We start from the raw sequence: 56,854 nt of genomic DNA, 5'->3' as shown, positions 1-56,854 counted from the left end.
GTGAACCTCAGCGACCCCGCCGGCGGGACGGCGTCCAGCGGCTGCTCGGTGTGGACGACCTCCTTGCCCGCGATGTCGCGCCCGATGACGGTGGCCGCGACGTTCTCGCCGAAGTGCCACCGGTTGGGGTTGGCGATCACGCCCGCCCAGGTCACCACGTACCCGCCGGTCCCCTGGGTGACCGACGAGCTCTGCTCTCGGACCACGAGGGGCTTCTGGAGCTCCTTGGGCCGCGGCTCCTCGCCGCACCCGCCGAGCGGCGCTCCTACCGCCACTGCGACGACCACGATGCCGAGTCCGCGTGCTGTCGTGTTTCGACTACGCTGGGTCACAAGGCCGTCATAGCCCGGTTAGTCAGGCCTGACTCCCGCGACACGCGCGTGCCGGACGAAGTTTTACCGCCACCCAGCCTTGGTAGCGCTCACCGCTCCCGGACGACCCTGGCCTCGTCCCACACCGGCTCGGGCGCCTCGTACACCCGGCCGTCGGCGCCGAACACCAGGTAGCGGTCGAAGCTCGCCGCGAACCAGCGGTCGTGCGTGACCGCGAGCACCGTGCCGTCGAACCGCTCCAGGCCCTCCTGCAGCGCCTCGGCGCTGGCGAGGTCGAGGTTGTCGGTCGGCTCGTCGAGCAGCAGCAGCGTGGCGCCCGACAGCTCCAGCATCAGGATCTGCAGCCGGGCCTGCTGGCCGCCGGACAGCGTCTCGAACCGCCGCTCGGCGACCGCGCCGGCCAGCTCGTAACGGGCGAGCGCCTTCATGGCCTCGTTCTTCAGCCGGGCGTGCTCGGTCATCACGATCTCGCAGGGGGTGCGGCCCCGCAGCTCGGGCCGGGCGTGGGTCTGGGCGAAGTGCCCGGGCACCACCCGCGCCCCGAGCCGGGCGACGCCCGTGTGCCGGACGTCCTCACCCGCGACCAGGCGCAGGAAGTGCGACTTGCCCGAGCCGTTCGACCCCAGCACCGCGACGCGCTCGCCGTACCAGATCTCCAGATCGAAGGGGCGCATGAGGCCCGACAGCTCCAGGCGCTCGCAGATGACCGCCCTCTTGCCCGTGCGGCCGCCGCGCAGGCGCATGCTGATCAGCTGGTCCTTGGGCGCGACCTCCGGAGGGCCCTCCTCCTCGAACCGGCGCAGGCGGGTCTGGGCGGCGTGGTAGGCCGGGGCCATGCCGTCGTTGTACGTCGCCTTCTGCTTCAGCATGGTGACCAGGCGCTTCAGCTTGGCGTGCTCCTCGTCCCAGCGGCGGCGCAGCTCGTCGAGGCGCTCGTTGCGCTCCCTGCGGGCGGCGGCGTAGGTGGCGAAGCCGCCGCCGTGCACCCAGACGCCGCCGGACTCCACGGTGACGATGCGGTCGGCCGCGTTGGCCAGCAGCTGACGGTCGTGCGACACCAGCAGGACGGTCTTGGGCGTCTCGCGCAGCGCCTGCTCCAGCCACAGCTTGCCGGGCACGTCGAGGTAGTTGTCGGGCTCGTCGAGCAGCAGGGTCTGGTCGGGGCCGCGCAGCAAAGCCTCCAGCACCAGCCGCTTCTGCTCGCCGCCGGACAGGGTGTTGACCTCGCGGTACTTCACCCGGTCGTAGGGGGCGCCGAGCGCGGCGATCGTGCAGGTGTCCCAGAGCACCTCGATGTCGTAGCCGCCGGCGTCGGTGTAGTCGGTGATCGCCTGGGCGTAGCGCATCTGCGTCTTGGTGTCCTCGCGCTCCATCATCGCGAGCTCGGCCTCCTCCAGCCGCCGCGCGGCGTCGCGCACGCGGTCGGGCGCCACCGACAGCAGCAGGTCGTGGACGCTGCGGCCGTCGCGGATTCCGCCGATGAACTGGCGCATCACGCCGAGCCCGCCGGAGCTCGCCACACTGCCCTCGACCGGGCGCACGTCGCCCGCGATCAGGCGCATGAGCGTGGTCTTGCCCGCCCCGTTCGGACCGACCAGCGCGGCCTTGACCCCCTCGCCCACCCGGAACGAGACGTCGTTCAGCAACGGCCGCCCGTCCGGCAGCACGTACGTCAGACGGCCAACCTCGACATGCGACACGGCTATCCCTCCACGGCTTCTCGGCGGAGGGTACCCACACCCGGCTTCCCGGCGCACCCCCATATCGGGCGTCAAGGCCGCCTTGCCCGCCCGCGCGGGGAAAACCCGTTGCCCGCAGGGTGGGGCGGCGTTGTAGCTTGGCCGCATGACATGGCGACATTGATCCTCACCTGAGTCACCCCTCGCGCGCCGGCTGTACGCCTACGCGTTCTGCGAAGACCTCGTGCTGCTGTACCCCGTGTACGCGGTGCTCTTCGCCGAGCACGGGCTGTCCCCGGCGCAGATCTCCTCGCTGTTCATCATCTGGTCGGTCACCGCGTTCGCGCTCGAGGTGCCGTCCGGCCTGTGGGCCGACCGGTTCTCGCGCCGCCGCCTGGTCGTGGCCGCGCCCCTGCTGGCCGGCGCCGGCTTCGCCCTGTGGACGTTCCTGCCCGGCTACCTCTCCTTCGCGCTGGGCTTCGTGCTGTGGGGCGCCGGCGGCGCCATGCGCTCCGGCGCGCTGCAGGCGCTGGTGTACGAGGAGCTGGCCCGCCTGGGCGCCACCGCGTCCTACGCGCGCCTGATCGGGCGGTCCGAGGCGCTCGGCTACACCGCCGCCCTGGCCGCGACGGCGCTCGCCGCCCCGGTGACGGCGGCCGGCGGCTACACGGCGCTGGGCGTGGCCAGCGTCGCCGCCACGGTGCTCGCCGCGCTCGCCGCGCGCGCGCTGCCGGAGTCGCGCGGCGGCGCCGCGGAGCGGGGAGACGGCTACCTGAAGGTGCTCACCGACGGCCTCGGCGAGGTCCGGCGGTCACCCCCGGTGCTCCGCTCGGCGGTGCTGGTCGCCGCGCTCATGGGGGTCGGGGCCCTGGACGAGTACGTCCCCCTGCTGGCGGCGGCGACCGGCGTCGCCGCGGCCGTGGTGCCGCTGCTGGTGCTGATGGACACGGCCGGCGCCACGCTGGGCGGGTGGCTCGCGGGCCGCGGCGCCCGGTGGACGGCGCCGGCGCTGGCCGCCGCGGCGGTCTGCCTGGCCGCCGGGGCGGCGAGCGGCCACCCCGCGGGGATGGCGCTCGTCGCCGTCGCGAGCGGGGTGTTCCAGTGGGCGACGGCCAACGCCGACGCCGGGCTGCAGGACCGCGTCCCCGACCGCACACGGGCCACCGTGACGTCCATCGCCGGGTTCGGCTCGGAGGTGGTGGCCGTGCTGTTCTTCGCCTCCTACGCGGTGGGCTCGGCCTGGGCCGGGCCCGGGCAGCTGCTGGCCCTGGCCGCGCTGCCGTACCTGCTCGTCGCCGTGGCCATCGGGTGGTCCCGGCGGCGGCGGAGGGGGCAGGACGGCGGCTGATCCCCGCGCCGGGCCGGGACGCGGGCGGGCGGGCGTCCGGTTCGTCGAGGAGCCACGGCCCGGCATGGCAGGATTCCCCCCATCGATCAAGCGGCCCCTGGGGGAGATCACGGTGGAAGACGACGACTACGTCCCCATAGGGGAGGCCCTGACCGGCCTCACGGTGTCTCCGCTCCCCGAAGGCTGGACCGCGCTGGGCGCCATCGTCCTGGTCAAGTGCTTCGACGAGGAGGGCCGCTCCTCGTGGGCCTTCCGGCGCACCGACGGGCTGAACGACGAGGAGCTCCTCGGCGCGCTCATGGTCCGCACCGACCTGCTGCGCCGAGAGCTCCTGGACGCGTACACCGGCGACGATGACGACGACTGACCACCGCCGGCGGTGAGGCGCGGCGCCCGGGGGGCGCCGCGCTCGCGCGTTCGGGTCAGGAGGCCTTGGCGGCGGCCTCCGCGATCAGCTCGACCGTCGCCCGCCGGGTCACGCCGTTGACGGTCACCGCCAGCGTGACCGTGCCGGCCCGCCGCGCGTGCAGCTCGCCGGTCTCCGCGTCGAACCACGCCACGTGGTGGGCGCGCAGACCCGCGCGGTCGCCGACGCGCACGTTCGGCGACGCGCTCCAGTCGGCGCTCATCGGGTAGGCCAGCGGCAGCGTGCGGCCGTGCTGGGTGACCGACGCCCGCACCAGCGCCGTCTCCCCGGCGGCGACCCGCCCGGGCGCCTCGACGGCCAGCTCGTCCACGTGCGGCCGGACCTCCGCGTACAGCCACCCGGGCGACCGCAGGAACGGCAGGCGGCGGGTGATCTCGATCTCCGCCCTGCTCAGCGGGTCCACGCCGAACAGCGTCCAGCCGTTGAACCCGCCGCGCGGCGCGGCGGGCGCCTTGCCCGCGTTGCCGTTGACGAAGTACGGCACGCCGTCCACCCGCCCGGCGTCGAAGACCCCCACGTGCGAGCCCACGTACGCCGCGCCCTTGCCGGAGCGCTCGCGGAACCCGCCGAGCCACTCCTCGACGAGCGCGGCCTCCTTGCGGTCGCCGAGCTGACTGTTCTTGGCGGGCAGGGGGTCGCGCGGCGGGTGGTGCGCGAACACCGTCACCGAGTTGATCGTGTCATCCTCCGCCGCCCCGTCGAGAGCGGCGCGCAGCATGCGGATCTGGTCGAACGATCCGGTGCGGTAGGAGCCGGTGGAGGAGTCGAGCAGGACGAAGCGGGTGCCCTTGTGGTCGAAGGTCCGCGAGGCGGGGCCGAACACCCGGGTGAAGCCGTCGATCGAGCCGGTGCCGTAGATCTCGTGGTTGCCGGGCACGTAGTAGTACGGCAGCCGGTCGCCGATCTCCTCGTCGAAGATCTTCTTTGCCAGGGCCAGGTCTGCCGGGTATCCGGTGTCCACCCAGTCGCCGTTGACCACCAGGAAGTCGGGCTTGGCCGCGACCGCCTCGCGCAGGGTGCGGCGGGCCCGCTGTACCCAGACGCTGTCGGGGTCCTGGGCCACGAACTGGGCGTCGGACACCACCGCGAACCGCCACTTCCGCCCGTCCACGGTGCCGTCGCGCACCACGAGCGGGTCCGGCTCCGGCGCCGGGGCGGGCGGCGTCTGCACCGAGGGCGGCAGCTCGGCGGTGACGTCGTCGATGATCACCTCGCCGGTGTATCGCCGGTCGGCGCCCGTCTCGATGGTGTAGAACCGGGTGACCTGGATCGGGTAGGCGACGGAGGCGGGGACCGCCACCTCCAGGCGCTTCCAGCCCTCCCAGGTGATGTAGGGGCCGTAGACCGAGAACGACTGGCCGGCCGCGTCCGTCACCGTGAAGGCCGTCCACTCGCCCTTGCCGTGGCCGTACACCCAGGCGCCGAGGGCCTGCGGCTGTCCTTCGATCGTGATCGGCTCCGGCGGGTAGGCGTAGGCGGTGCGGGTCGCGGTCGACCGGGTGAAGTCGTACGACAGCCGCAGTCCGGGCCCGGTGTGCCCCTCGGCGACCGGCTCGACGGCGCCGCCGGCGCGCGCGGTGCCGAACCGCCACCGGGCGCCGTCCTCGAAGCCGGCCACGGTCCTGCTCTCCAGGCCGACGCTCACCGGCACGGCGGTGCGCACCCCGGCCACCTCGGCGGTGACCAGCGCGGAGCCGTACGACTTGCGCGGCGTGACCACGAAGTCGCCGTCCGGCCCGGCCGCGATGGCGAAGGCCGAGGTGTCGTAGGTCAGCTTGACGTCGGAGGGCTCGACCGGGGCGGTGAAGCCGTCCCGGTCGAAGCCGACGACGCCGAACCGGCCGGTGGCCTCCGGCGAGGCGATCGTGACCCGGTCGGCGGTGGCGCCGAGCCGGGTGAGGCGGTCGAGCACGGTGAGCTTGATCTCGCCGCGGGCCGTCCCCCTGGATGCCTTCACGGTGACGTCGCCGGCGACCCGCCCGCGGAACACGCCCGCCTCGTCGACCGTGCCCGCGGGGCCCGTCGAGTGCCACCGCGGGGCGCCCTCGGCCGGGCCGTAGGTCTCGTCGTAGCCCCGGGCGACCAGCTTGCGGGTAAGGCCGGTGAACACGCGGTCGGGCCTGCCGCCGCGCGTGGGACCGACGCCGGGCGCGGCCGCCGGGTCGGCGGCGGTCTCCACCCAGAAGCCCTTCAGCCTCCCGCTGCCCCGTGCCGCGAACAGGCCGATGCCGTTGGGCGTGTGCCGCTCGGCGCCGTCGGACGGCTGGTTCTCGACCGTGCCGCGGGCCTGGCCGGGCTCGCGGGCGAGCATGGTGGAGGAGCCGCCGCCGTCCAGGTTGAGCGCGTCGTGCGCCCCGGCCTCGCGCATCAGCTCGGCCAGCTCCAGCATGGTGACGCCGCGGCTGTCCACCTGACGGCCGTCCACGGTCAGCAGGTACATCGTCCGGCGGTCCTCGGAGAAGCCCGCGGCCGTGCGGGGATGGGCGGCGGGGTCGGTGAGCGGGAGGACGCGGCCGTCCTCGATGAGCGCCTGGTTGCCGCCGACGGCGAACGCGGGCGTCCTGCCGCTCTCGGCCCGGGGCCTGTAGGTCAGCCCCACGGCGTCGCCGGGCTTGAGCGTGCGCAGGAGGTCGCCGCCCGCCTCCCTGCCGACCAGCACGAACCCGTCGGCCGGGATGTCGCCGGCGCCCAGCGTGTCGCTGACCGAGACCACCTCGCCGTCCACGACCAGCGCCTCGGCGACCCGCTGGGCGCCGTCCGCGGCGACCCGGGCGCGTGAGGCCGTGCCCCACAGTGCGGTGAACGCGCCCAAGCCGTCCTTCTCGACGAAGTGGGCGTTGAGCTGGTCCAGGGGCTGGGTGCGACCGCCCGGCAGCGTCACCCGCCCGTCCAGCAGCACCCGCGTGACCTGGCCGAGGCCGCCGGTGTCCAGCCCCGCCGTCGGGCCCGTCCAGCCGGGCACCGCCGACTTGACCAGCACGCCGTCGTCCACGCCCGCGCCCAGCGCCGCGCCGGTGTTGTTGATGTCGAAGAAGTCGCCGTTCACGCCGGCGATCGCCCCGGCCCGCTCGGCCTGCCTCGACAGCGGCTCGACGGCGGCCACCCGCTCGGGCGAGAGGTAGCCGGCGCGCACCCCGTCGTCCGCCAGGTCGACCTTCAGCAGGTCGGCGCGCAGCCACCCCTTGGCGTCCAGCCGGTCGAAGGAGGTGAGGGTGGTCCCCGGCGCGACGGGGCGGGTGCGCCGGGCGGTCTCGATGTACGGCACCGGTTCGGCGGCGCCGCTCATCAGCAGCGGCTCCGACACCTTGGACGACGGGGCGGCGAACCGCCCCTCCCCGGGCTGGAACGGCCCGGCGACGGGCACCGGATCGCCCGGCGGCTCGGCGAGCGCCGGAACGGCCCCGCCGAGCAGTATCCCCGGGACGGCGAGCGCGATGACGATGGCGCGGCGCACCACGTGTTCTCCTTCGGGACGGCGACGAGAGGCGGGGCGCGAGGCCCCCGGGACAGGTAACCCGCGCCGGTGATCACGCCGCGGGCGGAAGGGTGACGCGACACGTAAATCTCGGAGAATGCCCACACCCAGATCTGTCACGGCGGCCTTCCCGCGCCCCCCTCACCGCCCCGGCAAGACGCGGGCCCGGCGCGGCTCCCCCCGCAATGGACCGTTTCACCCCCAGTCCGCCGGCACGCCTGTTGCCGAACGCGTGCGCCGGTCGAGAATGGAGGCACCACCGGAGGATCACGATCGCGCGGAGGTCGGCGTGGAGGACTACGGCATCACCGGAACGCGTGTCGAGCTGGAGACCCATGTCGACGTGCCGCGCGAGCGGCTGTGGGATCTCATCACGTCGGTGCCGCGCATCGGCGAGTGGAGCCCCGAGTGCGAGCACGGCGCCTGGGTGAGCGGCGCCGAGCCGGAGCTGAAGCCGGGGACGCGCTTCGAGGGGCGCAACCGCCGCGAGGGCCGGGTCTGGACGGTGACGTGCATGGTCACCGAGGCCGTCCGCCCCAGCACCTTCGCCTGGGTGGTGCTCGACCCCGCCGACGACCCCGAGCGCCCCGGGTCCACCTGGCGCTACGACCTAGAGCCCGGCGACACCCCCGACCGCACGCTGGTGCGCCACAGCTTCGTCCACGGCCCCGGCAGGACCGGCCTTCGCGACATGATCGAGGACAACGCCGAGATCGCCGAGCTCATCCTCGAGGTGCGCAAGGGCGAGCTGCTCAAGCACATGCAGGAGACGCTCGACGCGATGGCCCGTCCCTGACCGAGGCGGCTCTCGCGGCCGAAACGCACCGGCCGAGACCCCCTGGCCGAGGGCCGTCCCCGGCTGCGCCGAGACGGCCCGTGCCCGGCCGCGAAGCCGTTCCCGGGCCGCCCCGGGGCCGTCAGACGGCGCCCCCGGCCCAGGTCAGCAGCCGGCGGGCGGTCACGAAGCGGCGGGCGCGTGTGGTGTCGCCGAGGACCGCGCCGATCAGCAGGCGCCCGCCGCGCTCGGTGGCGAACAGCAGGCAGGCGCCGGCCGCGCGGGTGTAGCCGGTCTTGACGCCGATCACGCCGGGCACGGTGCCGATCAGCTCGTTGGAGTTGAGCCACACGTGGGCCCGGTGTGCCGCCGTGCGGGCGACCATCCGGCGTTCGGCGCCGGCGATCGCGCGCAGGGCGGGGTCGGCCAGCGCGATCCGGGCCAGCCGCACCTGGTCGGCGGCCGTGGACCACCCGGCCGCCCCCGAGGTGAGGCCGTCGGAGGTGGTGTAGCGGGTGTTCGTCAGGCCGAGCTCACGCGCCGCCGCGTTCATCTTGGCGACGAAGCGCTTCTCTCCCGGGCCGTAACGCCCGGCGAGGGCGTGGGAGGCGTCGGCGCCGGACGGCAGCATCAGCGCGTAGAGCAGCTCCTTGACGGTCAGCCGCTCACCGGCGCGCAGGGAGGCGTGCGTGGCGTTCTTCGAGGCCGCGTGGCGCACGTCCGCCGCCGACACCCTGACGGTGTCGCTCAGCTCGGCCTCGCGCAGCACGACGTAGGCGGTCATGACCTTGTTGAGGCTCGCCACCGGCACCCGTGCCGAGGCCCGCTTGCTGTACAGCACCCTCCTCGCCCTGTCCGGCGAGACGTCGACCAGGTAGGCCGTCCGCGCGGAGACGGTGGGCGGCGCCGCCAGGAGCTCGGACGCGGTGCGGCCCGCCGCCGGGGTGACCGGCGGGAACGGGAGGGGGGCGGGGAAGGTCGCGAACGCGCCGGACGCAGCCGGGGTGGCGGGCGAGGGCTGAGGCGGAAGGGACCGCACGCCCTCGGCGGGTGCTGTCAGGGCGTGGGCGGGCACCGCGCCGGGGAGCGTCGCCGCAAGGACGATCGCGCCCGTGTACGCGACCGACCGCCATTTCCCCCTGAATCCAGTCACCATGGTCACGGGCCGGATCCTAAGCCGCACGCCCGTTTTTTACCTCTATATCGGGGTGAAAACCTGGTTCAGGGCGGCAGAAGTACCGGTGCGTACGGGGAAGGACAGCCCTTGCCCGGAACGTCACGGCGTCCGGGCGAGCGCGAACACAGGAGGTCCCATGGGTGCGACCGACCAGCCCGCACACGTCGGAGCGCTGCTGCGGCACTTCGCCGACCTGCGGGACCACTCGCACGGCGGGGCGCAGTCCCGCGACGACAAGGAACGCCTCTTCGCCGCCGCCGTCGAGCTGCTCGACCCCTACGCGCGGCAGGCGCTCGACGAGATCGACACCCACCTGCTGCTCGGGACGGGCCGCGTCGAGGCCGAAGGCCTGCGGCGGTCGGCCGACGGCGGCGTGGAGGCGCGGTGGACGCTCTGGTGGCCCGAGCAGCGCGCCGCGGACGTCGACCCGGTCACCATCCGCGCGTTCTACGGGGCCGGGTTCCACCATCCGCACCTGCGCGGCGCGACCGTCCACGACTGGCCGCTCAACGTCTTCACCGAGGAGCAGGCGGCGGAGGTGCTGCCCGCAATGCGCGCCATCGTCACGGCCGACCTGCACAACCTCGTCTTCCAGCGCGACTACCGCCTCGTCCCCGCCATGACGGCATCGGCCGCCGGCGCGCCGGGCGACTGAGCGGCCGGCCGGCGCGACGCGGGGCCGGACGACGCCGGCCCCGCGGCCTCCCAGACCCCCGCCGCACCCCCCGTTGACAACCGCCGCGCGGACCGCGACGGTAACCCGTGTATTCCGGGCCGCGGCGGGAAGGCGAAGGGCTTGGACACGGTCGGCAGAGACGTCGAGGCGGCGGGTTCAGGGCTGCCCGCGCCCCGGGAGGTCAGAGCGCTCCTGGCGGCGGCGGAGCACCTGTTCGCCGCCGCCCGCACGCTGCTCGCCGACGACGCCCGCGCCCGCGCCGAGGTCCATCAGGCGCTGTCGGCCGTGCGGGCGCGATCGGCGCGCGCGGAGCTCGCCGAGATCCCCGTCGCGCGCCTGAAGGACGTCACCGGCGGCAGGCTGCGCCTCGGCGCCCTGCAGGAGGGCGGCTACACGACCGTCCTGCGCGTCCTGGACGCCACGCCGTACGCGCTGCAGCTGCTGCCCGGCATCGGGGCCCGCACCGCCGGCCAGGTGCACGCCGCCGCCCGGCAGATCGCCCAGGCCGCGGAGGAGACCGTCAGCGTCCGCGTCGACGCCGAGCGGCAGGACCCCGAGACCACGGCCCTGCTCATCGCGCTGTACCGGCTGGTCGCCGCCGGCCCCGACCTGCCGCGCGCCTGCGCCGCCGCGCGGCACCTCGCGGGCGAGCTGGCGGCCCTGCTGCCCGCCGCGCAGCCGGCCCGGGGGCGGCTGCGCATGCTGCTCGCGGGGCACAAGGGCCGCCACCGGGCGCGGACGGCGATCGCCGGGCTGGCCGGGACGCTCACGGCGGCGAGCGCGTCGGGCACGCGGCTGCTGCTCAACCAGGCCTCCGTCGACCTGCTCCGCCCGCCGGCGTCCGGCATCGAGGCGTGGGTCGACTTCGAGCTGCGCGCGGCCGAGTACTACAACCTGCTCGCCGAGCTGGCCGCCCTGGAGCCCGACCACGTCGCCGCCGAGGGCTTCCTGCCCGAGGAGGTCTCCACCAGGGTCCGGGCCCAGGAGCTCGACGACACCCACCGCCGGGTGTCGCTGCGCGGGTACCAGTCGTTCGGCGCGCGCTTCGCGCTCGCGCAGAAGCGGGTGATCCTGGGCGACGAGATGGGCCTCGGCAAGACCGTCCAGGCCGTGGCCGTCCTCGCCCACCTCAAGGCGCGCGGGGCCACCCACTTCCTGGTCGCCTGCCCGGCCAGCGTCCTGATCAACTGGACGCGGGAGATCGAGAACCGCAGCACCCTGAAGGCCTACCCGCTGCACGGCCCCGAACGGGCCGCCGCCCTGGCCGCGTGGCTGCGCGAGGGCGACGTCGCGGTGACCACCATCGACTCCCTGCACCGGCTGGAGACCGGTGGCGAGGTCCCGCTCGGCATGCTGGTCGTCGACGAGGCGCACTACGTCAAGAACCCCGAGGCCCGCCGGTCCAAGGCCGTCGCCACGTGGTGCGGGCGCACCGACCGCGTCCTGTTCATGAGCGGCACCCCGATGGAGAACCGGGTCGAGGAGTTCCGCAGCCTGCTCGGCTACCTGCGGCCCGACCTCGCCGCCGGCGTCCGCGGCAGCGACGCCGCCGCGGGCGCGCAGGCGTTCCGCAGGGCCGTCGCGCCGGTCTACCTGCGCCGCAACCAGGAGGACGTGCTCACCGAGCTGCCCGACCTGGTGCACGTGGACGAGTGGGAGGCCTTCAGCCCCGCCGACCTGACCGCCTACCGCGAGGCGGTGACCCGCGGGAACTTCATGGCCATGCGCCGCGCCGCCTACGCCGTGCCGAAGACCTCGGCCAAGCTGGAGCGCCTCGTCGAGCTGGTCGACGAGGCCGCCTCCACCGGTGTGAAGGTCGTGGTCTTCTCCTACTTCCGCGACGTCGTGACCGCCGTCCACGACGCCCTGGCCGACGTCCGGGCCGACGGGCACGGCCCCGGCGGGCACCGCCGGGTGCACGGGCCGATCACCGGCGGGCTCAGCGTGGAGAAACGCCAGCAGGTCGTCGACGAGTTCACCGCGGCCCCCGGCCACGCCGTGCTGCTCGGGCAGATCCAGGCCGGCGGGGTGGGCCTCAACCTGCAGGCGGCGTCCGTCGTGATCCTCTGTGAGCCGCAGGTGAAGCCGACCATGGAGAGCCAGGCCGTCGGGCGGGCGCACCGCATGGGGCAGACCCGCAAGGTGCAGGTGCACCGCATGCTGACGCCCGACAGCGTCGACCAGCGCATGCTGGACATCCTCGGCGAGAAGACGCTGCTGTTCGACGCCTACGCCCGCCGCAGCGACCTGGCGGAGTCGACCCCCGACGCGATCGACGTCTCGGAGCAGGCGCTGGCGCGCCAGATCGTGGAGGAGGAGCAGCGGCGCCTCGCGGTGGGGCCCGCCGCCGGCGTCACGGCTCCCGGCCGGTGAGGCCCGGGGCTCGCGGCCGGACTCCGCGAGCCCCGGGACGTCCCCGCCCGGCCGTCACCCCATGGCCGACTCGCCGCCGGGGTAGGCGAAGGACGATCGGGGGGAGTAGAAGCCCCACACGACCCGCAGCGGGTCGGCCGGGCGCAGCGCGTAGACGGAGTGGCCGGGCTCGAGGAACTCCAGCGAGACGACCTCGAACGGGTCGACCGGCTCGGCCACGAACGGGTAGAACCCGCTGACCCGCTTCCCGCCGACGTCGGTGATGTAGTGCAGCTGGCCGCGGTTGACCGCCGTGCCGGTCTGCCCCACCCGCGCGGTCGTGCGGATCACCGGGACGCCGTCGGACTCGGTGACGGCGACCAGCGTGTCGCCGTTCACCTCGATCGTCGTGCGGCCCTCGCTCGCGGGCACGCCGCGTTCGCGGGCGTAGTCGCGCACCAGCTTGCTGGAGTTGAAGTAGTGGGTCCACCACCGGCCGGGGGTCACGCCGTCGGGAGCGTAGGCGCCCTCCAGGTCGGGCCCGATGTAGGTCAGCGAGTACGCGCCGAAGCCCGAGGTCTGCTCCTCGCGGTCGACGACGTACTGGTTCATGAACACCTGACGGTTGGCCATCGGCGTGAGACCGGCGGGCACCAGGGCGGCGACGGCCTCGGGGTCGGCCGGCACCCAGCCGAAATAGATCATGCGACTGTTGACGACGAGCTGGGGGGCCACGAGATCGGGCACGTTCTCTCCTTGCTGGCGACAGCGTGTAGTCAGAACGGTACGAGGTGTTCACCTGGCCGACAATGACCGATACCTGACACTCTTCGGCGGCGCGGTTCGTGAAGGACGGCCATCGGACTTCGCCGGAAAAGCTGTTTCCCTACCGCGTCACGACGGTGCTCGCCGGTCGGTTCGGCGCGCCGGTCGTGGAGTTCCCCGGCGACCACCTGGGCTACGTCAGGCACCCCGCGGAGTTCGCCGGGAAACCGCTCCAGGTCATGCCGCGGCCCCCGCCGGCTGACCCCCCGTGCTTGTCACCCGACGGCGTGATCCCTACACTGAGCGTCGGCGAACTCCCACGCCGAACCTCCTTGAGCGGGCGCCCACGCCGCCCGCCGCCGTGGAGGCAAAGGGGACCTCACGTGCCTCGGGAGGCTGCGGGTCCCGTTGTGCGGCCGACATCGCGGCGCGACCGACCGGCGGGCGTGGGCCGGGTCGGGCTGTGCCGTGAGCGGAGCATCGTGACCAGCAAGAAGCAGCTCAAGGCGCGCGTCAGGGCGCGCATGGCGAAGACCGGCGAGAGCTACACGGCCGCCCGGCGGCACGTGGCCGGCGTGTCCCCCGCGCGCGGCGACGCCGGGTGGACGTTCCGCGGCGGGCGTCACCCGTACAGCGCGGCGATCGACAGCGTGCTCGCCCACCACGGCGTCGAGGCCGGCGAGCCGCTCGTCTTCCTCGCCGGCGGCGGCCTGGGGGCGGGTTACATCCTGTGGGAGTTCAAGCACGACGACAGCCGGCACCTGGTGCTCGGCTTCCGCAACCAGTGGCAGTACTACGACCGCTGGATGGCCAAGACCCTCGACCGGCTCGGCGTCGCCTTCGAGGCGCACAGGACGGCCGGGGCCAAGGGCGCGGCCAAGCGGCTGGCGGAGGAGCTGGACGCCGGGCACCCGTGCATCGTGCTGCCCGACCGGCAGGTGATCGGCTACTGGCTTCTCCCCCCGCACCTGGACGGCCACGGGGGCCATCCGGTCGTCGCCTACCGGCGGGACGAGGCGGACGTGCTCGTGGACGACCGCGGGCAGGCCCCGGTGCGCGTGCCCGCCGAGCGCATGGACGCGGCCAGGGCCCGGGTCTCGTCCTACAAGAACGTCCTGCACGTGCTGCGTCCCGGCGAGGCCGGCCCCGGCCGCCTCGCCGAGGCGGCCCTCGCGGGCCTGCGCGACTGCGTCGAGCACCTGAGCGTGTCCTCCGACTCCTTCTCGCTGCCCGCCTGGCGCAAGTGGTCGCGCATGATCACCGATGGCGGGAACGCCAAGGGGTGGCCCCGGGTGTTCGCCGACGGCCGGGGACTGTCGGGGGCGCTGCTGTCCATGTGGGAGGGCGTGGAGCCGGTCGGCATGGACGGCGGGAACCTGCGCGACCTGTTCGCCGACGCGCTCGACCAGGCGGCTCCGCTGCTGGGTCTGCCGCTCGGCGAGCCGGCGGCCGAGTTCCGGCACCTCCACGCCCTCTGGCACGACCTGGCCGAGGCGGCGCTGCCGTCGGACGTGCCGGAGTTCGCCCGCATGCGCGAGCTCACGGCCGCCATCCGGGAGTCGCTGCTGTCGGAGGGCACGGCGAGCCCTGAGGACGGCCGTGAGCTGTGGGAACTGCGCGCGGTCGTCGACCGGGAACCGCCGGTCAAGGACACCGGCGCCCTGTTCGCCGACCTCGGCGAGCGGATCGCCGGCCTGTACCGGGCCGAGACCGAGGCGGTCGCGCGGCTGCGGAGCCTGCTCCCCGAACGGTGATCGGGCGGGCGCGCCTTCCCCGGAGTGGGCTTGCTCTCACAGCGGGGCGGGCGCGCCTGTGCTGAAAATTTCAGCCGGTGTCGCGGGCGCCAGGCGGCCCGCCTGCGGCGATGGGGCCGCGGGCGCGCGACGCCGTCCCAGCCCTTCTTGGACGGGCGGCGGGTCCATACCATCCGAAGAACGGTGGGAGCGCTCCCACCTCATCGGACGGAGTGTCAATGTCTCGCAGAAGACCCTTACTGACGGCCATTCTCGCCGCGGCCGCCACGGTCACGGCGGGGGCGGCCGTCTTCATGTCGTCCACCGCCTTCGCCGCCGACTCCGCTTTCTACGTGGATCCGCAGAGCAACGCCGCCAAGTGGGTGGCCGCCAACCCCGGCGACAGCCGCGCCGCGGTGATCAGGGACCGGATCGCCGCCGTCCCCCAGGGCAGATGGTTCGCCACCTACAACCCGTCGGCCGTGCGCGGTCAGGTCGAGTCGTACACCACCGCGGCGGCCGCCGCCGGCAAGATCCCGATCATGGTGGTCTACGCCATGCCGAACCGCGACTGCGGCGGCCCCAGCGCGGGCGGCGCGCCCGACCACGCGTCGTACCGCGCCTGGATCGACCAGATCGCGGGCGGCCTCGGCGGCCGTGCCGCGACGATCATCCTGGAGCCGGACGCGCTGGCGATCATGTCCAACTGCATGGACGCCGGGCAGCAGAACGAGGTCAAGGCCTCGATGGCCTACGCGGGCAAGAAGTTCCGGGCCACGTCCTCGCAGGTGAAGGTCTACTACGACATCGGCCACGACGCCTGGCTGTCGCCCTCGGAGGCCGCGTCCCGCCTGAACGGCGCGGACGTCGCCAACAGCGCGAACGGCATCGCGGTCAACACCTCCAACTACCGGGCGACCCCCGGCCTGGTGTCGTACGCGAAGAACATCATCAACGCGACCGGCGTCTCCCGGCTGCGCGCGGTCATCGACACCAGCCGCAACGGCAACGGCCCCCAGGGGAGCGAGTGGTGTGACCCGTCGGGCCGCGCCACCGGCATCTGGAGCACGACCAACACCGGCGACGCCGCGATCGACGCCTTCCTGTGGGTGAAGCCGCCGGGCGAGTCGGACGGCTGCATCGCCCCCGCCGGGCAGTTCGTACCGCAGCGCGCCTACGACCTGGCCATCGCCGCGCCGCCGCCCACCCCGAACCCCACGGTCACCCCGACCGTGACCCCCACCGTCACGCCCACGGTCACCCCGACCCCCACGCCCACCGGCGGCTCGGGCTGCACCGCGACCTACACCGTGACCGGCCAGTGGTCGAACGGCTTCCAGGGCGAGGTGACGGTGCGCAACGCCGGCAACTCCCCGATCACCGGCTGGCGCGTCCAGTGGGCGTTCCCCAGCGGCCAGTCGATCTCGCAGCTGTGGAACGGCAACCTCTCCGGCAGCGGTGGCAACGTCACCGTCACCAACCTGAACTGGAACGGCGCCCTCGCGCCCAACGGCACCGCCGTCTTCGGCTTCCTCGGCAGCGGCAACGCCAACTCCACCCCGAGCCCCGTCGCCTGCACCGTCACCTGAGACGGCTCTCCCCCCACGGCCGGGCCTCCGCGTACCCTCCCGCGGAGGCCCGGCCTCGTCTCAGGCGGAGGCCCGGCCTCGTCTCAGCCCAGAACCAGGCTCAGCCCAGGACCAGGCCGACGAGCCGGCCGGTCCCGAGGGCCACGAGCACGCTGACCACGCCCAGGAAGATGGAGTACAGGCAGCCGCGGCGGCCGTCGACGCGCTCGGCGGGGACACGCTCCTCACCGGGGGCCTTCCACAACGGCCGGGGTTCCAGGACGAGGTACACGAGCGCGCCGACCTGGCCCACGGTGAACAGCCAGAACCACGCCCACCGGTTGGCCAGTCGGGGCGTGGAACCCATCATGGCGAGGAAGGTGAGCACCCAGGCGGCGGCGACCCACCACAGGTTGGAGCCGCCGATGAGGGTGAAGGGCCAGTCGGGGAAGATCGAGTTGCCGTCGCTGACGGACTCCCGCTCGGCCACGGACGCCTGGACCTCGGGGCGGCGCAGGTCGGCCATGAGCCGGGCGACGGTGTACGCGCCCTCGGCGTCGGCGATCCTGCCCGGCACCTCGTGCCAGACCAGGGGCGACTCCGACCACACCAGGGCGGTCACGTCGCCGGAGCCGACCTGGTAGCTCACCCGGTCGATCGCGCCGGCGATGGCCGCCGCGCGGAACTGCTCCAGCGTGCGCTCGGAGGGCGCGTAGGTGGCGGCGGTGACCAACGCGCCCACGACCAGGACGGCCAGGAGCGACAGCCGTACCGCTAAACCCACCCAATAGCGAACACGAGACGCTAAATCAGGGGCCACACCACAATTCCTACCGCAGCACCGCGAACCGCGGGCTCCCCTTCGGCGATCGACACGGATCCGAGCACCGACGCCACCGTGAGCCCTGCCGGGGAAGCGCCCCGTCGCCACCGCGAGCCCTACCGGGGAGGCGCGCCGTCGCCGAGGATGCGCTCCCAGAAGATCTCGTCACGCCAGGCGCCGTCGAGGAAGATGTGCTCGCGGGCGATGCCCCAGGGCCGGAAGCCGTTGTTCCTGAGCGCCTTCTGCGACGCCAGGTTCTCCAGCCGGGTGTGCGCCTCGGCCCGGCGCAGGCCCAGCTCCTCGACCATCACGCCCAGCACCAGGCCCACCGCGCGGGACATGTGCCCCTGGTTCCGGTGCGTGGCCGCCACCCAGTAGCCGAGGAAGCCCTTGCCGAACGGCCCGCGCAGGATGCTGCTCACCGTCACCTGGCCGATGACCTCGCCGTCCGCCACGATGACGCCGGGCCACCTGGCGCCCCGCCGATGGTCGTCCAGCAGCTGCTCGACCCGTGCGACCTGCCCGGGCGTGGTGTAGTACGCGGCCGGCTGGGCGGGTTCCCACCGGGCGAGCTCCTTGACGTCGCGTGCGAGGTGGCCCGCGATAGCCGGGGCGTCGGCCACGTCGATGAGCCTGACAGAGGTGCGCGGCGTCACGGGAGGAACTCCTCACCGCAGCGGCCGCTCGCGGCGCTGCGAGGTACGGGGTCGGGCACGGCGTCAGCCACGGTAGCCGGTCCGCCGGGCTGAAGCTCCGGCCTCGTCCCTTTCGACGCCCGGGTCGAGCATCTTGTCGATCCGCCCGGCTACGTCGCCTGGAACCGGAACTCTCCCTTGAACACCATGACACCTGTACCGCAGACTCCTCGACGCCATCGACGCCGGACGAATGCCCCCCTGGACTTCGAGCCGTGACGGTTCTGTAAGGCCCGTCACGGGTGCTGGCATGTCGTGAGGGGCATTCCGCGAGCTTCAGCATTCGACTTCGGCCCGCCTCTCGCCTGGCGCAGAACAGCAGCTTGCTCCCCATGCAGTCGATCGTGCGGACAGCCACTCGAGCTGGCGGCCGCCTGCGAGGCACTCCTACTACCGGAGACTGTTCGACCAGCTCATCCAGGCCGCCTGGGCTGCACTGCGGCTCGTCGTCGATCAACAACAAGGACTAAAGGCAGCGTTCAGAGCCCGACAAATTGCTCATTCAATACATTAACCCCCTTAAAGCGGATGCGGCGCGCATAGTTTTTGGCATTCCCCTATCAGTCTCCGGTCGCCGAGTTACAATCGGCTATGCGTACGGGGACGCGATGAGATCAGGTCGGAGCCTGATCGGCATTAGCGCCTCGACTGTGGAGTTCACTGATGGCCAACTCGCTGAGCCAGCGACCAAAGATCGTCAGCGTGCTACGGAATGTCACTCTGTGGACCATGACGGCAGGCGGGGCGGCTGGGGCGGGAATCTTCGGAGCGCTGGCCGGCAATCCTGGTAAAGATCAGTTTCGTTATCTGATCCTGGTGGCGGTAAGTGTCCTACTACCGATTATCGCAAACGGCATCAATCAGCTGCGCGCCTCACGAGCACAGCGGTCAAAGGCCGAGGCGATCGGCCGGTCGATTGTAACCTTCAGATCATTGCTCTCATCCGCTGTCTACTACCTGGGCAAGATGGCAGACGAAGAGTCAGACGACATGAGGCGAATCTACGGGGGACACTTCACCCATGCCGTGGTCACAGCTGCTAGCACCCTGACAAATGCCCCTGACGCGCGAAGTGTATTTTTCAGAATACAGAAGAAGGAAATGATCTGCGTTGCCTACAGCGGACAAGAGGGCCGAGCGGATCCATCCATGACGATCTTCAAAAACGATCCGGACGATAGAGCTGGATATCAGATGTTCAACTTAATTCACTCGGGTAAATCAGTCCTGCACACAGATATCCGGAAGGATCCCCCAGTGGGCCTGCAACCGGGGCGCAGTTATCGAACGTTCATCGCGGCCCCGGTTGCTGCGGGAGACACCGTTTACGGGGCACTCACGGTCGACTCGCCGGAGGCGAACTCGCTGGGTGATCAAGATCTGCAGGTTATGAAGACCCTTGCTCATCTGCTGGGAGTCGGTCTGGCCTTGATGCCAGAGACCGCTTGATACAGAGCAGAGAGGGAACACTGTGAGGAGCGTCCTACCGAGGAGGGCCGCATGGCGACACGAGTAGAACAAGTGGTCGATCGTGACTCCATACGATGGATAGAACAGTCGGGCGCGGCGTTGAATGCCGATTTCTACCAGCGCGCCTACGAGCAGGCGGTCTCGAGCGCTTTGGCCGATCACCGACAACGAGAGGTCCAGACACTCCGCCGCCACTCCAAAGAGCTGGTCGCCACCCCTATCATCCTCGCTGTCCTGCTCGCCATAATTACGATAGCCATCTTTGTCGACTCGTCTTGGGTGGCAAGCTTTGCGAGTGGAGCCCTGCTCGGCTTTCTCAGCCGACTGTCTTTCCTGTTGATCGGAGGATCTCAGCTCGTAGACGGAAACTCACCGTCAGATACGCCAGCATTCAGCATCAAGCGAATAAACGGCGCCTTCCGTACGTGACCGAAGTAAGGCTGGAATAGCGAACATCCACCTATCCCGACATACGGGACGGAGCAGCATATTCGACAGATGTCGTACTGGTCCAGAGCAATATTTGCCATGCCGCAACGTCTAGACGGGAAGGTGGCCACGTTCGCATCGACCCACGGGGATGGACGAATAGTGCGCAGCGCATCCCGACCATGCCTATCACGGTCACCAACTGGCCGATGAGCAGCGGCGCACTCACCGAGAGCAAACTAAGACCCGGTCTTCCTGTTGAGGGCACAAGATGAAACACCTCCTCTTGTCGCCATGGCAGGTAGCAACGCCCCTCGCCACCGAGAGGCGTCCCGACCAACTACGTTCGTGTTGACCTGCTAGCCGTACGTGGGGTGCTGCGGCCAGCCGGGCGGGGAGTCCTCCCAGTCCTCCTGACGGCCGTAGGGGGTGAGATCGAGGATGCTGTTGGCGAAGACGAGCCGGTCGACGCCGCGGGCGGTGGTGCTGTAGGTGCGGTAGACGTGCTCGCCGTCGCGCAGGAACACGCTGAGCATGAAGCCGCCGCCGGCGCCGCAGTCGTCGGAGAACGACGTGCCGCGCGAGGACACGAACGGCAGTGTCCACCCCATGCGCGCCTTGTACTCCTCGATCTGGGCGAGCGGCATGTTGGAGACGTTCACCCACGTGACCCCGCGCTTGGCCAGCGCCGCCGGGCCGTTGACGGGCACGTTGTCGGTGAACCAGGTGCAGCCCTCGCAGTAGTGATCGGGGCCGTTGTCCATGAACTGGTAGACGACCAGCTGCCCCCGCCCCTCGAACAGCTCGAGCAGGGTCTTCGGCCCGTCAGGCGTGTCGAACGTGTACCCGCCGTCGAACTCGACCATCGGCAGGCGCCGCCGCCGCGCCGCGAGCGCGTCCAAGGCGCGGGTGGCTTCCTTCTCGGCCTTGAGCAGCTCATCGCGCTCGCGCTGCCACTCCCCGGCTGAAACGATCATCGGTGTCTCCATCTGCCGATTCTGCCGCCCGCCACCGACAGAATCCGTTCTGACCGCGCCCTCCGTGTCCCTACCGAGAACTTCGACACCGAGAACTTCGACGAGGAGACGATCTCGGCTTCGAGCTCGTCCACTCGCGCGCGCAAGGCCCCTGGCGAGAGGCAGGGGATCGGAGGCGTGCGGCCTGGGGCCGTCGGCACCCCTTCACGGGCAGGAAGTCGCCTGGTGGGGCTCTAGAATTGAGCCATTCGTTGTCTTGGGTTGTTCGTGTTTGCGAGAGTAGGTTCAGCGCCATGACCACACCCGAGACTCCGACCGTCGCGGAGGAACTTCGCGGGGTCGGCCTGCGGGTGACGGCCGCCCGCGTCGCGCTGCTCCAGACCGTCAGGGAAGGTGATCACCTCGGCGTCGAGGCGATCGCCTCCGGAGTGCGCGACCGCGTGGGCCACATCTCCCTCCAAGCCGTGTACGAGGCCCTCCACGCGCTCACCGCGGCCGGGCTCGTACGCCGCATCGAACCGGCCAACAGCTCGGCCAGGTTCGAAGGCCGCGTCGGGGACAACCACCACCACGTCGTGTGCCGGTCGTGCGGCGTGGTCGCCGACGTCGACTGCGCGGCCGGCGAGGCGCCCTGCCTGACCGCCGGCGACGACCACGGCTTCACCATCGACGAGGCCGAGGTCATCTACTGGGGCCTGTGCCCCGTCTGTTCCACCGCAGCCAGTTCCTGAGCACCGCGCTCCCATCCGGAAGGATTCCATGTCCGAGAACCATGACGCGATCGTCACAGACGCGAAGTCGGAGGGCACAGGCGGCTGCCCGGTCGCGCACGAGCGCGCCCCGCACCCGACCCAGGGCGGCGGCAACCGCCAGTGGTGGCCCGAGCGGCTCAACCTGAAGATCCTCGCCAAGAACCCCGCCGTGGCGAACCCCCTCGGCGAGGAGTTCGACTACGCCGAGGCCTTCTCGACCCTCGACCTCGCGGCCGTGAAGCGTGACATCGCGGAGGTGCTGACGAGCTCGCAGGACTGGTGGCCGGCCGACTACGGCAACTACGGCCCGTTCATGATCCGGATGGCGTGGCACAGCGCGGGCACCTACCGGATCAGCGACGGCCGCGGCGGCGCCGGCGCCGGCCAGCAGCGCTTCGCCCCCCTCAACAGCTGGCCCGACAACGGCAACCTCGACAAGGCCCGCCGTCTGCTGTGGCCGGTCAAGAAGAAGTACGGCCAGAAGCTCTCGTGGGCCGACCTCATGATCCTCACCGGCAACGTCGCCCTGGAGTCGATGGGCTTCAAGACCTTCGGCTTCGCCGGCGGCCGCGCGGACGTCTGGGAGCCCGACGAGGACGTCTACTGGGGCCCGGAGTCCGCCTGGCTCGACGACGCGCGCTACACCGGCGACCGCGAGCTCGAGAACCCGCTGGCCGCGGTGCAGATGGGTCTCATCTACGTCAACCCCGAGGGCCCGAACGGCAACCCCGACCCACTCGCCTCGGCCCGCGACATCCGTGAGACCTTCCGCCGCATGGCGATGAACGACGAGGAGACGGTCGCCCTGATCGCGGGCGGTCACACCTTCGGCAAGACCCACGGCGCGGGCCCGGCCGACCACGTCGGCCCCGACCCCGAGGCCGCCTCGATCGAAGACCAGGGCTTCGGCTGGAAGAACAGCTTCGGCACCGGCAAGGGCGGCGACACCATCACCAGCGGCCTTGAGGGCGCCTGGACGAACACCCCGGTGACGTGGGACAACAGCTTCTTTGAGATCCTCTTCGGTTACGAGTGGGAGCTCAGCAAGAGCCCGGCCGGCGCGCACCAGTGGAAGCCGAAGGGCGGCGCGGGGGCGGGCACCGTCCCCGACGCCCACGACCCGTCGAAGAGCCACGCCCCGACGATGCTGACGACCGACCTCGCGCTCCGCGTGGACCCGGTCTACGAGCAGATCTCGCGGCGCTTCCTCGCCGACCCCGACGAGTTCGCCGACGCCTTCGCGCGGGCTTGGTACAAGCTGACCCACCGCGACATGGGCCCGATCGTGCGCTACCTCGGCCCGGAGGTCCCCGCCGAGGTGCTGCTGTGGCAGGACCCGCTCCCCGCGGCGACGCACGAGCCCGTCGACGCCGTCGAGATCGCCGTCCTCAAGGGCCGCGTCCTCGCCTCGGGCCTGTCGGTGTCCCAGCTCGTGTCCACCGCGTGGGCGTCGGCCTCGTCCTTCCGCGGCAGCGACAAGCGCGGCGGCGCCAACGGCGCCCGCATCCGCCTGGAGCCGCAGAGCGGCTGGGAGGTCAACGACCCCGACCAGCTCGCGGCGGTGCTGCGCACCCTGGAGGAGATCCAGCGGGAGTTCAACGCCGCCCAGACCAGCGACAGGCGGATCTCCCTCGCCGACCTGATCGTGCTCGCCGGCGGCACGGCCGTCGAGCAGGCCGCCAAGGACGCCGGCTTCGACGTCGAGGTGCCCTTCACGCCGGGCCGCGTGGACGCCTCGCAGGAGCAGACCGACGTCGAGTCGTTCACCGCGCTCGAGCCCGCCGCCGACGGCTTCCGCAACTACCTCGGCAAGGGCACCCGGCTTCCGGCCGAGTACCTGCTGATCGACCGGGCGAACCTGCTGGACCTCAGCGCTCCGGAGATGACGGTCCTCGTCGGCGGCCTGCGCGTCCTGGGCGCGAACTACAAGCAGTCCCCGCTCGGCGTCCTCACCCACACCCCCGGGGTCCTGACCAACGACTTCTTCGTCAACCTGCTCGACCTGGGCACGGCGTGGAAGGCGACGTCCGAGGACGCCGGCACGTTCGAGGCCCGCGACCTCGCCACGGGCGAGGTCAAGTGGACCGGCACCCGCGCCGACCTCGTCTTCGGCTCCAACTCCGAGCTGCGCGCGGTCGCGGAGGTCTACGCGAGCGACGACGCGAAGCAGAAGTTCGTGAACGACTTCGTCGCCGCGTGGCACAAGGTGATGAACCTCGACCGGTTCGACATCGCCTGACCGTTGACGCCCAGGCCGGCCGGCACCGGCCGGCCTGGGCACATCTCGGCCCGGGGCATCGGGCACCGGTCACCGCCCGGGGCCTGACGCCCGGGGCCCTGATGCCCGGGGACCGGTCAGAGAATCGGGTCGGTGGAGCGGCCGAGGTACGTGACCGGGCCGGGGTCCGGCACCGCGATCTCGTGGAAGCCCATGCGGTCGTAGAAGGCGCGGGCCCGGGTGTTCTTGGTGAGCATGCACAGGTGCACCCCGCCCACCCCCTTCGCCGCCAGAGCGCCCAGGAAGACCCCCATCAGCGCACGCCCGAACCCGGACCGCTGGTGGCCGGGGAGCAGGTCGATGTGCAGGTGAGCCGGGTAGTCGGCGAGCTCGGGCAGGATCATCCGCTCAGGGTCGTGCATCAGAGCGATCATCTCCTCGCTCGGCGAGCTCGCGGGTTTCAGCGGCACCGGATACCGCTCGACCATCGTCGGCAGCCACACCTCCCGAAACGCCTTGACGAACCCCGCCGTGTCCGCCGTCCCGACGATGTACCCCACCACCCGCCGCCCGTCGTCCACCACGAAGGCCAGCTCCGGCTCCAGCCGGGTGTACGGCGCGGCGAAGATGCCGGGCATCAGCTCCGGATCGGGATAGAGGTGTGAGGCGTCCTCCCCCGCGTCAGCCGTCCGATTACAGATGTCGTAGAGGTCGTCCCGGTCCCCGTCCCGATACGGCCTGATCCGCGCGTTCATAACCCCCAGGCTGACACAGCCAGGGCAGAGAGCGCTCTCGCATCGTTCGCGGCCTACCTCGACCACCTCGCCCGCGCACCTGCTTCGTCCCCGGGTGCGCGGGGGTGGGCAAGGCCGAGGGCGAGCCGCCGCCCGATGTGACGGCGACTCCCCTCATGGTGGACGTCGAACGCGGCCCTGAGCCATGACCCGCCCGGCAGGAGGTGCCGGCCGTCCTACTCCACCGTCACGCCGGGGTCAGCGGCTGACCGGCTCCAGCTCGTCGGTGCTGTCCTGCGGGGCCGGGCCGTCGTCCGGGGCCGGGCTGCCGTGCGGGGACGGGCTGTCCACTCGGGCCGGGAGGAGCAGGGCGGTGACGATCACGGCCACGGACAGCGCCGCGCCGATGATGAAGGCCAGCCGCATGCCGCCGAGCAGGGCGAGCGTCTGGGTGACTCCCTCGGCCTTCAGGGCATCGGCGCGCGCGCTCATCACGGTGATCACGAGCGCGGTGCCGATGGCCGCGGCGACCTGCTGGAGCGTGCTCAGGATCGAGCTGGCGTGGGAGTAGAGCGGCGGGGGGACCGCTCCGAGCCCGAGGGTGAACACCGGGGTGAAGGCGGCGGCCAGACTCACCATCAGCAGCGCGTGCAGGCCGAGGAGCTGCCAGAACGGCATGGTCATCGTGATCTGCGTGAAGCCGGCGAGCGAGAGCGTGATCCCGATCGCGCCGGGGATGACCAGGACCCGGCCGCCGAACCGGTCGAACAGGCGGCCGACGGTCGGGCCGAGCAGCCCCATCGCCAGGCCGCCCGGCATCACGAGGAGGCCGGTCTCCAGGGCGGTGAGCCCGCGGACGTTCTGCAGGTAGAGCGGAAGAAGGATCATCGAGCCGAGCATCGCCATGAAGGCCACCGACATCAGGATCAGCGCGACGGTGTAGGTGCGGTGGCGCAGCGTGCGCAGGTCGAGCAGCGGCACGCCGAGCTTCTGCAACGACAGCTGGCGGGCGACGAAGACGCCGATGGCGACCAGGCCGGCCGCAACGATCGAGACGGCGACCGGGATGTCACCGCCCTCGAAGCGGCTGAGCCCGTAGACGAGCCCGCCGAAGCCGGCGGCGGCGGTCACCACGCTCGCCCAGTCGATGGTTCCCAGCTCGGGCTCTCCGACGTTCTTGAGCTGCTTCATGCCGCCCCACGTGATCAACGCGGCGATGGGAAGCACCACGGCGAACAGCAGCCGCCAGGACCCGAACTGCAGGATCACCCCCGAGACCGCCGGCCCCATCGCGGGCGCGACCGAAATGGCCAGGCTGACGTTGCCCATCACCCGGCCTCGCTCACCCGTGGGCACCACCTGCATCAGCGTGGTCATCAGCAGCGGCATCATCACGGCCGTCCCGGAGGCCTGGATGACGCGGGCGGCGAGCAGCACGCCGAACGACGGCGCGACGATGGCCAGCGCCGTCCCGAGCAGGAACAGCCCCATCGCGGTGGCGTACGCGTGGCGGGTGGACACCCGCTGCAGGAACCACCCGGTGATCGGGATGACCGCGGCCATGGTGAGCATGAAGGCGGTCGTGAGCCACTGCGCGGTCTGCTCGGTGATGTGCAACGCGCCCATCAGCCGAGGGATCGCGTTGATCATGATGGTCTCGTTGAGGATGACCACGAACGTGGCGAGCACCAACAGCCGGATCACGGCCGGGGTGCGACCTGAGACCGCGGTCGCGGCTTTGGCGGGTGAGTCAAGCTGTGGGATGGGCACGGTACCTCGATCAGGGGTTGCGAAACTGGCGTGTTCATGGCTGACGCGGCAGCCATGGGTGTCACGAGAAGCTTGTGGGTCATGCGAAGTCTGACCGGCACCACCGACAAAACCCGTCGACCCCACCCAGCATTCCGCCACCCGATGAGAGATGTCACCCGGTTTTCTACTGTTTTATACCCCCAACTACCCGCATGACCTGCGGTGATACGAAGTAGCTTGTCCAAGATAGGCACCCATGTGAGATACCGCATGCTGGAAATTAACGTGCCCGCCCTCCAGCCGTCACCGCCCCGACACGCCACAGGAGCGACAGGCACACAGGATGCTCGACCGGCACAAGCTCGATAGGGGTGCGGTGCCCCTCCGCCCCGGCGGTGCTCCTGCCCGCCACCGCCGTCCAGATACGACGAAGGCCCTCCGGGATCTTCCCGGAGGGCCTTCGACCCGCTGCGCGGCCGGGAGGACTCGAACCCCCAACCTTCTGATCCGTAGTCAGATGCTCTATCCATTGAGCTACGGCCGCTCGCTTGCGTGCACAAGCATAGCGGGTCCGCGGGGGTGTGCCGAACCGGATATGGCAAGCGGTTCGCGGGGGGTGTGGACGGTGCGGGAGGCCCGGAGGCGGGTGGGGGCCGGGGGTTCGGGGTGGTCAGGAGGCGGCGATCACGCGGATCTCGAAGTCGAGGCCGGTGACGACCTGACCGGCTCTGATCTTGCAGGTCTTGCGGAGTTCGACGTCGCCGTCGACCATGACGTTGCCCTCGGCGATGAAGTGCTTGGCCTCGCCGCCGCTCTCGGTGATGGAGCAGTACTTCAGCAGGTCGCACAACGGGATGTACTCGTCGCGGAGCTGGAAGGTCTCTTCCTGGAAGTTCTCGTCCACGGAGCAAGCATAGGCATCCACCCCGATGACGCGGCCCGCGACGACGCTCCGCACGATCTTGGGCGAAGGGCGCAAAACTCCTGGATAGGGACAATCCATCTGCAAACTTTGCCGGCAGTGCGCGTGGCGCGGGGTGGGGACGGCAATGAACCGTTACGGACGCACGCGAAGTGGGTCTTCGGCCAGCGGCCTGTGGGTGAGCGTATGGAGCTGCCGTCATTGCTCGGTTTGGGTGGTCTGGCGCCGCAGATCCTGGCGGCGGCCGGGCTCGCCTTCCTCGGGGTCGTGGTGATCGTGGCCGCGCTGGCCCGGAGACGGCGGCACCGGGGGGCGGTGGCGGCGAGTGCGCGCGCGGAGAAGGTCTCGCGGTTGGAGCGGGTGCTGCTCCGGGCCCAGTACGACTACCCGCGGCCGTCGCTCGCCGAACTGGCGCAGTCCGCGCGCAAGGGCGGGCTGCACATCCGGCTGCATGTGGCGGGGGCGCCGCGGGAGCTGCCCGACCCGGTCGACCTCGCGGGGATGCGCATCGTCCAGGAGGCGCTGACCAACGTCTACCGGCACGGGACGCCCAACGCCACGGTCGTCCTCTCCTACCGGCCCGACCAGCTGACCGTGACCGTGGAGAACGCGCTGAAGCCCAAGCCCCTGACGTCCCGGGGCGAGCGAGAAGGGCTGGCGATGATGCGGCGGCGCGCCGGACGGATCGGCGGTTCGGTCAGCGCCGGGTCCTTCCCCGGCGGCTGGCGGGTGTACGCCGAACTGCCGTACCGGAGCGCGCGTTTCGCCGACTCGCCTCGCCCCATGCGGGCATCCGACTTCTGAATGACCATGTGACCCCGTTACCGGCTGAGTAGCCCGTTATTTGGTTTTCTGTGGAGATCTCGGGCCGGACCAGCGTCGTAAGATTGATCTGATGACGCCCGAATTCCGCAGGCTGACCAGGTGGACCGGCGGATCATCAACGCGCTGCAGATCGCGCCGCGTGCTCCGTTCGCCCGGATAGCCCCGGTGCTCGGTGTGTCTGAGCAGACCGTCGCCCGCCGCTATCAGCGGCTGCGTTCCTCCGGAGTGATCCGGGTGCTGGCCCGTCCTGAGCCGATCCGGCAGCCGGGGTCGAAGTACTGGACGCTGCGGATCGGTTGCCGCCCGGGCACCGCCGGGGCGCTGGCCGACGCTCTGGCCGGTCGCGACGACACCTCCTGGATCAGCATCGGGGCCGGCGGCGCCGAGATCACCTGCCTGACCACGGTGGCCGAGGACGACCGGGCCGGTCTGCTGGACCGCCTGCCGCGCGCGTCCAACGTGCTCACGTTCAGCGCGCACCAGATGTTGCACCGCTTCCCCGGCCGTGGGGAGAAGGACTGGATCGCCGCGGACGACCCGCTGGACGACGATCAGCGGGCGGCGATCGAAGAGAACCCGGGGATCACCACGGTCGACGCCGGTCGCTCCGCTCGTCTGGAGCCGTCCGACGGCCCGCTGCTGGAAGCGCTGGCCCGGGACGGCCGGGCGAGCTGGTCCGCGCTGGCCGAGGCGACGGGCTGGAGCGAGCGACAGGTGGCGCAACGGGTGGCGGCGCTGTTGTCCGCCGCCGCGATCTCCTTCTATCTGGACATCGCGGACGCGGCCGTGGGCATCCATTCGGTGGCCAACCTCTGGTTCACGGTCGCGCCGGCCGATCTGGCCGTGGTCGGCGCCCAGGTGGCCGACCATGCGGAGGTGGCGTTCGCCGCGGCGGTCACGGGCCCCACGAACCTGATGGCCTCGGTGCGCTGCCGGGACGCGACGGCGCTCTACCGGTATCTGACCACCAAGGTCGCGGCCGTGAACGGGGTCCGCACGGTGGAGACGGTGCCGCTGCTCACCCGGCTCAAGCAGTCCCACTTCCTGATCGAGAACGGCCAGGTGCGCGAGCCACCCCGCCCGGCATGACCGCGCGACGGGCCCACGCCGTGGCGGTCTCAAGCATGGGACTTCCCGAAAGCGGCGTCATCGCGGTCAACGGCCCCCCTATCCTCACGTGTTCCGCCATCACCACCTCGAAATGAAACGTGATCCGCCAGCCAGGAGGTGGAACCCGCCGCGATCCGCCTTTCAGGGAACGGCTTTCCGCCATAACGCCCGACATCGCCGCAACCTCTCTGAATTCATGGGGAAGACACCCCGGCGTCGTCGGCTCCGAGACGGTTGCCCGCGAAGACGATGCGGGGCTGTACTGCGGTTTCTCACACCAATCGTAACGAGCACGATCATGATGGAGAGAATTTCTACTCCACCGATTGGCCGAGATTTCATAATGAAAAAGAATTATTTGACCTTTTCCCGGTCACGTTATAGTTTCGAGCTTGTCACCGCGGAACTTACCTTGGTGACGTGATTCGCCCGAAATATGAGTCGAGGTCTCTCGCCCGGGCGAATCCAGACGCAGACTCCATCGCAAAATCGTCGCGTCTACGGCACACTTCTCCCCGCTCGGCGCGTCGCGTCTCGCGGGGCCCTGTATTTTGATTTGGGAAGAAGTCGTCATGCGACACACCCGTATCATCCAGGCCCTGACCGGCATCACCGTCGCGGCCGGCGGCGTGGTCATGTTCACCCCTGCGGCGCAGGCCGCCACCATCCCCGTGGCCTGCGGTCAGAACGCCCTGGTCGCAGCCGTCAACCTGGCCAACTCCACCTCGGCCGCCGACACGCTCAGGCTGGCGTCGGGCTGCACCTACCGCATGACCGTGCCGCACGGCGGCCTCGCCAACGCGCTGCCCGTGATCACCACCCCGATCGAGATGATCGGCCCCGCCACCGTCACCCGTTCCTCGCTGCTGCTCTTCCGGATCGCCGAGGTGAGCCGCACCGGCAAGCTCACCCTCACGACGTCGGTCAAGTTCACCAACGGCAGCGCCGTCGGCAACGGTGGCGCCATCCTGAACCGCGGCGCGGTCACCCTCACCGTCAGCAGCCTCACCGGCAACACCGCGACGGGCAACGGCGGCGGCCTGGCCAACGCCGACACCCCCTCCGGCACCGCGCCCGCGGCGACCTTCACCGGAAGCACGGTGACGGGCAACGCCGCGACGCTCAGCGGCGGCGGCATCTACAACGGCCAGAACGGCACGCTGACGACCACCGGCCTGCCGATGTTCATCATCGGCAACACCGCGGTGGTCAACGGCGGCGGAATCGCCGCGGTCAATTCCACCGCGACCACCCTCACCGGCAGCACCGTGACCAACAACACCGCGGTCCTCGGCGGAGGCGTCTACCGCCTGAACGGCACCATGACCACCACCAACTCACCTATCAGCGCCAACCTCGTGAATAACTGCGTCGGCAGCGCGCCGGCGGTCCCGAACTGCACCGGATGACCCGGGGCGAGCGGGGCCGGTAACACCGCGAGACAACCGACCAGGCGCCGAAGCGGGAAGTCGGAAGAGAACGGGTGCGACAGTCCCGATCTCGCCTTGGCGGAAGCGCTGGAAAATGACTCTGGGATAATACAAAAGTCCTTGTCGACGCGCGAGAGTGTTCGCTCACAGTCAGGCTGACATTTCGCACCGTCCAGCCCGTCTATTTCACCGCCTGACCCCCGTGAGCCGGTACGGCGTCGCCTTACCGCGCTTCCAAGAAACACAAAAAGGGCCGCCTCCGATGATCGGAGGCGGCCCTGAGCCATGACTTCAACGGATCCGGGGCTCCTCCGACTACACCCTTGTGTGTATACATGTCCCCTCCCGAGGTTGGTGCCGGGGGGCATTCGGACATGGTGGGATGAAGGGCATGCATCCACGACGGCAAGACGCCCTGATGGCGGTCGTGCTGTTCGCCGGCGGGCTGGTCCTCCTGCTCTGCGGGGCGTACGTGAACCGCGGGGTTCCCGTGCAGGTCCTGGCCGTCCCGCTCGCCGTCACGTGCCTCGGCGTGGCGCTTCGGCGGCGTGCCCCGGTGGCGGCGCTGGTGCTGGGGGTGGTCGCGGTCATGGGTGACCTGTGCCTCGGGCCGTCCTTCCCCACCATTCTGGTGTTCACCGACAACATCTACTCCGCGACGCTGTACGGCCCGCGGCGGCTGGCCACGGCGCTGCTGTACGTGACCTCCGTGCTGACCGTCGTGGCCGGGGTGGTCGCGGGGTTCCTCGCCCGTGACTGGTCGGTGCTGGCGATCGGGCTGGTCCAGAGCGGCGTGGTGCTGACGACGCCGACGATCACGGCCCTGATGATCCGCAACCACCGCGACCAGGCGCTCGCCGAGCGCGCACGCGCCGACCAGGTGGCGCGGCTGGCCGAGCTCGACCGCCAGGCGGCGGTGACCGGTGAGCGCACCCGCATGGCCCGCGAGCTGCACGACATGATCGCCAACCACTTCAGCGCCGTCGCCATCCAGTCCGCGGCGGTCATCGCCCGGCAGGACCTGGACCCGCGGGCCGTACGCAAGGTGCTGGAGTCGATCCGCGAGAACAGCGTGCGCGGCATGGCCGAGATGCGGACGATGATCGGGCTGCTGCGGGCCGAGGACGATGAGGGCGATCCGACCGGCCACCGCCTCACCGACGCCGCCGACCTCGTCGAGCGCTGCCGCCGCGCCGGCCTGCCGGTCGAGCTGCGGGTCCGCGGCACACCCCCCGGCCTGCCGCGACCGGTCGAGTCCGCGGGGTACCGCATCCTGCAGGAGTCCCTGACGAACGTGATGCGGCACGGCGCCGGCCCGGCCCGCGTGGTGATCCGCTACGACGCCGACGCCGTGACGCTGACCGTGGAGAACGACACGGACGGCGAGCCGGCCGCCCTGCCCGGCTCCGGCACCGGGCTGGTCGGCATGGCCGAGCGTGCCGGGCTGGTCGGCGGGTCGTTCACGGCCGGGGCGGCGGACGGCGGCTGGCGCGTGGTCGCGACGCTGCCCTTCCAGACCCCGCCGGAAGAGCTTCGCACCGGGCCGTCCGCCGTGCCGGACCGGCCCTGGTGGTCGATCGCGACGGAGGAGCCGTCCCTCGTCGGCACGAGGGGCCGCGAGTGATCAGGGTTCTGGTGGCGGACGACCACGCGGCGGTGCGCGCGGGCGTCGTCCTGATCCTGGAGGGACAGGGCGACATCGAGGTCGTCGGCGAGGCCTCCGACGGCGAGGAGGCCGTCCGCAGAGCGCGTGAGCTGCGGCCGGACGTCGTGCTGATGGACATCCGCATGCCGCGCCTGGACGGCATCTCGGCCACGAGGGAGCTGGCCGGGATCGCCGACGTCCTGGTGCTGACCACGTTCGACCTGGACGACTACGTCTTCGGCGCCCTGCGGGCCGGCGCCGCCGGCTTCCTGCTCAAGAACACCGACGCTGACGCGCTCATCGACGCCGTGCGCCTGGTGGCGCGCGGCGACGGCATGATCTCCCCCGCGGTGACCCGCCGGCTGATCAGCGCGTTCGCCGAGACCCCACGGCGCGCGCCGTCCGACGTGAGCGTTCTCACGCCGCGCGAACGCGAGGTGCTCGGGTGCGTGGCCCGGGGTCTGTCGAACGCGGAGATCGCCCGCGAGCTCGACATGACCGAGGCCACGGCCAAGACCCACGTGAGCCGCATGCTGGGCAAGCTCGGCCTGCGCAGCCGGGTGCAGGCGGCGATCCTGTACTCGGGGTCGTAACGGCCGCGACCGTACCGCCCGGCCTCAGTCCGCGATGTACAGGGAGAGCGACTCGGCGACGCACGCGGGCCGCGACTGGCCTTCCACCTCGACGGTGATCTTCAGGCTCGACAGCGTGCCCGAGGGGGTGTTCTTGACGTCCATGACCTCCGCGCCCGCGCGGATGCGCGCCCCGACGGGCACGGGCGCGGGGAAGCGGACCTTGTTGAGCCCGTAGTTGATGCCCATCTTCAGCCCGTCGACGCGGAACATCTCGGTCATGAAGGACGGCAGCAGCGAGAGGCTGAGGTACCCGTGCGCGATCGGGCCGCCGAAAGGGCCCTGCTTGGCGCGCTCGACGTCGATGTGGATCCACTGGTGGTCGTCGGTGGCGTCGGCGAACAGATTGACCTGCTCCTGGGTTACGGGACGCCACTCGGTGTACCCGAGGTGCTCGCCGGTTGCCGCCTTCAGCTCGTCGAGGTTCTCGAAGATCCGCATGGGCGGAATCTTATTCTGCGAGCGGCGGCACTACCAGGCGTCCCCGCTATGAAGAGCCCGCCGACGACCAGCTCGTGTACCGCGTGACGTAGACGAGGATCACCGGCCCCGCGGGGACGCGCTCCGCGTACTGCCGGTACTTCGCCACCAGCGGGGCCAGCGCCGGAGCCCGTTCCTCCTCGCGCTCCACGACGGTCGCGAGCCCGTCCACCCGCACCCACCACAGCGCGGACCAGTCCTCGTCGTAGTGGTCTACCAGGATCGACACCTTGGGCTGCGCCCGGATGTTCCGCAGGCGCCGCAGGTCGGCGGTGGTCTTCGGCTTGTGGTCGACGGCCGTCACGATGCGGTCGCCGTCCGGGGAGCCGCACAGCGCGAACGTCACCGGGACGAGGTGCGGCGCGCCGTCCGCGCCGACCGTGGCCAGCCGGGCCACCCGCGCCTGCGCGACCCTGACGCGCGCGATGTCCTCACCGGTTCGACCGGAGGTTCCGCCGCCGTCCGCCACAGCGTTACACAAGCACAGAAACCGCGGGGACGCGGGGACGCGGGCCGCGACGCCGCGTCAGACGTCGCGCTGTCGCGGATAGACGTGCTCGCCGGGATGGCCCGACGGCAGCACGCAGCGGCGTCCGGCTTCGGCGGCTCCGCAGCGAGGGTTCTCGTCCCGGCGGGGAAGCGGGGCGGGTTCGGGCGGCGGCGATGGGTCCATGAGCTCTTGCCTGCTCTCCAGGATGAGGCGGCCTGGATGTCACGGAGAGAGATGGTCTCACGAAGTAGATCAAGAAGCTCTACACCCAAGGTGACGATTTAGACCCCTTTGTCGGGTTAGCTGAAGGTCACCGAGAGTGACCGTCGCGTCAGGCGCGCCACCCCGGACCCAAAGGCCTCCGACAGAGCATTGTTCTCATACACGCCGGATATGAAAAACATCTTGGGTCGTTTCATGCTGACACGCATGCGTGTTTCCAGGTCAACCCGCCGACGCCGCCGTTCAGGGGCGCTTTTCCAGGTGGCGTGATTGACACCCGGCCGTACGGATACCACCCTGTGGTTCATCACGGTCGACCACCTCTATCCGACAAACTCCCGGCATTTCCGCGGCGCGTGGCCGGCGCGCTCGCACAGGCACCCGTGACGCCGCTGAACAGCGACGATCCTCGGCGAACGGGTGCGCCGCACGACGCCGGAGAACATCGGCGAAAGCCCCTCGCGATGATTCGAGAGGAGCTTGCCCAACCGGCCGGCACGACGTTCGCCATCAGATCCGATCGCGTTTGGCGACGATATATGAGCCCGGGTCGCAGTACGACCCGCATCTCCTTCTCGTGATGATTCACGGCATGATTCTGCCCCGCGACTCCACCGGAATGATGTGTGGAGAAAGGTGATCCCATGAACCAACTGGACCGGCTAGGCGAACCCGTTTACGCGCTCTTCCGCATGGTCGTCGGCTTCCTGTTCATGACGCACGGCGTCGCCTCGCTGTTCGGCCTCTTCGGCGGCCACCGCGGATCGGGCCAGGCCCTGCAGTTCGCCGTGTGGCCCAACTGGTGGGCGGCGCTCATCCAACTGGTCTGCGGCGCCCTGGTGCTGGGCGGCCTGTTCACCCGGGCCGGCGCCATCCTGGCGTCCGGCTCCATGGCCTACGCCTACTTCATCGTGCACCAGCCGCAGGACCTGCTCCCCCTGCTGAACGGCGGCGAGCTGGCCGCCGTGTTCTGCTGGTCCTTCCTGCTCGTCGCCGTGATGGGCCCCGGCGTCTGGTCCCTCGACTCGATCGTGCACCGCCACCAGAACCACGAGCTGACCCCCGACACCGGCGGCCTGGCGTCCGTCAACCAGCCCCCGCGCCTCTGAGTCCGCACCCCCGCCCCGCCCCCGCCGTCGCCGGCCCGCGCCCCGCCCTCAGCGCAGCCAGGTGGGAACGGTCCGGAACACGACAGAAGGTCCTCCCCATGCTCGGGGAGGACCTTTCGCGCTTCGGGGGACGAGCAAACGCATGCTTGACGATCGGGGCGAGAAGCGGTCTCTTAGGTAAAGCGAGTCGGGCTCATGAAAATCTTGACGCCGTCCGCGCGGCATGTTGTGATCCGGCTATCCGTTATTTCATGCTTGTTTAGTAGGAAATGAGGCGGTTGTGAGGGTTCTCCGGCGTGCGGCCGCGATGGCGGCGCTCCTGATGGGTGCGGTCAGCCTCCAAGTCGTCCAGGGCGGAGCGGCGCAGGCGGCCCTGCCGACCGCCGCCGTCGCGCTCGGCGACAGTTTCGTCAGCGGGGAGGGGGCGGGGGACTACCAGCCGGTCGTCGACGCCTCCGGGACGGCGCAGGGCTTCCCCGGCTGGTCGGCGGCCAACAGCAACGCCTACTTCTGCCACCGGTCGGCGAACGCCTCGCTGTTCAAGGCGTCGCTCCCCGGCATCCAGAACCGCTTCAACCTCGCGTGCTCCGGCGGCCAGCCCGCCGACATCGCCAACCCCTCGGCCGCCCGCCCCAAGGGCCGCTCCGTCGCCTCGCAACTCGACCAGCTGCGCGCCGTCGCCCAGACCCAGGACATCGACGTCGTCCTCGTCGGCCTCGGCTCCAACAACACCCAGTTCACCTTCGGCGACGTGGCCACGCTGTGCGCCAACCGCTTCATCGCCGACGCCTGGACGGGCTGGTGGGAGTTCTGGGCCTACCTGGGCGGCCCGGTGCCGCAGGAGCCCTGCACCGTCTCGGACCTGGCCTCCGACGCCGAGGTCGCCGCCGCCACCACCGAGACCACCGCCGCACTGCGCCAGATCCTCGACACCCTGGCCCAGGTCGACGCCGACGGCGTGCACCGCGTGGTCCTGCAGACCTACACCAACCCGCTGCCGCTCGACGTCGCCCCGCAGTACCGGGACGAGGACAACCGCACCGACACCCGCGACAAGTTCCGCGACCTCGGCGCCGAGCGCTACGCCGCCGGCTGCCCGATCCACCGCGCGAGCCTCGCCCCCGGCCACGTGTTCTCCCAGAACCTCGGCGCCCTGGTCAAGAACGCCTACACCACGCTGGCGGCCGAGCGCCCGGCGGCCGACCTGCGTGTGCTGGACGTCCAGAAGTCCTTCGACGGCGCCCGGCTCTGCGAGAACCCCGGCAGCCCGGCGGACACGCTCGCCACCCCGGTCCGCGTACAGGACGGCCCGTCCGGCACGTTCGTCACCAGCCTCTCCGGCTGGGACAAGCTCGACGTCCAGCGGGCGGCGAACACCTGCGTCACCTACTTCCAGACCTGCCAGGAGGCCTGGCACCCCAACGCCGCCGGCCACGCCGTCCTCGGCCAGTGCCTGACCGGCGCCCTCACCGCCGCCACCCGCACCGTCATCACCTGCGCCCGCAACTCGAACGGAACACTCACCATCTCCTGACATCCCACTCCAGACATGACGGCGCACGCCCCGCCCAGGGCGTGCGCCGTCCCGCATGCCGCGCCGACCACGCGTTCATGAGGAATGTCGGACTACCTGCGAACGATGGACCACGTCGCGTCGTCGGCCTGAACCTTGACATACCGGGTGCCGGACGGCAGGGGCACCCGCCCCCGACCAGGGCGACTGACGCGACGAGCACATGGGTGGCGCGCATGAACACTCCAGTGGGTCATGAGCCACATACGCCGCGTAAGACGCCTTATGTGGCTGGATTGGTGTCCGTTATGGCAAAAGATGGGGATGGCGTCCGCCTGAACAATAAAGGCCTCCCGATTCCCGGAAAAGGGTCTTTGAACCTCGGAGACTCGGCGTTTTCACCCCAGATGGGCTGTATTCGCACGGCGCGAGACTAATGCGCGGGTTTTTCGCCCATACCAGGCCGAATCACGCTCGGGCGTCCGCGCCTGAGGGGCCGCTGATCGTAGCCGGTACCCGAAAGGACGCGACGCGGTGATCACGCTCGCCACCGCACGCACCTGCGATTGGGCCGGCCGCAACCGGCTGGACGATCCCGACGGCGGCTAGCGATTACGGCTCTTCCAAGTGCACTCCCGTACCTCCTGGCACTCACACCAGCCCTCCGCCCTGCCGGGACAACCCCTGTTAGGGGTATTGACGTAGATCAGTCAATCTTGTTGTCTGTGGAGAAATCAGCTCGGGGGATTCGGCATGGATAAGCGGCGCGGGGAAACGCCGTGCATCCGAGGCAGGAAGGAACGACGCATGAGGCGTATCCGACAGGCGTTCCTGTTCATCACGGCGCTGGCGGCGCTGCTGGTGGTCCCGATCGGCGCGGGCACCGCGTGGGCCTCGCCCGGCGCCGGGGCGGCGGACACGTCCGGCGGCACCTCCCTCGCCGCACCGGCCTGGACCGCGACCCCGTGGACGCTGGACGCCCACGACCCCGTCGCGGTGAAGGTCGCCCAGGCGGTGGTGGACAGGGGCTACTGCACCGTGGTCCCCGGCGCCGGCGTGAGGATCACTCTCTACTGCGAGATCAAGGTGCAGAGCACGCTGTGGGTCTACTGCACGGGCGTGACCATCGAGATCCCCCTCCCCCCGGGCAGGTGGGCTCCCTCGGGCAGCTGCCCCGGCTACCGCGGCTACCAGCTGACGGCCTGACCTGGCTGACGGCCTGACCCCGCACCGTCGGCCCGGTAACCCGGTCAGTTCGGTGTGGCGACAGCCGCGCGGATCTTGGACTTGTGGGTCGCGGTGCCAGAACTGCGACCATGACCCCTATTCGGGCACCAAAGAGGCCCTCACTCGAAATTCGAGTGAGGGCCTCTGAACTGCGGAGGCTCGGGGATTTGAACCCCGGATGGGCTGTAGACCCAAACCGCATTAGCAGTCCCATATATGCGATGATCTAGTAATTCCGATCATGACTTGCGATTGCCTACTGGGCAGGTCAGGGCCCTATAACGGTGCCTATCACGACCGACAAGGACCGGATGCAACCTGACGTTTGGGTCCGGCAATGGTCCAGCAGCCCTCCTCCGCTAGCGCAGCAAGAAGACCTGGCGCTTCTCGGACCGCCAGGCCTTCTGCGTGCAACCAGCAAAGAGGAAAGCCCCGCACTAGCCTGTGATTGACGAGATCCCAGGAGGTGCAGGGCTATGCCCGACGTTAACACGCTAGGCCGACAGATCCGGACTCTTCGCGTCGACCGCGGACTGACCCAGGAAGCGCTCGCCGAACGAGCCGGCCTGAGTCGAGACATCATCGCGAAACTGGAACAAGGCCGCCGGCTGAGCGCCAGGCTCACGACCCTTGTCCGGCTCGCCAACGCCTTGGACACCGAACTCGGCCAGCTCATCGGCAAGGGTGACCAACTGGGCGCCGAGCGCGACGGTGGCGTGCTCAGCCTTCGTGACGCCCTCCTGTCTCCCTCGCTCCTGCCCGACCTGGACGACGGACACGATGGCGCGCCCACCACTCCCGAGGCCCTCACGGTCACCATCAAAGAGGCGTGCCGGCGGTACTGGAGCGGGGACTTCCCCTGGCTCGTCACCCACCTGCCCGGCCTCATCACCGAGGCCCGACTGACCCGTTCGGCCGTAGGCCAAGCGGCCGTCTACCCGCTGGCGATGGCCTACGACCTGGCCGCCAGCGTCATGGTGCACCTGGGCCGCGATGATCTGGCGGCGATCGGCGCCGAGCGCGCCATCACCACCGCACACGGCGGAGACGACGAACTGCTCTGGGCCACCCTGCACGGCACCTACTCCTGGGTTCTCCTGCACCAAGCCCGGCTCGCCGAGGCCGAGCAGCTCGCCGTCTCGATGGCCCAGCGCATCGAACCCTCGTTCGGCGCGCCGGCGCGTCATGTCGCAGCCTGGGGCAGCCTGCTGCTCACCGCGCTGGCCCCGGCCGCCGCCGCAGGCCGCGACGTCGCCGAGTACATCACCCTCGCTACCGCCGGCGCCGAGCGGCTCGGCGAACGAACCGCCGTCTACGACTCCTCCTCCTTCGGACCCACGTCGGTGGCCATGCAGGCGACTCACGCCTACGCCGTCCGTCGCGAACCGGACAAGGCCCTGGCCGCCGCCCGGCGCATCCATCCAGGCGACCTGCGAGACATCTCCTACGGCCGGCACATGCTCGACGTCGCCCAGGCCCACGTGGACTCCCGGCACCACGCCGCAGCGGTGCAGCGCCTGCAGGAGGCTCGCGCAGTCTCCCCGGTGTGGTTCCGGCATCAGCGGGTCGCGCACTCCCTCGTCGCGGAGATCCGCGAGGCGGAGATGCGGCCGTCCCCGTCGGTGCGATCGTTGATGAAGTCTCTCGACCTAGAGATGTAGGACGCAGTGTCCTCATCCCGGCCGATGTCCCAGCGCAGGGAGGACAAGCTGTCCCTGGTGGGCGGGAACGACTGATTTCACTATCAGTAGATGGACCGTCACACAGGACACATCAGCGCAGCCTGTGAGGGCTGGCGCCTTTTTCGCAGCGACGCGGGCCGCCTGTGGGCGACCCGCGCACAGCCCTACGACTCCGCGGCCGAGGAGGCCGGCGCATGGCGCACGGTCGACGCCGATGACGAACTCGCGCTGTGCCAGGCGATCGCCGAGCAGGAGAGCATCGCCGCCCTGGCGGCCGCCTCGTGATCCCCATGCCCCGCGCGCCCCACGACGAGATGCTCCAGGGGCAGGCGGCCGAGCGGATCGCGGAACAGGTGCAGATCCAGATCGCCGCACTGGCCCGCACCTACCCGGCGTGGAAGGTCGCCCGCATGCGACACGGGAACGGCACGTACGGCGGCTGGCTGGCCGTCCGACGCGGCCGGCTGACCACCGCTGAGCGCGGCGCCGGCATGCAGCCGTTCGTCCGATGCGCCGACGCCATCGATCTGGTGATGCAGCTCGCCGTACAGGAGGAGATCGCCCGTCAGGTCCATGAGGCGGGGAGTTCCGGTGCGAGCCCATGACACGGTGCTCAGCGCCTGCGAGGGCTACGAGGACCACGGACCGCACGTCCATCAGCACGTCGGCCGCGCCACGATGCGGCGGCTCGCGTGGCACCCGGCGGCCTCCCGCGTCGACCGCGCTCGCGTCCTTCGGTGGACATGCCAGTGCCGCCAGGTGGTCTACTACCTGGTCACCGGCGGCGGCCGCGCCTGGGTGCGTCGCGCCGTATGGCGCGGACCGAAGGACACCCCGCCGGTGATCTCCGAGACCGAGCCGACGCGCTACGCCGAAGCCGCCCTGCTGTGGGAGAGCATCCTGTTGGGCCGCGCCCGGTAGCTGTACATGCCAGAGCCCCGGTCGCCTTCCCCAGCGCCGGGGCTCTCGCGGTTCGAGCCTACCCGGATTGCCCGGTGTCCCCCGACGTCGGCGAAGCCGGTGGCCGATGAGGGAGTTCGGCGCCGGGCTCACGGTTGTACCAGGCGATGAACTGATTGACGATCTTCGTTCGGTCGGTGGCCATCTTGGCCGCGGAGTTCGCGAACGCCTTCCAGCGGTCGGTCGGGATCCGCATGTTCTGCTTCGGAGTCCGCGGCTGGTTGGGCACGCGATCACGGTAGTGCGGTGTACGCCCAGGAATCAATTCGCCTCCCTTGACTTGAGGTGGGGGTACACCTCAAAGTACGGTAGGTGTACCCCCACCGTCAACGAGCAGGAGGAAGCCTCGTGGACTACCTGTCCGCTCTCCCGATCGCGTGGCAGATCGGGATCGTGGCAGTCGCAGCGGTCACCGCCCTCTACGTGCTGTGGCAGGCGAAGCGCGCGGTCATGACCCTGGCCCGGCGGCCCGTAGAGGACCTGCTCACTATCGTCGCCGCCAGCATCGCCACCGGCGTCTCCGCCCAGGGCATGTGGCGCTTCTCCGGCGACGTGCTCGGCCTGGACGGCCCGCTGCGCATCCTGCTGTTCGCGTTCATCGAAGTCGCCGTGGTCACCAGCGCCGTCCGCGCGCGGCGCAACATCGGCGCCGACCGGCCCGCCGGGGTGGATGGCATGGCCGTCTGGGTCTTCACCGGCCTGACCGCGGTGCTGTCGGCCCTGGACGCCCGCAGCCTCGCCGAGGCCATCTTCCGCCTGGCGGCGCCCCTGGTCGCCGCGTGGCTGTGGGAACGCGGAATGACCGCCGAGCGGCAGCGCCTCACTGGCTTGACCGGCATCCACTGGCGCATCACCCCGCAGCGCGTCCTGGTGCGCCTGGGCCTGGCCGAGGCCAAGGACCGCACGGTCACCGAGGTCGACGTACACCGCAGGCTCACCCGGCTCGCCCTGGCCGCCAAGCTCGTACACCAGCTCCGCACCGCCGGAGCCAAGCCGCGCAAGGTCGCCGCAGCCACCGCCCGCCGGGATCGCGCCCTGGACCAGGCCGTCGAGCACACCGACCTCGCCACCAACCCAACGACACGGGCCCGGCTGCTGGACATCACCATCACGCTGGGCGGCGCCGAGGACCTCACCACGCTCCTGGCCACCGCGCCCGCGCCCTGGGCCGACGACGACCACCCGGCCGTCAACGGCCGGGTCCGCCACAGCGAGGCCGTCATGCTCGCCGCCGCGCTCAACCTCAACACCGCCGCCCGCCTCGGTCCGGTCGCGACCGCTCCGGCGACCGGTCGCGGCTCAGACGGCGAACGCGCCGCCGACGGCGCGGAGCTGCCCCCGCCGTCGGCCGAGGGCCGATCCTGGCTGGCCTCACTGACCCCATGGTGGCGACCGCAGCCGCGACCGGTCGCAGCCCTGGTCGACGACCGGCAGCCGGTCGCCGATCTGGTCGCGGAAGAGCCCCCGGCAGAGGAGGCGGTCGCGACCGAGTCGCGACCGGTCGCCGACCGCCCGAAGCCCACTGACCAGGACCGGAAGCGCGCCATCCGGTTCTACATCCAGCAGACCAAGAAGCTGAACCCGCCCTCCAAGCGCACCCTGGCCGACTGGACGGGCTTCGGCGAGACCTGGGCGCTGGGGTGCATCCAGGAAGGACGCCAGAGCATGATCGACGAGGGGTGGACCTTCGACGAGAAGGGCGGCCCGATCCCCCCGCGACCGGTCGCAGGACCGGTCGCGACCACCGCCGCGCCCGCGACCGGCACCGCGTCGGTCAACGGCAGCGCGCCGACGGCCGGCGGTGGTGGGTGATGGGGCTGCACCGCTGCGAGCGCCCGCCGCGCCCAGCCCGCTACGTCGCCGCCGCGCTCGCCCTGGCCGCGCCGGTCGCCGGCGGCCTCGGCGCGGCGCTGGCCCTGTGGGTCGACGCGCCCGCGGCCACCGTGTACACGGTGTGGGCCGCTGTGCTGGGCATTGCCGCGGCGACCGGCCTCACCCTCGGGCTCCGGGCCCGAGCGCTGTGGGGGCGGGGATGACAGGGGAGCCGAGGGAGCGCGAGCCCAGCGATCCCGACGAAGAGACCGTGGTCCAGGGCCCCGAACCGAAGCCCGAGCCCGAGGGCGAGTCGGTGCAGGTGCCCGAGCGCCGGGGGCTGCCGGCCGCCCACATGGCCGTCGGAGTGCTGTCGGTGCTGACGCTGGGCGGCTTCGGCCTGGTGCAGTGGCTGGGCTGGGGCGGGCTGGCGGGCGGCGCCGCCGGGGTGGTGGCGGCCGGCTCCGGCTATGGGTACTGGCGGTGGCGGCGGGCTCACCCGCGCCGTCACCGAGCCGCGCGCCCGGGTCCGGCCGGCGACGGCCGCGGTAGCCGGTCCACGCGCCCGCTGCTCAACGCTGGCGGTGGCCGGGGGCGGGCGGGCGGCGGGTCGACGTCGCGGCTGCCTACATTCGGGCGGGGAGCTGGTGGCCGCGGTGGTGGCGGCCGCGGTGGCCGTCTGCCCGGTACAGGAGGTGGCCGCGGTGGCGCTGGCCGGGGCGGCGGTGCCGGGCGCGGAGCGGGTCTGGGCCGGCTGCTGGGCAGAGGCGGCGACCGTGGCCCCGGCTCCGGTGCAGGTCGTGGCCGGGCCCCGGGGGGCGGCCGGAGTACACGGGCCGGCTCGCGAGGGCACGGCCACGGCGGCAGCGGGGGCGGGCCCGGGCGCTCGCGTCACGGAGTGCTGGGCTCAGCCGCTCACCACGCCGGCCGTCCGCTGCGAGCGTTGCGCCGCGCGGCCGCGGCTGGTCGACGTCGCGCAGCGCCCCACATCGCGCGTGCCCGCGCCCGGTCCCGCGAGCTGGACGAAGCCACCGGCTACCTCGCCAGCCGGGCCGCCCGGCGTGCCCAGCGCCTGGCGCGCGCCGGGTGGCGCCGCACCGCACCCCACGCCCGGCGGCTGGCCAAGTGGGCCGACCGGCTCACCGGACACCGCATGTCGAAGGCCTGGGCCGCGGCCGTCACCGGCGGCCGGCGTGGCGCGGTGGCTGCGCTGCAGGGCCGCTACCGGGCGTGGGAGGTGCACACCGCGGCCGGGCTGGCCGCCATGGCCGCGTGGCTGACGCGACCGCTGCGGCGCCGCCTGGCCCAGCGCCGCGCCCACCGCGCGCAGCACGAGTCCGGCGCGGTCCCCGCCACGCCACAGCCGTCGCCCCAGGCCTCGCCCGGGCCGGTGCCCACCGTCCGAGCACGTCCAGAAATCTCACGTCCCAGGAGGAGCATCCTCATGAGCGGTCTACCGCTGATCAGCGCGTCGCAGGAGATGGTCGCGGTCGTGTCCCGGCACATGCCGGCCGATATGTGGTTCGTCGAGCAGGAGCTCAACCAGTTGTTCCAGGTGCCCGAGCACGTGGCCATGGCGCTGCGGATCTACACCCAGAATCTCGAGGCGGGCTACCCGATCGACGCGCGCGTCACCGCGATGCTCGGCGAGTTCTACGCGGGCATCGCCAAGCACAGCGCGATGGCCCAGGACCTGGCGGCGGCGTTCTCCACGATCCACGCCGAGGACATCAAGCGACGGTTGGCGCCGCGCATCAATGAGGCCCTGTGGAACGTGTGACCTGCTCCATCACCTGACGACTTCGAGAGAGAGGGGGACATCATGGCCGCCACCAAGCAGCAACGGCCGCCGGCGGACTGGTCGCTGGAGACGCGCGGCAACGTCTCGGCCACCGCCACCGGCATGCTCGCGGTGGCGGCCGGCGCGGTGGCGGCACACACCTTCCAGGTCGAGCCCGAATGGATCGCGCTCGGGGCGCTGCCGGCGGTGCTCGGGTCGATCGTCCGCAGCACCCGCAAGGCGGCCACCACTCCGGCCCTGTTGTTTCGCATGCTGCGGGTGATCGGCGCCGGCGGGTGGGCGACGTACGCGGTGGCCACCGGCCCCTGGGATCGCTACACCCTGCTGGCCCTGGGCATCGCCGGAGTCAGCAGCGGCGCGCTGGCACCTTTGTTCGAGACCGGGCCGCGCGCCACCGGCCACAGCCGCGCCCTGGTGCTGCGCCGGACCACCCGCCTGGCCCAGGACTGGGAGGCCCGCATCCTGCGGGTCGCCAAGCTGGCGGTCCGGATCGAAGAGGTGTCCTACTGGGACACCGGCGCCGGGTTCACCCTGTACGGCGTCCTGCCGCTGGGCGGCGCCACCCGCGCCCAGCTGGCCGCCCACAGCGACAGCCTGGCCGCCGACGCCCGGCTGCCCGACGGGTGCACCGTCGAGGTGACCAAGGGCCGGCACCGCGGCGGGTTCACCCTGCACGTGTCCACGGTGAACCGGCTGACCGAGGACATCGCCTGGCCCGAGGACCTGCAGATGCGCCCGATCACCGAGCCCAAGCAGCTCGGCGAGCACCGCGACTCCACCCCCGTGCTGGTCAACCTGCGTCAGGCGTGCGTGATCGTCACCGGGCAGACCGGCTCGGGCAAGACCACGACCCTCAACGGGCTGATCTGGCGGGGCGGCATGTGCCCGGACTCCCTGGTCACGATCATGGATATGAACGGCGGCGGCCTGGCGCACGCCTGGCTGCGGACCTGGCTGGAGGGCGTCACCGACCGTCCCGCCATCGACTGGGCGGCCGGCGACCCCGAGGAGGGCCTGGCGCTGTCGCAGTGGCTGGTCGACGTCTGCCATGACCGCAAGACCACCTACGCCCACCTGAAGATCGACGCCGACCTGACCCTGCAGCCCGTCTCGGCCGACGTCCCCGCGATCATCTGCGTCGTCGACGAAGGCGGCGAGGTGCTCTCCCCGACCACCCGCGACCCGGTCAAGGCGAAGATCCGCGACAACCTGGAGGAGGTCCAGCGCATCGGCCGCGACGTCGGCGTCCGGCTGATCATCGCGAGCCTGCGCGCCACCCAGGACATGGTGGCCGCCAACATCGTCAAGCAGTCCACCGTCCGCATCGGCATGTTCGTCCAGGACGAGGCCGAGCTGAACTACCTGTTCGGCTGGCGCCTGCCCTACGGACTGGAAGACCTGCACGGCCCCGGCACCGGATTCGTCCAGACCCTGGAGACACCGCTGCGTCCCTGGAAGGCCGGCAACGTCAAGCCGTCGATGATCCGCCGGGCCGCCATCCACATCGCCAACCACCGCACCGACCTGGACGCCGCCGGCGTCGCCGTCGGCGGCCGGGTCTACGCCGAGCGGCTGGAGCGGATGCGCGCCCGCTTCACCGTCGAGACCGCGGTGCCCGCGGTGCCTGCGGGCCTGCCGGTACCCGCAGGCCCGGACCCGCGCACCGCTCCGGCGCCGCAGGACGGCCCGCGGCGCCTGGTCGTGCTGCGCGGCGGCGCGGCCGACTGGCCCGACCCCGCCGAGATCGCCGCCGCCGCCCGGGCCGCCGGCCCGAGCTTCGCCGGCCGCTACAACCTGGAACCGGACCGCCAAGACCCGCCGCTGCGCGCCGAGCAGGTCCAGACGCTCCCTGCCCCGGCCGGCGACCCGCTGGCATCCCTGGGCAACCTGCAAGACCTGCCGCCGGTGCTGCGCCTGAGCCTGAACGCCATGGACGACGCCGACGACGTACGGATGCACTCCGAAGACCTCGCCGCCGCCCTGGGCCTGCCCAAGCGCGAGCTAGGCCTGCTGCTGCGCGAGATCGGCGTGCGCCCGCTGTCGGCGCCCTTCGAGCGCAACGGCCGGCCCCGCCGCGGCTATGACATCCGCGACCTGCACCTGGCCGCGCTGCGGATCCGCGAAGGCCTCCAAGACGTCCCGCAGGCGGTGGCCCAATGGTCCGCCTGACCCCCACACCACACCGGTGTTGGACCCCCACACCCCGACCTGGCGCTGTTGGGGTCCAACGTTGGACCCCAACAGTCGGTGACCTGGTCAAACGCGCCAGGTGTTGGGGTGTTGGACCCTACAGCCACCCCCCGAATCACCGCTCACACCCCGTTGAACCCCCCACCGGGACAGCCCCCAACACCCCAACACCCACGACCCCCGTTCGTGACAGGAGCAAGATCATGATGACCTCGCCACCCATCGCCCGGCGCGACGCCGAGGCGCCGCCACACCGGGCCTCGCCGAAGGCGGCCACCTCCCCGAGGAAGATCATGCGCATCAAGGCCGGCATGACGCTCCTCACCGCGCTCTGCCTGACCGCATGCGAGGGCACCATGACGGTGCGCTCCGTCAGCGCGGGCACGGTCACCGCTCGGCGTTCTTGCGCCTCCGGCTGCTGGTGGAAGCACGAGATCACCATCTCCAAGAAGGGCGTCCACTCGACGGTGAAGGTGTCCGCTGCCACCTGGCAGGCCTGCCCGATCGGCGCGGCCTATCCTCGCTGCCGCAGCGCAGCGGCCCGCGAGCAGCTCGCCAGGAGGGCCGGATGAGCGCGTCCACCGCGAGCAAAACCCCGGCCCAGCTCGCCGAGCTCGCCGACGCGCTACGTGGCGCCGCCGGCCTGCCGGCGGTCTTGGTGACCTGGAGTGACAGCCTGGGCGAGGGCCAGGCCGTGGACGCCAGCCCATGCGTGCCCGTGCCGATCGTCGAACTGGGCGCCGGCCTGCTGCAGCTGACCAGCGCCGAACTCATAGGCGCGCTGGCCCACGAGGTCGCCCACCACGCCAGCGGGTGGTCACGCGGCTATGCCGTGCTCTTCGGCGTTGCCTGTCAGGTGAGCACCGCCGCCATGGGCGCCGTGGCCCTGGCTCTGGCCCTGGGTGTGCAGATGTGGATCCCGGCGTGCCTGGTGGTCCTGGCCGCCGGCAGCCAGCTGCTGACGGCACACGTGTTGCGGCGGCTGGAGTACGAGGCCGACGCGCTGGCGGTGCAGCTGCTGGACCGGATCGGCATGCCCGGGCGGGACGTGGTCCAGGCCATGCTGTGGCGCATCACCCACCGCGAGACCCGCTGGGACCGTCTGCCCCGCTGGGACCGTCTGCTGTGGTTCACCGCGCCGCACCCTCCCGCCGCCGCCCGCCTGCGTGCCATCGGCCGGGGCTGACGTTGCGGGTGCTCGCCCGCCCTCCGGCGGGTGGGCGAGCACCCGGAGCGCCCGCCAGGGTCAGCTTCACCACCCACCACGAGAAAGGCAAGATCATGACGAAGACGGAACTCGTCACAACGGCCGCCGCTGAGGCCGGCCTCTCGCAGGACGAGATGGGCAAGGCGCTCGCCGCGATCCTCGGGACGATCCAGAGTGCCGTCGCCTCCGGTGAGCCGGTCGAGCTCATCGGGTTCGGCACGTTCAAGCGGGCCGACCGTAAGGCGCGCAAGGCCCGTAACCCGCAGACCGGCGAGCCGATCACGGTCCCCGCCAGACGCGCGCCCGCGTTCAAGGCCGGCGCGACGTTCAAGACCGCGGTCGCCTGACGTCGTAGCTCCGCGTCTCGCCCGGTCGCCCGCCCGGCGGGCGAGACGCCGCCCCCAGCCCATGGGGCGGCTTCCACTGACCCGAGAGGAGGATCCATGCAGACAACCCGCCCGACCACGGTGGCGCTCAGCGGTCCCGACAACGTCGGTAAAACGACCCACGCCCGGCTACTCGCACGGCGTCACAGCGCACACAACCCGGGACCCCTGGATGACTACGACCCCCGGTGGCGGGACGCCAAGAAGCGCGGTCTCGCCACCTGGTGGCTCCACGCCGCGCCCGTGGCCGAGGTCGTCGACGTGCTCGCGTGCTCGTATCTGGCACGCTCAGCCGCCCGAAACGACACTATTGGAACGTTCCGCATCATCGACCGGGGCATGACGATGCTCGACGCGTCCGTCGTGGCCACGGTCGCCGCCCGCGACCGCCTTTCGCACGAGGCCGCCGTCGAGCGCGCCAGCGACCTGCTGGCGCCCTACGCCGCCGACATCGCCGCAGCGCGGGCAGCCGAACACGAGCTGCTGCTGCTTCACCACGTCGACCCCGGCCGCGGCGCACAGATCGCGCTGTCACGCGAGGAGACCGTCACCCCGGCCTACACGCGTTACCAGCGCGCCCTCAACCAGCGCCTCAACGAGCTCGCCAGCACGGCCGTCGTGGTCGACGATTTGCCGATCATGACGGTGCAGGCCGAGCTGTGCAGCCGCCTGCACGCGCAGGGCCTGCCGGTCGCCCCGCCGGCCATCACCGGCCGGTGGACCGTCGCCCTGGGCGGGATGTCTGAATGCGGCAAGTCCTCGGCCGGGGCGCACCTGCAGCACGAGCACGGCTTCACCCGGCTGAAGATCAGCTACCTCTTGCAGTGCGCGGCCGCGCATCACCAGCTCGCCGACGTGTACGCGCTGCCGGCCGTCGAGCAGGCCGAGCTGCTGGTCCTGGAGCTGGACCGGTACGCCGCCGCGCATCACTACCAGGAGCGGTTCAGCATCGAGAGCCTGCACAGCTTCGATCTCACCCGCGAGGTCGCCAAGCTCCTGGGGGCCGCCGCCACCGTGCTCTACCTGCAGGCGTCGCAGTCCATACGCTGCCAGCGCGGTACCCGGGGCCGCGAGGACGTCCTGCAGCGTGACGCCGTCAAGGGCGCCCGCGGCGCCGACCGCGTCCGTGAGATCGCCGACGTCGTCATCGACAACGACGGCTCCCAGACCGAGCTCGGCCACGCCCTGGACCGGCTCGTCAGGGGCCGCCTGTGGCAGGCCCGCGTGCCCCGCGTGGTGGCCTCGGCCGACCTCGGCCTGCCGGACCGCCTGACCGGCTTCCTGGACCACCTCCTGGTCGCGGTCACCGGCCCGGGCGCCCCGGTGGCGCTGGTCGCGGTCACCGGGTCGGGCGCGCGTGGCAAGTACCTGGAAGGCTGGAGCGACCTGGACGTGCTCATCGTCGCCGCCCCCGCCGCGCTGGCGACGATCCGGGCGGCGCTGGGCGACGCCCACACTCGGCTGGGCGGGGTGAAGCTCGGCCTGACCGTCATCACCCCGGGCGAGTGCCAGACCGCCGCGCTGACCTCGCGCCTGATCTACACCATCGCCTCGATCGCCAGCGGCGCGCTGCCGGTGCTGTGGGCGGCACCCGGGTTCCTCATGCCGCAGCCAGACGCGGGCACGATCGTGGCCCGCACCCGGCGTGACGGCGCCACGGCGGCGATGGACCTGCGTCGGGTCCTGCTGCGCGACCCGGTGGACCTGCGCGCCACCTACAAGGTCGCCGCTCTACTGGCCAAGATCGTTTTGAAGTGCGAGGGGCAGACGCACCACGGCGACGCCGACGCCATCGAGGCGTTCGCCAAGCTCGCCCACCTGCCGGCCGTGCCCCTGGATCCCCGCGCGGACGCCGCGGCCACCATCACTCTGGCCGAGCACATCCTGACCTGGTGGTTGCGCACCCTGGAGCCGGCCGCATGACCGCCGCCATCATTGACTCCGCCGCCGGGTCTCGCCGTCACCCCGACGGCACCTTCCGCAAGCGCCTGACCGCCGACCAGGCCCGCCGCGAGGTGCAGGGCTGGCAGGCGATCCGCGACCACCTGCCCGTCGCCGACCTGGTGAGCAGCGTCACCGACGCCGGCGGCCTGCACGTCCTGATCTACCAGGATGTTTTCGCCGCCGGGCGGTGCGAGCACCTGCTGGCGGACCTGATCAGCCATGCTGATCAGGATGACCGTGCGGTGCCCGCGGTGCGGGCGCTGGTCGACGCGGTCTGCAATTCGTGGCTGCACGCCGTCGGCGACACCGGCAAGCTGCGGCCGATCGGCCAGTGCCGTCCCGGGTTGTACGCGGCCCGGCTGGCCCCGGGCGGCCGGCTGGACGACTGGTACGGCCACCTGAGGGCCACCCCCGTGGTCGTGGACACCGGCAGCGACGTGGTCTCCTTGCACTTCGCCGGCGTGCTGGGGCGGCTGCGCGCCGAGCTGGCGCCCGAACGGGGGTGCCTCACCGCCCTCACCCAGGGCGATCCCACCGAACCGAACATCGCCGGGTCCTCGCTGTGCTGGCTGGACTACGAGCACGCCGGCCTCAACCCGGTCGCCGCCGAGGCGGCCAACCTGCTGTGGTACCTGCTGGCCATGGGCGGCTGGCTGGTCCCGCAGTACAAGCCCGCCACCTACGCCGCCACGGTCGGTCGCCGCCGCCCGGCTCTGCCGCCCGCCGTCACCCATGCCTGGATCGGCCAGGACTGGCGGCGCGTCGAAGTGGCCGGGCAGCTGCGGGCCGGCGTCGGGCGCCGGGCCGCCATCACGGCCCTGCTGGCCCGCCTGCGCAGCGACCTGGGCCACGCCATCGGCCCGGGCGACGTCATGGACCACCTGTGGCCGTGGCTGGCCATGCGGATCCTGGGCGTGCTGCCGCTCACCGCGCTGGCCGACCAGGACGCGGCCGTCTGCCTGCTCAAGCTGGCTCAGCTCGACGGCTCCTTGGCGGACTTCGCCGCCACCTGCCCCGAGGAGGACACGTGATCACTCAGGCCGAGCTGCCGCTGCGCGGACAGGTCGCCGTCGTCACCGGCGCGGCCACCGGCATCGGGGCCGCCATCGCCCGGGCGCTGGGCCGCGCCGGCGCCGACGTCGCGATCAACCACCCCGGCCACCAGGCGGACCAGGCGGCCGCGGTGGCCGACGCCGTCCGGGCGGCCGGCGCGGGCGCGATCACGGTCACGGCCGACCTCACCCGGCCCGGCGACGTCGACGCGCTCGCCGGCGCCGTGCGCGACCAGCTCGGCCCGGCCGACATCCTGGTCAACAACGCCGGCGACTATCCGCGCATCGCGTGGTCCGACCTGGACGAGCAGGCATGGGGCCAGGCCGTCGACCTCAATTTGACGGCGCACTACCGCTGCGCCCGCGCCTTCACCCCCGACATGGTCGCGCGCCGCGCCGGACGGGTGATCAACATCGGGAGTGTCACCGCCCGCTCCGGACGGCCTGGCCTGGTCGCCTACGCCGCGGCCAAGGCCGGGCTGGTCGGCCTGACGCGGTCCCTGGCGCGCGAGCTGGGCCCGCACGCGATCACGGTGAACACCGTGATCCCCGGGCCCATCCAGGTCGAGCGGGAGACCCGCCTTCCGGCCGACCAGCGCACCCCGCCCGACCATCAGATCGCACGTCAGTGCTTGCCCCGGCGTGGCCAGCCGGACGATGTGGCGGGGGCGGTAGCGTGGCTGGCAGGGCCCGGCGCGTCCTTCGTCACCGGGCAGTCCGTGCACGTCGACGGCGGGTACATCCTGCACTGAAAGGGGCATCCCATGATCGACCGTGTACGGGCCATCCTCATCACCCCGGGCGGCGCGCTGCTGACCATCAAGCGGATCCGGCCCGGCGTCGAGCCGTACTGGGTGCTGCCCGGCGGCGGCGTCGAGCCGGGTGACACGAGTCTGGAAGCCGCGCTGGCCCGGGAGATCCGCGAGGAACTCGCCGGCGAGGCCGCCGTCCACTCCCTGATCCACGTCGAAGACCACGACCGCGGGCGTGAGCACTTCTTTCTCGGCCGCATCGAACACTGGGACCCCGCGGCGCGCACCGGCCCGGAGTTCACCGACCCGGCGCGCGGACAGTACATCGTCGAGGAGATCCCGCTCACCAGCGAGGGCATCGCGCGAATCGCTCTGCAGCCCCGATCACTGGCCGACCTGCTGGCTGAGCACGCGTCGGCCGTGTTCGCACTAGCTGACTTGCGGACGGCGCTGGGGTCGAGGCTCAAGGACGCCGTCAACACCTGATGGCAGAGACAACGACAGCGCCCCGCTCCTCATGGAGGAGCGGGGCGCTTGCATGCGGTGATCATTCCGGATACCACCCCGGGATCAGCCGCTGCGGTCGGCTCGGCGTTTTGCTTCAAAGCAGTGACCGGTCAGCGTCGGGTGCTTCCGATGCGGAGGGCGGCTGCCCGCCGCGGTGGCCGATGGGGAGGCGCTGGCTGCGAGGGCTCCCCCCAGAAGGAAAGGCCATTAATTCTCATAGCCGGACAAAGCTGATTTTACTCAATCTGCAGAACAAGTCAGTCACTATACGGCGCAAAGCGACTACTCATCACACATGATCTTTCGCCGTCAGGTACGTTGACGCCCGTCCTTGGTCGTCTGAAGAACGAGGGTGACGGGCTTGAAGGAGCGGGCACCAGCCACCTGGCAGTTCTACTGCACGCCAGCCGGCGCACCCATCGTCCGACAGGAGATCACGGAGACGCTTGGGGATCGCCCCCCGAAGAGGGAGTTAGGGGCCCTGATGGAACGCATCCAGAAGGGGAGGGCGATGGAACGTGACACTGCGTCATTGGGGAAGGGCTTGTACGAAGCTCGCCTCACCTACGTAGGCAACGAGTACCGCTTGTACTACGCCATCGGGCCGCAGCACGAGCACGTGCTGCTCGCACTGAAATTTCATCGCAAGGGCAGTCGCGGAGCACAAGATCGCGCGAAGGATGTAGCAAGGAAGCGACTAGCTGACTGGTTGAGGAGAATATAGGCTTAGGCCGATAACAGGAGGTCGGGATGGATCCCAACATCGCCGAGTTGCTCGGTATCGACCTGAGCGACCCAGATGTGCAGCAAGAGAACGCCGCGATCGATCGCGACATGCGTCTCATCGAGCAGCTTGTCCAGCTACGCAAGAGCCAGGGGCTGACACAGGCCCAGGTCGCTGAGCGGATGGAGCGAAGCCAACCTGTCGTCTCTGACTTCGAGCGCCTTGGCGGTGATCCGCACCTGTCGACGATCCGACGTTACGCGCTGGCCATCGGGGCAACGGTGCACCACATCGTGAGGCCCACCCTGCGCGCGGAACCGCAGACCCGGGCGAACCCACCCATGGTCCGCGTAACCAGCGCGATTGAGAGCATGATCGCGGCCGACCTGTGCACCGCAACCAGTTCGAACGGATCTGCTGGCCTAGTCAGAATGAACGTCTGATGCAGGCCTTCCTCGTGCTGTGCGACAACACCCAAGCAGACACGACCACAGGCAAGGTCCACATGTTAGGGGCCAACTGGTCCATAGTTGGGCCCGTTGTACCCCCAATGGGTATTGTCGTCTTCCTGCGTGTACCACTTGAAGAAGCCGCCGTTGAAAGATCCTTCACCATGAAGCTCACCAACAGCGGCGGGGAGCCTGTAACACTCGACAATGGACGCCCAGTCCAGGTCGAGGGGAAAATAGGCAATCTGGCTAGGGCCGTTACACCCGAAGAAGATCACCTGACTCGGCTGACCGGCTTGCACGGCAGCATCGCGATCAACGTGGCGCCCCTTCCGCTGGCCACCGGCGCTGCCTACGCCTGGCTGTTCGAAGTGGAGGGCAAAGAGCTGGCATCGACCACCTTCGCTGTTCGTGCCTCCGACGCTTGAGGCTGAAGCACGCTGGGCGTGTACCGAGGTTCGAAGCCGGCTGCGGGAGTCCCGGGTCGGCATACGGCAAACGCCCCGCCTCTGAGGAGGCGGGGCGTTTTCGTCCATCGGACGGCACCAGCTGCGATGGATGCTAGCGACCTGTCCACGAGCTGCGGGTGAGATCGCGGCAGTTACTCAGGCGCCGTGTACGGCCGCGAGTTCGCGGGCCGCAGGCCGCGGCCCTGATTGTCGCGGGGGGCCGCCACTGGCGTGACTCGCCGGTGCGTCGACCACCACGCGAGAACCAAGATCGCTCCGTCGATCATCTGTTCGACGGAGACGACATCGACGTCCGCCCACTGCGTCGGCAGCCACCCGGCCCAGACGCCCAGGCGGACCACGCCTACGCCGACGAGCGCCAGGGCGCCGCGTAGCACTAGGGGCTGGCGGATGCTCACCTCACGCATGGCGACCGTCCTGCGCGTCGTCGGGGGCCGGGGCCGGCTCGGCGCGCTGGACGGCGGCGGCCGCCGCTGCCCAGGCCTGCTGGATCGTCTCCTCGAGGTGGTCCCAGGCGGGCATCGGCTCGCCGCGGTGGTTGAGGTCGCCGGTCGCCTGCCCGTAGGCCCTGTATGCGACCTGGGCGAGCTCCAGCGAGGGTGGTGGGGGCATGGTGATCTCCTCATCTGTGGTGGGAAAACAGGAAGGCTCCAGCCACGCAAGGCCGCTGGGCACGTATGGGCTGGTCAGGGGGACTGAAACGTGCGGGCTATCTCGCGCGCGATCAGCCGTCGTAGTCCAGCGGCGGACCGGCGGACCTCGTGCCGGCGGGGGGCGGTGCGCCCAAGTCGACCAGAGCGCGTCTCGGCAGGACGGGACTACGCAGTAGAGCGATGACACGGCGATACAGGTTGCGCACCGGTGTCAGGCCTGCACCGTCACGGCCCAGGTGAGCGGGCCGACGATGCCATCGACCTTGAGTCCGGCCGCGCGTTGGATGCGCTGGCAGGCCTCCTGGGAGACCGACCCGTAGGCGCCGTCCTGGACCAGGGCCAGGCCGTGGAGCTGATGGGCGGCGCGCTGCCAGATCCGCACGTCCGGCCCCTTCATTACCGGCGGGTAGCGCAGCAACCGGCCCGGCCAGGGCGGCGGGGGCGGCGGCCCGGTGGGCGGGAGCTTCACGCCCGGGCGGGGTGCGCCCTTGCGGATCCAGTCGTACAGCGCGTCCCCCGGGCAGGAGGTCGCGTAGCCGTCGCGGTGGCCCTTGATCTCTCGCCCGGCGCCGCCCTCGGCGCGCAGGTACTCGATCGCGTCGCGCAGGCCGCGCAGCAGGTCATCAGGTGGGTGGACCAGGCCGGAGGTGCCGACCAGGCCGAGCACGGCGTAGTGGCCGGCGTTGAGGCCGGACCCGTTGGCGGCGGGCAGGGCCCGGGCTCCGCGGCCGGTGAAGACCTTGCGGTGCGGGCAGGCCACCAGGCTGTAGCCGATGTCGCTCCAGCCGTTGCCGTCCATGTGGAAGTTCTGGATCGACTTCACCAGCGCAACACACAGGTCGTGGTCGTCGACGATCGCCGGCTCGACCCGCCCGCCGGTGTAGTGGACTTTCACGCCGAGGTTGGTGGTCACCTGGCCGTAGGGCCCGCGCGGCGCGCGGGCGTCCCAGTCTTCACGGGGGACGAAATGAATCATGCTTCCTCCTCAGGGATGTCGGGCACGTGACCGGCATTGGTGAGCTGGCGGCACAGCGCCGCCACCCGGCGTTCCAGGACTCGGATCTGCCGGGCCTGACGGGAGATCTCGGCGCTCATCCGCTGCTGCAGGCCGACGTCCCAGGCCATCGACCGCTCGTACGCGGTCTGCTCGGCCTGTAGCCGCGCCACCCGCTCCTCGCTGTCGGCCTGCCGTTCGGCGACGCGAATGTTGGACTCGGCGGCGCGTTTGGCTGAGCGAGAGGACGTCACGTAACCGGCGATACCGGTGGCGGCGCCGATCGCGGCGACCGCGATGGCCGCCCAGTCCATCAGCGTTCCTCAGCAGGCTCAGGCCACCCAGAGATCCTCATCACGACGCCGGCGACGGCGAGCCAGATCACGGCACCCCAGTAGGCCTGAGGGATCACGCCGGCCAGCCCGCCGCACATGGTGATCACCGCCCACCCGAGCTTCAGGCCGACAGCGGCGCCGAACGCCATCCGGTCGCGCCGGGTGAACGCCTGAACGAGGCAGAGCAGCCCGGCGAGCCCCCACGGCACCGCCCACACGTGCAAGGGCAGGATCGAGGCCAGGTACACGTTGGTCGGGGTGCGCAGCACGTCGGGATCGGGGCGCAGGAGCCGGTAGGCGCCGGCCAGGTCCAGCAGCGCCAGGAACAGCAGGATCGTCCCCCGGAACCCGACCCGGAGGTTGAGGCGGTGTAGCACGGCCCGGACTCGCGCGCTGCCCGCCATGGCAATCACGCGAGTGCAGCCCACAGCGCCTGGTTGGCGGGCGTCAGGGAGCCCGGGGTGATCGAGGCGGGCAGGGCAGTGAGGCCGCTGCCGATGGTCGCGAAGCGCGAGCTCGCGACTGTCGCGCCGACGTTGGCCATCCCGGAGAACCCACCGCCCATCGCGCCACGCGCGAGCGCGGGAGGAGTGCCACCGCCGATCAAGACCGCCACCCAGTACAGCCCGGCCGGAGCCGAATACGGTGCGGCGAACGCCGGGCTACGCAGGCCGGTGCCCGTCCAGGCGCCCGCCTGGTCGGCCGTGGCGGCCTGGAGCGCACCCGAGCTGTCGTAGACGCCGACGTAGCAGTTGGTGGGCGCGGTGCCGGAGGCGGTGATGTACAGGTGTGCGCCGCTCAGCGTGAGCTGACGGCCGAGCCGGACCCGGGCCAGGAACAGGACCCCAGCGGTCGGGGTGAAGCCGCTGGTGCTGAGGGTCACCGGGTCCAAGGTCCAGGCGGCCAGGCCGTGGTCGGCGGGCCGGATCTCGCACGGGTCGGCGGCCGCCACCGCGGCCGCAGCGGTGCCCGCCGGGTCATACACCCCGGCGTGGGTATGGCCGGTGCTGGCCTTGCCAGCCAGGCCGGCGTCGGCGTGGGCCCTGTCCCCGTGGGGGTCGGACGCCCCGGCGTGCGCGCTGACCTTCGCCGTGGCCCCGCTGGTCGTCTCCAGGGCGCTGGTGTCGGCGATGCCATGCACGGCCGTGGTGTCGGCCTCGTGCGCGGCCACCGC

56 protein-coding genes and 1 tRNA gene (1 of these 57 cut by a window edge) are annotated in these 56,854 nt (G+C 71.2%); 36 read left to right on the top strand and 21 right to left on the bottom strand.

The genetic code is table 11. The annotated features are described in order from the left end of the window. Positions 1-287: the start of an FxLYD domain-containing protein gene (locus PYR91_RS10485; RefSeq protein WP_279779322.1), read on the bottom strand. Its footprint begins 496 nt before the window's first position; the window shows 287 of its 783 coding nt (coding positions 1-287); its start codon is at positions 285-287; its stop codon lies off the left edge, out of view. Positions 288-421: 134 nt separating this feature from the next. Then, entirely contained in the window at positions 422-2,032 is a 1,611-nt protein-coding gene (locus PYR91_RS10480) for an ATP-binding cassette domain-containing protein (protein ID WP_279779321.1), read from the bottom strand. A 223-nt stretch (positions 2,033-2,255) separates the two neighbouring features. On the opposite strand from PYR91_RS10480, the gene PYR91_RS10475 reads away from it, so the two are divergent. Both PYR91_RS10475 and PYR91_RS10470 read left to right on the top strand, forming a co-directional pair. Further along, a complete protein-coding gene (locus PYR91_RS10475; protein ID WP_279779320.1) occupies positions 2,256-3,359 on the top strand; it encodes an MFS transporter in 1,104 nt (367 codons plus the stop codon). Between the two features lie 64 nt (positions 3,360-3,423). Further along, positions 3,424-3,726, top strand: coding sequence for a hypothetical protein (locus PYR91_RS10470; RefSeq protein ID WP_279779318.1), 303 nt, complete (start codon positions 3,424-3,426; stop codon positions 3,724-3,726). Positions 3,727-3,781: 55 nt separating this feature from the next. Here PYR91_RS10470 and PYR91_RS10465 read toward each other — a convergent pair whose 3' ends face one another. Continuing rightward, positions 3,782-7,243: a phosphodiester glycosidase family protein gene (locus tag PYR91_RS10465; protein ID WP_279779317.1), complete on the bottom strand. Its 3,462-nt coding sequence runs from the start codon at positions 7,241-7,243 to the stop codon at positions 3,782-3,784. Positions 7,244-7,550: 307 nt separating this feature from the next. Between PYR91_RS10465 and PYR91_RS10460 the strand changes: the two genes are divergently transcribed. Beyond that, entirely contained in the window at positions 7,551-8,057 is a 507-nt protein-coding gene (locus PYR91_RS10460; RefSeq protein ID WP_279779316.1) for an SRPBCC family protein, read from the top strand. A 121-nt stretch (positions 8,058-8,178) separates the two neighbouring features. On the opposite strand, the gene PYR91_RS10455 is transcribed toward PYR91_RS10460, so the two are convergent. After that, positions 8,179-9,192, bottom strand: coding sequence for a serine hydrolase (locus PYR91_RS10455; RefSeq protein ID WP_279779355.1), 1,014 nt, complete (start codon positions 9,190-9,192; stop codon positions 8,179-8,181). A 157-nt stretch (positions 9,193-9,349) separates the two neighbouring features. On the opposite strand from PYR91_RS10455, the gene PYR91_RS10450 reads away from it, so the two are divergent. After that, the gene (locus tag PYR91_RS10450) at positions 9,350-9,868 is read left to right on the top strand and encodes a hypothetical protein (protein ID WP_279779315.1); all 519 of its coding nucleotides are present in this window, start codon (positions 9,350-9,352) and stop codon (positions 9,866-9,868) included. Between the two features lie 141 nt (positions 9,869-10,009). Then, entirely contained in the window at positions 10,010-12,262 is a 2,253-nt protein-coding gene (locus PYR91_RS10445) for a DEAD/DEAH box helicase (protein WP_279779314.1), read from the top strand. A 54-nt stretch (positions 12,263-12,316) separates the two neighbouring features. Here PYR91_RS10445 and PYR91_RS10440 read toward each other — a convergent pair whose 3' ends face one another. Continuing rightward, complete coding sequence (locus tag PYR91_RS10440; protein ID WP_279779312.1) at positions 12,317-12,988, bottom strand: hypothetical protein; 672 nt, start codon at positions 12,986-12,988, stop codon at positions 12,317-12,319. Between the two features lie 500 nt (positions 12,989-13,488). Here PYR91_RS10440 and PYR91_RS10435 point away from each other — a divergent pair, with 500 nt between their 5' ends. Together PYR91_RS10435 and PYR91_RS10430 are read left to right on the top strand one after the other, a co-directional pair. Continuing rightward, positions 13,489-14,760 carry a BtrH N-terminal domain-containing protein gene (locus PYR91_RS10435; RefSeq protein WP_279779311.1) on the top strand — a complete coding sequence of 424 codons (1,272 nt, stop codon included), beginning with the start codon at positions 13,489-13,491 and terminating at the stop codon, positions 14,758-14,760. A gap of 218 nt (positions 14,761-14,978) precedes the next feature. After that, on the top strand, positions 14,979-16,328 hold the full coding sequence (locus PYR91_RS10430) for a glycoside hydrolase family 6 protein (protein ID WP_279779310.1): 1,350 nt from the start codon (positions 14,979-14,981) through the stop codon (positions 16,326-16,328). Positions 16,329-16,428: 100 nt separating this feature from the next. Here PYR91_RS10430 and PYR91_RS10425 read toward each other — a convergent pair whose 3' ends face one another. Then, on the bottom strand, positions 16,429-17,091 hold the full coding sequence (locus tag PYR91_RS10425) for a hypothetical protein (protein ID WP_279779309.1): 663 nt from the start codon (positions 17,089-17,091) through the stop codon (positions 16,429-16,431). A gap of 155 nt (positions 17,092-17,246) precedes the next feature. Further along, positions 17,247-17,786, bottom strand: a complete 540-nt coding sequence (locus tag PYR91_RS10420; RefSeq protein ID WP_279779307.1) for a GNAT family protein — start codon at positions 17,784-17,786, stop codon at positions 17,247-17,249. A gap of 702 nt (positions 17,787-18,488) precedes the next feature. Here PYR91_RS10420 and PYR91_RS10415 point away from each other — a divergent pair. Together PYR91_RS10415 and PYR91_RS10410 are read left to right on the top strand one after the other, a co-directional pair. Further along, positions 18,489-19,274, top strand: coding sequence for a GAF domain-containing protein (locus tag PYR91_RS10415; protein WP_279779305.1), 786 nt, complete (start codon positions 18,489-18,491; stop codon positions 19,272-19,274). A gap of 51 nt (positions 19,275-19,325) precedes the next feature. After that, positions 19,326-19,724: a hypothetical protein gene (locus PYR91_RS10410; protein WP_279779304.1), complete on the top strand. Its 399-nt coding sequence runs from the start codon at positions 19,326-19,328 to the stop codon at positions 19,722-19,724. Positions 19,725-20,083: 359 nt separating this feature from the next. On the opposite strand, the gene PYR91_RS10405 is transcribed toward PYR91_RS10410, so the two are convergent. Then, on the bottom strand, positions 20,084-20,701 hold the full coding sequence (locus tag PYR91_RS10405) for a DUF899 family protein (RefSeq protein WP_279779303.1): 618 nt from the start codon (positions 20,699-20,701) through the stop codon (positions 20,084-20,086). Between the two features lie 293 nt (positions 20,702-20,994). Between PYR91_RS10405 and PYR91_RS10400 the strand changes: the two genes are divergently transcribed. Together PYR91_RS10400 and katG are read left to right on the top strand one after the other, a co-directional pair. Further along, positions 20,995-21,432 carry a Fur family transcriptional regulator gene (locus tag PYR91_RS10400; RefSeq protein WP_279779301.1) on the top strand — a complete coding sequence of 146 codons (438 nt, stop codon included), beginning with the start codon at positions 20,995-20,997 and terminating at the stop codon, positions 21,430-21,432. Between the two features lie 28 nt (positions 21,433-21,460). After that, complete coding sequence (gene katG, locus PYR91_RS10395; protein WP_279779300.1) at positions 21,461-23,692, top strand: catalase/peroxidase HPI; 2,232 nt, start codon at positions 21,461-21,463, stop codon at positions 23,690-23,692. 116 nt (positions 23,693-23,808) lie between these two features. Here the strand turns inward: katG and PYR91_RS10390 are convergent, their stop codons facing one another. The 4 genes from PYR91_RS10390 to PYR91_RS10375 all read right to left on the bottom strand — a co-directional run bounded on the left by PYR91_RS10390 (position 23,809) and on the right by PYR91_RS10375 (position 27,061). Further along, complete coding sequence (locus PYR91_RS10390; protein ID WP_279779299.1) at positions 23,809-24,426, bottom strand: GNAT family N-acetyltransferase; 618 nt, start codon at positions 24,424-24,426, stop codon at positions 23,809-23,811. Between the two features lie 237 nt (positions 24,427-24,663). Then, positions 24,664-26,109, bottom strand: coding sequence for an MDR family MFS transporter (locus PYR91_RS10385; RefSeq protein WP_279779298.1), 1,446 nt, complete (start codon positions 26,107-26,109; stop codon positions 24,664-24,666). A 519-nt stretch (positions 26,110-26,628) separates the two neighbouring features. Further along, positions 26,629-26,701, bottom strand: a tRNA-Arg gene (locus PYR91_RS10380). Positions 26,702-26,827: 126 nt separating this feature from the next. Beyond that, the gene (locus PYR91_RS10375) at positions 26,828-27,061 is read right to left on the bottom strand and encodes an RNA-binding S4 domain-containing protein (protein WP_279779297.1); all 234 of its coding nucleotides are present in this window, start codon (positions 27,059-27,061) and stop codon (positions 26,828-26,830) included. A 204-nt stretch (positions 27,062-27,265) separates the two neighbouring features. Here PYR91_RS10375 and PYR91_RS10370 point away from each other — a divergent pair, with 204 nt between their 5' ends. From PYR91_RS10370 to PYR91_RS10350, 5 genes are all read left to right on the top strand, one after another. Next, on the top strand, positions 27,266-27,883 hold the full coding sequence (locus PYR91_RS10370; protein WP_279779296.1) for a hypothetical protein: 618 nt from the start codon (positions 27,266-27,268) through the stop codon (positions 27,881-27,883). Between the two features lie 120 nt (positions 27,884-28,003). Next, entirely contained in the window at positions 28,004-28,993 is a 990-nt protein-coding gene (locus PYR91_RS10365) for an AsnC family transcriptional regulator (protein WP_279779295.1), read from the top strand. Positions 28,994-29,586: 593 nt separating this feature from the next. Further along, complete coding sequence (locus tag PYR91_RS10360) at positions 29,587-30,423, top strand: hypothetical protein (RefSeq protein ID WP_279779293.1); 837 nt, start codon at positions 29,587-29,589, stop codon at positions 30,421-30,423. A 412-nt stretch (positions 30,424-30,835) separates the two neighbouring features. Continuing rightward, the gene (locus PYR91_RS10355; RefSeq protein ID WP_279779292.1) at positions 30,836-32,068 is read left to right on the top strand and encodes a histidine kinase; all 1,233 of its coding nucleotides are present in this window, start codon (positions 30,836-30,838) and stop codon (positions 32,066-32,068) included. After that, positions 32,065-32,682: a response regulator transcription factor gene (locus PYR91_RS10350; protein ID WP_279779291.1), complete on the top strand. Its 618-nt coding sequence runs from the start codon at positions 32,065-32,067 to the stop codon at positions 32,680-32,682. The genes PYR91_RS10355 and PYR91_RS10350 overlap by 4 nt, the downstream gene beginning before the upstream one ends. A 24-nt stretch (positions 32,683-32,706) precedes the next feature. Here PYR91_RS10350 and PYR91_RS10345 read toward each other — a convergent pair whose 3' ends face one another. Next, on the bottom strand, positions 32,707-33,162 hold the full coding sequence (locus PYR91_RS10345) for a MaoC family dehydratase (protein WP_279779290.1): 456 nt from the start codon (positions 33,160-33,162) through the stop codon (positions 32,707-32,709). Between the two features lie 46 nt (positions 33,163-33,208). Continuing rightward, complete coding sequence (locus tag PYR91_RS10340) at positions 33,209-33,670, bottom strand: TIGR03668 family PPOX class F420-dependent oxidoreductase (RefSeq protein WP_279779289.1); 462 nt, start codon at positions 33,668-33,670, stop codon at positions 33,209-33,211. A gap of 887 nt (positions 33,671-34,557) precedes the next feature. Between PYR91_RS10340 and PYR91_RS10335 the strand changes: the two genes are divergently transcribed. The 7 genes from PYR91_RS10335 to PYR91_RS10305 all read left to right on the top strand — a co-directional run bounded on the left by PYR91_RS10335 (position 34,558) and on the right by PYR91_RS10305 (position 40,365). Next, complete coding sequence (locus PYR91_RS10335; RefSeq protein WP_279779287.1) at positions 34,558-35,022, top strand: DoxX family protein; 465 nt, start codon at positions 34,558-34,560, stop codon at positions 35,020-35,022. A 280-nt stretch (positions 35,023-35,302) separates the two neighbouring features. Then, complete coding sequence (locus PYR91_RS10330) at positions 35,303-36,556, top strand: hypothetical protein (RefSeq protein WP_279779286.1); 1,254 nt, start codon at positions 35,303-35,305, stop codon at positions 36,554-36,556. A gap of 786 nt (positions 36,557-37,342) precedes the next feature. Further along, on the top strand, positions 37,343-37,741 hold the full coding sequence (locus PYR91_RS10325; protein WP_279779285.1) for a hypothetical protein: 399 nt from the start codon (positions 37,343-37,345) through the stop codon (positions 37,739-37,741). A gap of 497 nt (positions 37,742-38,238) precedes the next feature. After that, positions 38,239-39,423: a helix-turn-helix transcriptional regulator gene (locus PYR91_RS10320; RefSeq protein WP_279779284.1), complete on the top strand. Its 1,185-nt coding sequence runs from the start codon at positions 38,239-38,241 to the stop codon at positions 39,421-39,423. 90 nt (positions 39,424-39,513) lie between these two features. Continuing rightward, positions 39,514-39,729, top strand: coding sequence for a hypothetical protein (locus PYR91_RS10315; RefSeq protein ID WP_279779283.1), 216 nt, complete (start codon positions 39,514-39,516; stop codon positions 39,727-39,729). Between the two features lie 5 nt (positions 39,730-39,734). Beyond that, positions 39,735-40,049: a hypothetical protein gene (locus PYR91_RS10310; protein ID WP_279779282.1), complete on the top strand. Its 315-nt coding sequence runs from the start codon at positions 39,735-39,737 to the stop codon at positions 40,047-40,049. Further along, a complete protein-coding gene (locus PYR91_RS10305; RefSeq protein WP_279779281.1) occupies positions 40,036-40,365 on the top strand; it encodes a hypothetical protein in 330 nt (109 codons plus the stop codon). Before PYR91_RS10310 ends, PYR91_RS10305 begins: the two co-directional genes overlap by 14 nt. A gap of 58 nt (positions 40,366-40,423) precedes the next feature. Here the strand turns inward: PYR91_RS10305 and PYR91_RS10300 are convergent, their stop codons facing one another. Next, the gene (locus PYR91_RS10300) at positions 40,424-40,633 is read right to left on the bottom strand and encodes a hypothetical protein (protein WP_279779280.1); all 210 of its coding nucleotides are present in this window, start codon (positions 40,631-40,633) and stop codon (positions 40,424-40,426) included. Positions 40,634-40,752: 119 nt separating this feature from the next. Between PYR91_RS10300 and PYR91_RS10295 the strand changes: the two genes are divergently transcribed. From PYR91_RS10295 to PYR91_RS10235, 13 genes are all read left to right on the top strand, one after another. Next, entirely contained in the window at positions 40,753-42,216 is a 1,464-nt protein-coding gene (locus tag PYR91_RS10295) for a hypothetical protein (RefSeq protein WP_279779279.1), read from the top strand. Then, positions 42,216-42,440: a hypothetical protein gene (locus PYR91_RS10290; protein WP_279779278.1), complete on the top strand. Its 225-nt coding sequence runs from the start codon at positions 42,216-42,218 to the stop codon at positions 42,438-42,440. Before PYR91_RS10295 ends, PYR91_RS10290 begins: the two co-directional genes overlap by 1 nt. A gap of 674 nt (positions 42,441-43,114) precedes the next feature. Continuing rightward, positions 43,115-43,996, top strand: coding sequence for a hypothetical protein (locus PYR91_RS10285; RefSeq protein WP_279779276.1), 882 nt, complete (start codon positions 43,115-43,117; stop codon positions 43,994-43,996). Positions 43,997-44,038: 42 nt separating this feature from the next. Continuing rightward, the gene (locus PYR91_RS10280) at positions 44,039-46,186 is read left to right on the top strand and encodes a hypothetical protein (protein ID WP_279779275.1); all 2,148 of its coding nucleotides are present in this window, start codon (positions 44,039-44,041) and stop codon (positions 46,184-46,186) included. A gap of 224 nt (positions 46,187-46,410) precedes the next feature. Continuing rightward, a complete protein-coding gene (locus tag PYR91_RS10275; RefSeq protein WP_279779274.1) occupies positions 46,411-46,779 on the top strand; it encodes a hypothetical protein in 369 nt (122 codons plus the stop codon). Continuing rightward, positions 46,776-47,393: a M48 family metalloprotease gene (locus tag PYR91_RS10270; protein WP_279779272.1), complete on the top strand. Its 618-nt coding sequence runs from the start codon at positions 46,776-46,778 to the stop codon at positions 47,391-47,393. Before PYR91_RS10275 ends, PYR91_RS10270 begins: the two co-directional genes overlap by 4 nt. A gap of 95 nt (positions 47,394-47,488) precedes the next feature. Next, positions 47,489-47,761, top strand: coding sequence for an HU family DNA-binding protein (locus PYR91_RS10265; protein WP_279779271.1), 273 nt, complete (start codon positions 47,489-47,491; stop codon positions 47,759-47,761). 96 nt (positions 47,762-47,857) lie between these two features. Then, positions 47,858-49,723 carry a nucleotidyltransferase domain-containing protein gene (locus PYR91_RS10260; protein WP_279779269.1) on the top strand — a complete coding sequence of 622 codons (1,866 nt, stop codon included), beginning with the start codon at positions 47,858-47,860 and terminating at the stop codon, positions 49,721-49,723. Then, a complete protein-coding gene (locus PYR91_RS10255; RefSeq protein ID WP_279779268.1) occupies positions 49,720-50,775 on the top strand; it encodes a hypothetical protein in 1,056 nt (351 codons plus the stop codon). The genes PYR91_RS10260 and PYR91_RS10255 overlap by 4 nt, the downstream gene beginning before the upstream one ends. Then, positions 50,772-51,548: an SDR family oxidoreductase gene (locus PYR91_RS10250; protein ID WP_279779266.1), complete on the top strand. Its 777-nt coding sequence runs from the start codon at positions 50,772-50,774 to the stop codon at positions 51,546-51,548. The genes PYR91_RS10255 and PYR91_RS10250 overlap by 4 nt, the downstream gene beginning before the upstream one ends. A gap of 12 nt (positions 51,549-51,560) precedes the next feature. Next, positions 51,561-52,034: an NUDIX domain-containing protein gene (locus tag PYR91_RS10245; RefSeq protein WP_279779265.1), complete on the top strand. Its 474-nt coding sequence runs from the start codon at positions 51,561-51,563 to the stop codon at positions 52,032-52,034. Positions 52,035-52,805: 771 nt separating this feature from the next. Next, positions 52,806-53,222 (top strand): helix-turn-helix transcriptional regulator, encoded by a 417-nt coding sequence (locus PYR91_RS10240; protein WP_279779263.1) that lies wholly within the window; start codon positions 52,806-52,808, stop codon positions 53,220-53,222. Then, on the top strand, positions 53,222-53,656 hold the full coding sequence (locus PYR91_RS10235; protein ID WP_279779262.1) for a hypothetical protein: 435 nt from the start codon (positions 53,222-53,224) through the stop codon (positions 53,654-53,656). Before PYR91_RS10240 ends, PYR91_RS10235 begins: the two co-directional genes overlap by 1 nt. 173 nt (positions 53,657-53,829) lie before the next feature. On the opposite strand, the gene PYR91_RS10230 is transcribed toward PYR91_RS10235, so the two are convergent. From PYR91_RS10230 to PYR91_RS10205, 6 genes are all read right to left on the bottom strand, one after another. After that, on the bottom strand, positions 53,830-54,105 hold the full coding sequence (locus PYR91_RS10230) for a hypothetical protein (protein WP_279779261.1): 276 nt from the start codon (positions 54,103-54,105) through the stop codon (positions 53,830-53,832). Then, entirely contained in the window at positions 54,098-54,310 is a 213-nt protein-coding gene (locus PYR91_RS10225; protein ID WP_279779259.1) for a hypothetical protein, read from the bottom strand. The genes PYR91_RS10230 and PYR91_RS10225 overlap by 8 nt, the downstream gene beginning before the upstream one ends. 252 nt (positions 54,311-54,562) lie before the next feature. Beyond that, a complete protein-coding gene (locus tag PYR91_RS10220; RefSeq protein WP_279779258.1) occupies positions 54,563-55,327 on the bottom strand; it encodes an N-acetylmuramoyl-L-alanine amidase in 765 nt (254 codons plus the stop codon). Then, a complete protein-coding gene (locus PYR91_RS10215; protein ID WP_279779257.1) occupies positions 55,324-55,659 on the bottom strand; it encodes a hypothetical protein in 336 nt (111 codons plus the stop codon). The genes PYR91_RS10220 and PYR91_RS10215 overlap by 4 nt, the downstream gene beginning before the upstream one ends. Continuing rightward, positions 55,659-56,057 carry a hypothetical protein gene (locus PYR91_RS10210; RefSeq protein ID WP_279779256.1) on the bottom strand — a complete coding sequence of 133 codons (399 nt, stop codon included), beginning with the start codon at positions 56,055-56,057 and terminating at the stop codon, positions 55,659-55,661. Before PYR91_RS10210 ends, PYR91_RS10215 begins: the two co-directional genes overlap by 1 nt. A 32-nt stretch (positions 56,058-56,089) precedes the next feature. Then, positions 56,090-56,854, bottom strand: a 765-nt coding sequence (locus tag PYR91_RS10205) for a hypothetical protein (protein ID WP_279779255.1), incomplete at its 5' end; no start/stop codon positions are given.

It is taken from the genome of Sphaerisporangium sp. TRM90804, from assembly GCF_029846175.1.
In the GTDB taxonomy this organism is placed as follows: Bacteria; Actinomycetota; Actinomycetes; order Streptosporangiales; family Streptosporangiaceae; genus Sphaerisporangium.
Note: the sequence above shows the minus strand (reverse complement) of the source record. Positions and strands in the feature narration are given on the sequence as shown.

Excerpts from the sequence above, each read along its gene's own strand:
- PYR91_RS10275 (WP_279779274.1), top strand. The coding sequence starts at position 46,411 with ATGATGACCTCGCCACCCATCGCCCGGCGCGACGCCGAGGCGCCGCCA.
- PYR91_RS10220 (WP_279779258.1), bottom strand. The coding sequence starts at position 55,327 with ATGATTCATTTCGTCCCCCGTGAAGACTGGGACGCCCGCGCGCCGCGC.
- PYR91_RS10400 (WP_279779301.1), top strand. The coding sequence starts at position 20,995 with ATGACCACACCCGAGACTCCGACCGTCGCGGAGGAACTTCGCGGGGTC.
- PYR91_RS10370 (WP_279779296.1), top strand. The coding sequence starts at position 27,266 with ATGGAGCTGCCGTCATTGCTCGGTTTGGGTGGTCTGGCGCCGCAGATC.
- PYR91_RS10470 (WP_279779318.1), top strand. The coding sequence starts at position 3,424 with ATGGCAGGATTCCCCCCATCGATCAAGCGGCCCCTGGGGGAGATCACG.
- PYR91_RS10390 (WP_279779299.1), bottom strand. The coding sequence starts at position 24,426 with ATGAACGCGCGGATCAGGCCGTATCGGGACGGGGACCGGGACGACCTC.
- PYR91_RS10405 (WP_279779303.1), bottom strand. The coding sequence starts at position 20,701 with ATGATCGTTTCAGCCGGGGAGTGGCAGCGCGAGCGCGATGAGCTGCTC.
- PYR91_RS10265 (WP_279779271.1), top strand. The coding sequence starts at position 47,489 with ATGACGAAGACGGAACTCGTCACAACGGCCGCCGCTGAGGCCGGCCTC.
- PYR91_RS10310 (WP_279779282.1), top strand. The coding sequence starts at position 39,735 with ATGCCCCGCGCGCCCCACGACGAGATGCTCCAGGGGCAGGCGGCCGAG.
- PYR91_RS10355 (WP_279779292.1), top strand. The coding sequence starts at position 30,836 with ATGCATCCACGACGGCAAGACGCCCTGATGGCGGTCGTGCTGTTCGCC.
- PYR91_RS10235 (WP_279779262.1), top strand. The coding sequence starts at position 53,222 with ATGCAGGCCTTCCTCGTGCTGTGCGACAACACCCAAGCAGACACGACC.
- PYR91_RS10230 (WP_279779261.1), bottom strand. The coding sequence starts at position 54,105 with ATGCGTGAGGTGAGCATCCGCCAGCCCCTAGTGCTACGCGGCGCCCTG.
- PYR91_RS10325 (WP_279779285.1), top strand. The coding sequence starts at position 37,343 with ATGAGGCGTATCCGACAGGCGTTCCTGTTCATCACGGCGCTGGCGGCG.
- PYR91_RS10410 (WP_279779304.1), top strand. The coding sequence starts at position 19,326 with ATGGCGACACGAGTAGAACAAGTGGTCGATCGTGACTCCATACGATGG.
- PYR91_RS10320 (WP_279779284.1), top strand. The coding sequence starts at position 38,239 with ATGCCCGACGTTAACACGCTAGGCCGACAGATCCGGACTCTTCGCGTC.
- katG (WP_279779300.1), top strand. The coding sequence starts at position 21,461 with ATGTCCGAGAACCATGACGCGATCGTCACAGACGCGAAGTCGGAGGGC.
- PYR91_RS10240 (WP_279779263.1), top strand. The coding sequence starts at position 52,806 with ATGGATCCCAACATCGCCGAGTTGCTCGGTATCGACCTGAGCGACCCA.
- PYR91_RS10335 (WP_279779287.1), top strand. The coding sequence starts at position 34,558 with ATGAACCAACTGGACCGGCTAGGCGAACCCGTTTACGCGCTCTTCCGC.
- PYR91_RS10270 (WP_279779272.1), top strand. The coding sequence starts at position 46,776 with ATGAGCGCGTCCACCGCGAGCAAAACCCCGGCCCAGCTCGCCGAGCTC.
- PYR91_RS10215 (WP_279779257.1), bottom strand. The coding sequence starts at position 55,659 with ATGGACTGGGCGGCCATCGCGGTCGCCGCGATCGGCGCCGCCACCGGT.
- PYR91_RS10430 (WP_279779310.1), top strand. The coding sequence starts at position 14,979 with ATGTCTCGCAGAAGACCCTTACTGACGGCCATTCTCGCCGCGGCCGCC.
- PYR91_RS10455 (WP_279779355.1), bottom strand. The coding sequence starts at position 9,192 with ATGGTGACTGGATTCAGGGGGAAATGGCGGTCGGTCGCGTACACGGGC.
- PYR91_RS10290 (WP_279779278.1), top strand. The coding sequence starts at position 42,216 with ATGGGGCTGCACCGCTGCGAGCGCCCGCCGCGCCCAGCCCGCTACGTC.
- PYR91_RS10360 (WP_279779293.1), top strand. The coding sequence starts at position 29,587 with ATGCGACACACCCGTATCATCCAGGCCCTGACCGGCATCACCGTCGCG.
- PYR91_RS10255 (WP_279779268.1), top strand. The coding sequence starts at position 49,720 with ATGACCGCCGCCATCATTGACTCCGCCGCCGGGTCTCGCCGTCACCCC.
- PYR91_RS10225 (WP_279779259.1), bottom strand. The coding sequence starts at position 54,310 with ATGCCCCCACCACCCTCGCTGGAGCTCGCCCAGGTCGCATACAGGGCC.
- PYR91_RS10315 (WP_279779283.1), top strand. The coding sequence starts at position 39,514 with ATGGACCGTCACACAGGACACATCAGCGCAGCCTGTGAGGGCTGGCGC.
- PYR91_RS10415 (WP_279779305.1), top strand. The coding sequence starts at position 18,489 with ATGGCCAACTCGCTGAGCCAGCGACCAAAGATCGTCAGCGTGCTACGG.
- PYR91_RS10280 (WP_279779275.1), top strand. The coding sequence starts at position 44,039 with ATGGCCGCCACCAAGCAGCAACGGCCGCCGGCGGACTGGTCGCTGGAG.
- PYR91_RS10245 (WP_279779265.1), top strand. The coding sequence starts at position 51,561 with ATGATCGACCGTGTACGGGCCATCCTCATCACCCCGGGCGGCGCGCTG.
- PYR91_RS10345 (WP_279779290.1), bottom strand. The coding sequence starts at position 33,162 with ATGCGGATCTTCGAGAACCTCGACGAGCTGAAGGCGGCAACCGGCGAG.
- PYR91_RS10450 (WP_279779315.1), top strand. The coding sequence starts at position 9,350 with ATGGGTGCGACCGACCAGCCCGCACACGTCGGAGCGCTGCTGCGGCAC.
- PYR91_RS10260 (WP_279779269.1), top strand. The coding sequence starts at position 47,858 with ATGCAGACAACCCGCCCGACCACGGTGGCGCTCAGCGGTCCCGACAAC.